The sequence below is a fragment of the Paracoccus simplex genome, from assembly GCF_042648325.1.
GTDB classification, from domain to species: Bacteria; Pseudomonadota; Alphaproteobacteria; order Rhodobacterales; family Rhodobacteraceae; genus Paracoccus; species Paracoccus simplex.
The window spans coordinates 1-53525 of sequence record NZ_JBHRXE010000050.1 but is presented as its reverse complement, the minus strand read 5'-3'; the positions used below and the strand labels follow the sequence as shown (position 1 = coordinate 53525).

Sequence of the window (53525 nt, the reverse complement as noted above, 5' to 3'; positions counted from 1 at the left end):
CCCGAGGCGCAGTTCCCGATTCTCATGCCGGTGAAAGAGCGGATCTTCCCAAGCCGCCCGTTCCCCAACTGGACCGCCGTCGGCGTGACCTGGCTCGCCGGCTTCGACTTCGAGATCAAGGTCATCGCGCGCATCCCCGGCGCGTGACGCAGGAAGGCCGCGGGCTACAGGACAGGTGCCCGCGGCCCAACCATCACCATCGGGTGCGGTCAGCCGGCGCGACGAAAACGCCGCTTTCTGCGGCATGAAGCGCATAATGGACCGGCAGCCGCGCCTTCATCGGTCGACAACGTGCCGTAGCCTGTCAGGTCGGTCTTCACGAGGCCGGGCCTGACCGGGTTGAGCCTGCCCAGATTTTCATGGGCGGCGCGTGGTGGGGTGCGGCACCCGAGGCCCCTCTGGTTTGCAGGTGAGCCAAAAGCGAACCTGTTCTGTGCCAGTCTGCCACAGATGGAAGACGCCCTAAACTGATATGGCTTCACCCGTTGCGGCAGCCGAACCTACGTCCCGGCAAGGTCGACCGAGCGTTCCCTTGCGGCTTCGACCGTGTCCCGCACCAGTTGAACGAGACTGTCATCCGCCATCAACACGGCAAGCCCGGCCGCAGTTGTTCCGTTCGGGCTAGTCACCATCCGACGGAGGCTTTCTGGCTGCGGGTTCGCCTCTAGCAGCCGGCCGGCGGCAACTGCCGTGCCCACCGCGAGGCTTTGGGCTGCGATAGCTGGGGTCTCCGCGCTTCTCGCCTTCGCTAACGCTGCGAGCGGTACTTCAGTGGCTCCCGGTGCCGAAGGTCATGCGACTGGGTGCCGAAGCTTAATGCAAGCCGGTGCCGATCCTGATGAGAACCAGCACCAAGGGCATCGGCTACCAGCTGGTCGACCTGACCACGGATGACGAAGCCATGAAGCAGGTCGTCGCCCTCGGCTATCGCCAGGCGCCTGTCGTCGTCGCCGGCGACACGCACTGGGCTGGCTTCCGCCCGGATCTTATCGCAGGTATCAAAGACCCTGCTTAGCCAGGCGACGGGCGCGGGCCGCTTTCACTCGCTCGCAGCCGAAAGGTTGATTAAACCGGCTTTCTGAAGCAGGGCCACGCGTCCTGTGGCGTGGCACGCCAATACACCGGATCCGCAGGCAAGATCACCAATTGCCAGATCGGTGTCTTCGCCAGCTATGTCTCGCACCATGGACATGTTCAGTCCCGGCATCTGGTGGATCGGATTGACGATGAATCTGTCTGGCTCTGAAGTCCAGACCTTGCAGATGTATTCGTAGGGCGTGAGGCCATTGAGCGTCTTGTTAGCCCTTCGGAGGGAAGGGATCGTTGCCGTAGGTGTTACGCTCGCGGATGCGACCGTTCTCGCCGTGGATCAGCATCTCGCTGCCCTGGCGCATGGCGGATTCTCGCGCGGCCGCGATGGCCTCGCGCTGCGTGCCGTGGACGGAAGACGCGCGGGAGTTGCCCGCCCCCTTCACTGCCCAACCGCCCTGATGTGGCACAACATGCTGATTTTTCTTAGACATTTTAAGCTCCATATGTCGATTTCGGTTGACGATTCCGCCAACCTTGTGTTTAAATATATACTATAGAATGGAGCTTATCAACCAAAACAACAACCGCCGGGAGAGGACCATGTTCGGACAAAGGCTCAGGCTTGCCCGCAAGCGGGCTGGCCTATCCATGCAAGCTCTCGCCGACCGCGTGACCCCAAGCGTGTCGGCGCAGGCCATCAGCAAATACGAAGCGGACAAGATGATGCCGTCCTCGTCGGTGTTGGTCGGCCTCGGAAAGGCGCTCGGCGTGTCGCTGGATTTTCTTGTCGGTGGCCAGGTCGAAGCTCTGGAAAGCGTCGAGTGGCGGAAGAACTCGACTGCCTCGGCGCAGGATCGCGCGATGGCGGAAGCCATCGTTATCGAGAAGCTCGAAGACTATCTCGCCATCGAGGACATCCTCGACCTGCATCCGGCTGAAGACCCGTTCGCCGCGCTGCGCGTGGACATGGTAGCCGATGAAGAGGCCATCGACGCCAAAGCGCGGGACGTGCGGCGCGAGTGGAAGCTCGGGATCGACCCCATCCCAAGCATGACCGCCCTGCTTGAAGACAAGGGGCTCAAGGTCATCGAGGCCGATCTACCTGAGCGCATTAACGGGCTGGCTTGTCATGTTGAGCGGGCGGAATGTGCACCGACTGAGGTGATCGTCGTCTCGCGGCACACCAATGTCGAGCGCAAGCGCTTCAACCTCTCCCATGAGCTCGCGCATCGGATCATCATCGAGACCGGCAATGTCGCGCTGAAGAAGGAGCCGTCCATGCACCGCTTCGCGGGGGCGTTTCTTATCCCGCGCGAGCATCTGGAAGAGGAAGCTGGCCGGAACCGGCACGGCATGACCTGGATAGAGATCATGCGGCTCAAGCGCACCTACGGAGTCTCTGCCGCCGCGATGCTCGTGCGGCTCGGCCAAGTGGGTATTCTGTCGAAGAGCGCTGTGGAATATGCGTTCAAGACCTATGCGCGAAGCTGGCGGCGCGAAGAGCCGGAGCCTATCGGTCCCGGTGAGGGTTTCGCAGCCTTCGAGAAGCCGCAACGCTTCGAGCGCCTCGTTTGGCGCGCGCTCGGCGAGGAGTTGATTTCGCCTGTTCGCGCTGCCCAGATGCTCGGGCTCCCTTTGAGCGTTGTCGAACGTGACATCAGGGGGCCGCGTGACCAGTGACCTGTATCGTCGTCAATGATGCGTCATGTCTGATCGACTTGAAGAAAGGGGCGTTGCTGCACGTCCTGTTGAGGCTGCCCTATCGGTTCATTGTGCCTCTGCCCATCCGCGAGGAGGAACTCCTCGATTTCACGGCGCAGGAATGGCGGATGCTCGAAGATGGTGGCCTCGCCACCTATGACCTTCCAGGCGAAGAGGTTGCGCGGGTGTTCGCGCTGAAGCGGGAGCATAGCCGCCTGTCGGCCAACGACTGCTTCGCCCTCGTGACGACAACTTGCCAGGAGAACGGTATCCTCCTGACCGGCGACAACCTGCTGCGCAAGGTGGCCACCGCCCGCGCCGTGCGCGTTCATGGCGTACTCTGGATCATTGACGAACTGCACGCGGCCGGTGTCTGCGAAGTCGAGCTTCTCATCTCCGCGCTGCAGGTCTGGCGCGCGGATGATGCTGTCTTCCTGCCCGTGGCTGAGATCGACAAGCGGCTGCGCCGTTTCAGCGCATAGCTGCAGAGATTGCCGATCATCTCACCTTCTGGGCATAGGTCTATGGAGGACAGAAGTGCGTCAAGGAATTCGGAAAGCTCATCAGCAGTATTCAGTTCGCGGTGCACCACAACCGATAGCGCCCTTGTCTCGTTACCTCACGGATTAGCCCTCGCGCTTCCATCCAAGCAAGGTTGCGCTGAACGGCAGTTCGACTGGCGCCTGTAATGGCCTCGGCCATTGGCGCAGAAACGAGTGGCCATTCCGTAAGTGTGGCGAGCAGCGCCGGAGGGGTCTTACCCGAGAGCGGCGACATTTCGGTTTCTGCCCGCACAAACCAAGACTCGATGTCATCTAGGTGCCGCATCGCAGTCAGGCACGACGTCGCCATTCCCTCAAGCCAACGAGCGAGGCGCTCGACCGGGGGACCACTAACACGCAGCCCCCCTGCCCCGCCCATGGCGAGCGGTGCGAAGACGGCGCCGCTTCCGTCGCTGGCCGCGATCCTGGACGCGGTGACGGCGGCTTCCATCTGGTCGCCGCGCTGTCCGAGGCCAGCCAGGCTCCAGAGATGAAAGCCCATGCAAGCACGCGTGATCGGGTGGAGATCGGCTGCTGCAGCCATTACGTCCAACCATCCGCCCGCGCGATCTTCGAAACGTTCAGCGCTGTCTTCAATGTTCTCGGGATCGCGGCGATCCAGGAAGGCGGCCAAGTCAGCCTTCGGACCGGGACCGCCTGTCAGGCGCCGAACAGCCCATCCAACTCTTGCCAGGGCATTTGGGTCATCCTGTGCACCTGACAGCCGCATCGATATCCAAAGCGCCAGACGATCAGAACTCACCCGATCCCCTGCGAACCAGCTAAGGTCCGCTGCCTCGATAAGAGCGAGGCGATGCCGCCAGCCTTCCGGGCCACGCAGCAGCCGGTCATCCAGAGCACCCAGGCGTCCAGCAACCCGTGCGAGTCGCGCAGCGTGAACGCCTTCTGCCTTTGCCCAATCTTCTATGACAGCAGTGTCGGGCGGTTCTGTCCGTGGCCCGAGAGGCAAATTATCCGGTTCTTCTTCGAGTGGTCCCGGCAGAAACCAGAGATCCTCTTCGTGAGTGGCTTCATCCTCCTCGATGGTGATGAGGGGATCATTGAAGTTATCAGTAAAAGTGCATGCTTGGGTCTTCATATGTGCAAAATACTGTTCTTTTGCACATTACCCAAGTGATTTTGAGGCGGTTGCCTTCGCTCTTTATATTGTATGCGCGCGCGACTGCCGGTGAAATCTCTCAGATCGCGCTCAGCGCAAGGAAACCAAGGGATTTTGGACGAGCACGACGAGAGAGCACCTACTTGCATTCGTTTACAAACGGTCGTTTATTAGTGGTACATGAAACTGCAAACGGCCTGATTTGATGCCCCTGATCGGCTATGCGCGCGTCTCGACCGAGGATCAGACCCCCCTGCCCCAGTCGCAGGCCCTGAAATCCGCAGGCTGCGTCGAGATCCACGAGGAGCAGGCCTCGGGCGGGAACCGCGCGCGGCCCGTGCTGGCGCGGGTGCTGGAGCGGATCGGCAAGGGCGACACGCTGGTGGTGGTGCGCATCGACCGTCTGGCGCGGTCGCTCTCCCACCTCCTCGAGGTGATCGAACGGCTGGAGGCCAAGAACGCCTTCTTCCGATCGCTCACCGATCCGATCGACACGTCCTCCCCGCAGGGTAAGTTCACCCTCCAGGTCCTCGGCGCCGCAGCTGAGTTTGAGCGCGCCCTGATCCGCGAACGCACCAAGGCCGGGCTGGCCAGCGCACGAACCAAAGGCCGGGTTGGCGGCAATCCGGGCCTGCGCGTCCGGGATCCGGCAACGCTGCGCAAGGTGCGGCTGGCCCGGCAGGACGGCTATATGGAACGCCTGAACGAGACGGCGCAGGACTGGGTGCCCCATGTCCGCCGCCTGCGGCCCGACTTAGCCTGGGAAGATGTGGTGCGCATCGTCAACGGCCCCCTGCCCCACGAGCGTCAATGGACGCAAAGCCGGCTTTTGCGCGCGGTCAACGCCTATGTCCGGGACGGCTTCCTGCCGCCCACGGTACTGGACCGCGCCGGCCGCCGCGAAACCGACGACCGCCTGCCCGCCATCGTCGCTGCCATCAAGGGCGCGGACCCCGAGATCACGCTTCAGGCGATCTGCACCAGACTGGAAGCGATGCGCGAGCGCACGCCCCGCGGGCGGACAAGCTGGCAGCCGTCATCTGTGAAGATGCTGCTGGAGCGGGCGGAAAGGCTGGGGCTGCTTGAGTAGTCGAGCTACCTTGCAAATCCTCCAAGACATGGAGGGATTACAAGGCTGTGGTCAGTTTCAGGCTCAGAAGCTGTCCGCTCATGCAAAGGGGTTGACGATGCGAAGCTGCCCTTCGACTAGCAGGCCATCTTGCATGTCCTCGCTCCACAGCGTGGTGCAGCCCACAACCAGAGCGCTTGCCACGATCATCGCGTCGTAGATCGAGAAACCGTAACGTTCCGCCAAGGCGCGGCCAACGTCATGTGTTTGGAGGGTCAGGTCTTCGACGGGGCACAAGGCGCGCACGCCTTCGAGAAACGTCCCTGCCTCCTCCCAACTGAGGCCGGCTTTGCGGCGGCAGTTTACCAGCGTCTCGTTCAGCACCTGAACGCTGATCCGGGGCCCCTGCCCCAGGATGAGCTCGGCGCGATCGGCCTTCGGGCCGTCGTCGAGCAGGTACAAAACGACATTCGTGTCCGCGAATTCAGCGCTCATGCGCGTCTTCGCGGCTCAGGCGTTCCGCAGCGGGAAGCTTGCCCCGGAAGCGGCGCAGACCCGTCAGCACCTCATCCGCACGCGCCAGACGACGGACTCTTACCTGGCCGTCGTCCTTGACCAGGTCGATCTGATCACCTTCCTTGAGGCCAAGTTCCCGGACAAGCTCGGCGGGCAAACGGACGGCAAGCGAGTTGCCCCATTTCGCGACCTGCATCGTGACCTCCTGAGTGGATATACGTTCAGGAATGTATATCATGCTGGTTGCTTGGGCAAGCCTGTCCACGAGCCCGGGCTACTCTTGTGCATCATGCAGCGCCTGACACCAGATTTAGAAAGAGCTTGCACGAATCTGAGTCCTCCGGCAATAGTCACGGAAAAGGGCGACTAAACGCCAAATTCCGTGAACACGCCACGGGCGCGCGAGGGCAGATGAGCAGAGCCGATACACAGGAAGACCTGAACGCTGTGATCCGTCAGCATTCTGAGGTGCTGGCGGCGCAACTGCATTCGCAGCGTGAGAGCCTGTTTCCGCCCGACGCATCCAAGTCTATGCGCAAATTCACCTCTGGGGAAGCAGCTGCTCTGCTGGGCGTCAACGATTCATACCTCAGGAAGCTCCACCTTGATGGCAAGGGGCCGTCGCCGGAAGTTTCATCGGGGAACCGGCGACACTATTCGGCCGACGACATCCATAACTTGCGCGTTTTGTTGGACAAAACGGCTCGCAAGCCGGGAGACTACCTGCCCGGGCGTCGCGCAGGTGACCATCTGCAGATCATCGGCGTGATGAACTTCAAGGGTGGGTCGGGCAAGACGACCTCCTCGGCGCATCTCGCTCAACGGTTGGCTCTCAAGGGTTACCGAATCCTGGCGATCGACCTAGATCCGCAGGCTTCTCTCACGGCCTTGCATGGGGTTCAGCCTGAGTTTGACTTGCTGGACGGCGGCACGCTCTACGATGCGATCCGTTATCAAGACCCGGTTCCGATCGCCGAGGTGATCCGCAAGACATATATCCCGAACCTCGATCTGATTCCTGGCAATCTCGAACTGATGGAGTTCGAGCACGAGACGCCGCGGGCGCTTTCTCGCGGCAACGCGGGTTTGTTCTTTTTCCGTGTGAAGGAGGCGCTGGCGCAGGTCGATGAGCGGTATGACGTCGTCGTCATCGACTGTCCTCCGCAACTGGGGTTCTTGACCATGTCCGCGCTGTCGGCCGCGACAGGCGTTCTCGTTACGATCCATCCCGAGATGCTCGACGTGATGTCGATGAGCCAGTTCCTCAGAATGACGGCTGACCTGATGGACGTCATTGCCGACAGTGGGGCCGACATGTCGCATGACTGGATGCGGTATCTCTTGACCCGGTATGAGCCGACAGACGCACCGCAGAACCGTATCGTCGCCTTCTTGCGAACGATGTATGGCGACAAGGTTTTGAACGCGCCGATGCTCAAGTCGACGGCCATCTCAGATGCCGGTTTGACCAAGCAGACCCTTTACGAGGTCGAACGCAGCGCGTTCACCCGGACGACCTATGACCGGGCCATTGAAAGCCTGAATGCGGTCAACGACGAGATTGCCCAGCTCATTCAGAAGACTTGGGGGCGCTGATGACCGACAGCAAGAAGAAGCGCATGTCGATGCTGGATAGTCTTGCAGCGGCAGGGACGCCCCCTGCCCCTGGTAGCATGATGTCTAGCAATCGGGCCCTGCGGTCGGCGCGTGATGCTGTCGATGCTCACCATGTTTGGGAGCTCGATCCGGCTGAGATCCAAGACGAGCGATACTCGGATCGCCTCGACCCAAAGGATGTGCACGACCTTCGCGCGTCGATTGAACAAAACGGGCAGACTGTGCCCATCCTTGTTCGGCGCCATGCGACCGACCCCAATCGGTATCTCCTCGTCTATGGACGCCGCCGTCTTGAGGCCATTCGTGCCTCCGACAAAGTGAGCAAGGTTCGCGCCCTCATCGCTAACCTGGACGATACGGCGGCACTCCGCGCTCAGGTTTCAGAGAATACTGGTAGACGTGACCTGAGTTACATCGAGCGTGCCCTCTTCGCTCAGGAACTGCTCGATAGTGGCTTTGGCTCGCAGGCACAGATTGCCGAAGTGCTCAACGTGACCCGTTCGGCGGTATCGATGTCGATCTCGGTTGCCAAGGCGATCGGAACTGCACTGGCCCATGCAATCGGACCGGCGCACGGCGTCGGCCGTCCCAGATGGGAAGCTTTGGCCAAGGAGCTTGCCGACAGCCGGATCGAGAACGACGATCTTTCCCGAATTGCTCTTGATGTTCGCGCCAAGGAGGCCGCGAACGAACAGGCGGATGAGGATCCGCAGGTGGATCCTTCGGTGGCGGCTTTTGAGGCCGTTGCGCGGCATGTAAAAAAGAGTGTGAGCTCGACGCTCGGCAAGAAGCCGAGATCGAAGACCACTGCCCTTGTGATCGATGGCACGCCCGTGGGCGCTATCAAGAGATCTGGCCGGGCGCTTCGCCTGGACCTGACGGATGTGGATGATGCCTTTGCGGAGTGGCTTGATGCCCGCGCGCAGGACGTCCTCGAAGAGCTTCACGATCGCTGGAAAGGCGAGACATGAAGAGAGGCAGAGCAGCAACAAAAAGGAGGCACGGTACAGGCTAAAGAAAAGGTCCCGCAAAGCTTGCGCTCCACGAGACCCCAACTTTGATCTTAGCACTTTCAAGGTAGTGGGCCGGCGCGCAAACCGCAAGTCATATGTGATTCGCGGAACAGCTTTTCTATGCCTTCGTGAATGACATCATGGAGTACACACCGATTTCGCCGTTTATGCGGCCGATCTCGCACGCCCATCTGCGCGTGGTCGAGCGTCCTGAGGCGTCTGTTCCGGGCAAGCCCGTCAACAAGTGGGAGCTCCTTCGCGAGCTGTCCAAGGCGCAGGCGGCCTTTGGGGTTTCCGAACGCGATCTGACCGTTCTGCAGGGGCTTCTCAGCTTCTTTCCGGATGATGCACTTGGCGGGAATACCGAGATGGTCGTCTTCCCGTCGAACAAGGCAATCTGCGAGCGGCTGAACGGCATGCCCTGCTCCACGATGCGCAGGCACATTGCCCGTCTGGTGGATGCTGGCTTGCTCATGCGCCGCGATAGTCCCAACGGAAAGAGGTATGTTCGCAAGCACGGCGAAGAGCGTGTGGCTTTTGGCTTCGACCTCTCGCCACTCTACTGCCAATCCGAAAAGGTTGCACGGGCCGCAGAGGCTGTGCGTGAGGCCGAGGACCGTATCCGGAGACTGCGGGAGGTCGTGAGCCTCATGCGGCGCGATCTTGCTGCCCTGGCGGAGTTCGGAGAAGAGGTCCAGCCAGGCCTCGGCCTCTGGGATCAGTTTCGCGACAAGGCTGTTCTCACAGCGCGCGCCCTTCGCCGCAAGCTCACGCTCGAGGAGCTCTCAGCATTTCGCGCCGACCTTGAACCCCTTCTCGACCACGCACGCAACGTCATTGATGGTCCTGAAACAGAAAAAATGAACACCAATGGTGCCAATATTGAGCGCCACCATCATAATTCAAATAAAGAATCTATAGATCTTGAACCTGCCTTAGAAAAAGGCGGGGCGGCGGCCGGCGCGCCAGATGTTGAAACGGATGCACCTGGTGCTGACGTGGAAGAAGCAGACACAAGACGCGTGCCAAAGATCCCGCTCCATCTGGTGATCGCGGGCTGCCCGTCGCTCAAAACTTTCTACCAGGGCGATATCCGCCACTGGCATCAGCTTTTCGACGCGGCTTGCCATGTGCGGCCGGCCATGGGGATCAGTGCTTCCGCTTGGGAAGAAGCGCAACGGTTCATGGGCCCCGAGCAGGCATCGATCGTTGTTGTCGCCATGCTGGAACGCTTCGCCGACATCCGATCGCCCGGTGGCTATCTCCGTGCGCTGACATCGAAGGCGGCGGCGGGCGAGTTCTCCTGCGGGCCGATGGTCATGGCACTGATGTCCCGGCGAAGCGCGGCGTGATGTTCACAGCTGTGAACATTCTCCCCGTCGGCGCCCCAATCGATGAAGTTCACAGCTGTGAACTCTCTCCGCCGTCTGATGAGCAACCAGCAGATAGAGGGAAAGGTTGGGGGGTTTGAGGGGTGACGGGAAGTGAGATCGGAAGAGTGGCTTCCGACGCCCGTCGTGGAGAATATCTGATGGCGAAAGCAGCCCAGAAAGTCACCCTGTCCCCGTCGCGGGACATCCCCTTCGACAAGCTCGTGCTGAGCCAGTCCAACGTGCGGCGCATCAAGGCCGGCGTCTCGGTCGAGGAACTGGCCGAGGACATCGCGCGGCGCGGCCTGCTGCAGGGCTTGAACGTCCGGCCCGTGCTTGATGCCGACGGGGTCGAAACCGGCACGTTCGAGATCCCGGCCGGCGGCCGCCGCTTCCAGGCGCTATCGCTCCTGGTGAAGCAGAAGCGTTTGGCCAAGACCGCGCCGATCCCCTGCATCGTGCGGGATGCCGCCTCCGACATTTTGGCCGAGGACGACTCGCTGGCCGAGAACATGCAGCGTGTGGCTTTGCATCCGCTGGACCAGTTCCGTGCGTTCCAGGCCCTGCGCGAAAAGGGTCAGGGCGAGGAAGCGATCGCGGCGGCCTTCTTCGTGACGCCGCAGATCGTGAAGCAGCGCCTGAAACTCGCCTCCGTGGCCCCTGCCCTGCTCGAGGTTTATGCCAAGGACGGCATGACGCTCGAACAGCTGATGGCCTTCACCGTGAACCCGGATCATGCGCGTCAGGCGCAGGTCTGGGATGCGGTGAAGAACTCCTGGAACAAGGAGCCCTACGCCATACGGCGCATGCTCACGGAGACCTCGGTCCGGGCGTCTGATCGCCGCTCTGTCTTTGTGGGTGTCGATGCCTATGAGGCGGCCTGCGGTGTCGTCCTGCGCGATCTCTTCCAGGGCGATGACGGAGGCTGGCTCGAGGACCCTGCCCTGCTCGATCGGCTGGTCTCCGAGAAGCTCCAGGCCGAAGCCGAGGCGCTGGCCTCGGATGGCTGGAAGTGGATCGAGGTGGCGACCGACCTGCCCTATGGCTACAGCCACGGTCTGCGGCGTCTGGCCGGTGATCCCGCGCCGATGACCGACGAGGAAAGCGCGGCCCATGCGACGCTCCTCGCGGAGTATCGGGCGCTGGAGGAAGAATACTCCGGCCAGGACGAGTACCCCGAGGAGATCGATGCCCTGCTGGGTCAACTCGAAATGGCGATGGAAGCGCTTGAACAGCGGCCTCTGATCTACGACCCGACCGAGATTGCGCGCGCGGGCGTCTTCGTGACGCTGGATCGGGATGGCAGTCTCGCGATCTATCGCGGGTACGTTCGGCCAGAGGACGAGCCGCACGAGGAGACCGCGGTCCAGGATGGCGATGGTGTGGATGCCATGGGGCAGGGGGGTGATGTCGGCGGTTCCAGCTGGAAACCGTCGGCGACCTCCGCTGGCGGCACCGTCATCACCTCGGGCGGTCAGCCGATTGGTGCGGATGCGTCCGAGGAGGAAGACGACGGAGCGCTGAAGCCGCTGCCCGAACGGCTGGTCATGGAACTGACGGCCCATCGGACCCTTGCGCTGCGCGAGGCTATCGGGCGGTCGCCGGACGTTGCGCTGACGCTCCTGCTCCTGAAGCTGGTCACGGACACCTTCCGCACCTCCTCTGCCTCGGGGAGCTGTCTCGAGGCTTCGGTGCGTCACGTCTACATGTCGGCGCAGGCACCCGATCTGAAGGACAGCGTGGTGGCCAAGCTGGTCGACGAACGTCACGCGGCCTGGGAGGCCGATCTGCCTCTCGGCGACGATGCCGCGCTCTGGGACTATCTGACCGTACTCGACCAGGGCAGCCGTCTGGCACTCTTGGCGCATTGCCTCAGCTTCGGGGTCAACGCGCTCCATGAGAAGGTGAACCCCTATGGTGCAGGCATTTCTGCCAGCGGCCTGACCCGCCGCATGTCCCACGCCGATCTGGTGGCCCGCGCGGTCGATCTCGACATGGTCGAGGCTGGCTGGGAGCCGACGGTCGACGGTTACCTCAACCGCGTGCCCAAGGCCCGCATCCTCGAGGCCGTACGCGAGGCGAAGGGCGAGGGGACCGCGCAGCTGCTCGATCATCTGAAGAAGGGCGAGATGGCCACCGAGGCCGAGCGGCTTCTCAGGGGCAGCGGCTGGTTGCCCGAGGTCCTGCGCCGGGCCGATCTGGTGACGTTCGACGGAGAGGCGGTCGGAGAACGGCAGGGGGAAGATGCGGGCGATCCCGAAGACATCGCTCTCCCGGCCTTTCTGACGGCCGATTTGCCGGACAGCGATGCGTCGATGATGGCGGCAGAGTGATCTGAGCCATCCGGGGGGCGGGGAAACCCGCCCCTCTATCTCACAAAACACAGCAATATCAATATGATGAATGCGGATACTCGCATTCGGGATGAGGAATCATGTCTGCAACAAACATCATCGACACAGCCCCTTTGGGGGCGCTCATTCGCTACACCGACGGCAGTCCCAAGCCGCCGGCACGCTTCACCAAGAAGCTTGCCGCCTGGGAGCGTTCGAACGGCGTCGGTCGTCTCGTGAAGAAGGAGCCGCCCCGGGTCTATCCGACCTGGACCGCTCCGGCCTCCTTCACGCTGCATGAAGGGAACTTCTCCTCGGACGGGGTGGGCGTGTTCGGCGGCACCGTGGTGCACCTGATGATGAAGAGCGGCGCCTTCGCAGATCCGCTGCGCGACGGCATCGGCAACGGCGGCTGCGGCGGCGCGAAGATCCGCGCGCCGAAGCCGGTGGTGTGGCGCTTCTGGACCGATGTGGACCGCCGGGCGAAGTTCGGCAAGACGGCGCTGACCACGACGCTGTTCCTCGCCAAATGGCTGACGCTGGCCTTCATCCTCGAGAGCCTGATGCTGGCGTGGATCCCGGCGGAAACCGTCACCGCGGCGCTTGGGGGCGAGGGGCTGTTGCCCATCGTGACCGCGACGCTGGTCGGCGTGCCCGCCTATCTGAATGGCTATGCCGCGCTGCCGCTGGTCGGCGGGCTGATCGAGCATGGCATGGCGCCGGGGGCAGGAATGGCCTTTCTCGTCGCGGGTGGCGTCACCTCGATCCCCGCGGCGATGGCGGTCTGGGCGCTGGCGCGGCCACAGGTCTTTGCGGTCTATATCGGCCTATCCCTGACTGGTGCCTTTGCATCGGGGCTGCTGTTCCAGCTCTGGACGCAGGTGGCATGAACACCAGCGGCGAGGCGCGTTGTCTCGCCGCTCCCTTCCAGATCGAAGCCCCATCATGATCCCAAGACTGTCTCCGGCGCGGCGAGGACTGATTGTCGCTGCCCTCGGCTCTTCCCTCACCGTCAGCTGGGCTTCGAGCTACTACATCCCCGCCGTTCTGGCTGTGCCCATGGCCGAAGACCTCGGCCTCTCGCCGGTCTGGGTGTTCGGTGCGTTTTCCATGGCGATGGCGGTTTCGGCCATGGTCGGGCCCTGGGCGGGAGCGCGGATCGACGGCTTTGGCGGGCGCGGCGTCCTGATGCTGTCGAACCTCGTCTTTGCGGCAGGCCTCGGGTTGCTCGCCGTGGCGCCGTCGCCCCTCGTCCTTTTCGCGGGCTGGGCTGTCATCGGGCTGGGCATGGGGATCGGGCTTTACGAGGCGGGGTTTGCCACGCTGGCCGGGATCTACGGCAAGGACGCGCGCGGCCCGATCACCGGCATCACCCTGATCGCCGGGTTCGCGAGCACTGTGGGCTGGCCACTGTCGGGGCTGATGCTGGTGACCTGGGGCTGGCGCGAGGCCTGCATCGGCTGGGCGCTAATCCACCTGGGCGTGGCCTTGCCGCTGAACGCATGGCTGCCCAAGGGCACCAGGACGGTCACCGCAGAGGCGGCGCCCGTCGAAGAGGGGCCGCCGCCATCCCGACTTGCGCTCTGGCTGCTAGCCTTCGTCTTCGCCGCGACCTGGTTCAACTCGACCGCCATGGCCGCGCATCTTCCGGGGCTGCTGCAAGCCGCTGGGGCCAGCACGGCGGTTGCCATTGCGGCAGGGGCGATGATCGGTCCCGCACAGGTCGCGGCCCGGGTCCTGGAGTTCGGGCTGTTGCGCAGGGTGCATCCCCTGATTTCGACGCGGATCGCCGCGACGGCGCATCCGGTTGCGGCGGTGGTGCTGGTGGGTTTTGGCGCGCCTGCGGCCTATGCATTCACGCTCCTGCACGGGGCGGGGAACGGCATCCTGACCATTGCCAAGGGAACACTGCCGCTCGCTCTGTTTGGCCCAGCGGGATACGGGCGTCGGATCGGCTGGCTCAACGCGCCCGCCCGCATCTTGCAGGCGGCCGCCCCGCTGATCTTTGGCGCTGCCCTGACTGCATGGGGCCTGCACGCCATCTGGTTGACTGCAGCAGTTGGTCTGCTGGCAACGATTGCGCTGCTCGTGCTCAGACGGACCTGAGCCGCCGGGCGGCCAGCCAACTGGCCAAAGCCATCAGGCCCGCCGTGGCAAGGCACAGCGTCAGCCCCCCGATCTGGTAGCTGAGGCCCGAGAGCAGCGTGCCGATCAGCCGACCCGCCGCATTGGCCATGTAGTAGAACCCCACATCCCGTGTGATCCTCTCTGCCGATCCGAAAGCCAGGATCAGGTAGGAATGAACCGAAGAGTTGATCGCGAAGACGAAGCCGAAAACCAAAAGTCCCCCTATGAGCGTCGCCGTCAGCCATTCCGCTGGGTCGCCGGCTACCCAGGTTGCTGCAGCAAGAGCAAACGGGATCGGGACGAGCAGCCCTGCCCAAAGGATCGCCTTTCGGGTGGTCTCGGCCTCGGGCTGACCCTTGCCACCCAAAAGTCGGGGGGCAAAGGCCTGCACTGCGCCGTAGGCGATGATCCAGAGCGCGAGGAAACTGCCGATAAGAAAGAATGCCTCTCGCCGGCCTTCGGGTGTGCCATCGGACAGGACCGCTTGGAAATAGACCGGGATGCCGACCACGAACCACACGTCGCGGGCGCCGAACAGGAACATACGTGCCAGCGAAAGCCGATTCACGCGCGGGTCCTTTGACCGCCAGCCACCCCAGGCCTCTTCGGATTTCATCCGCCCTGGCAGGCCTGCGGGCAGAAACAGCACTACGGCGATCAGGATCACCGCCAGCACGGCCGCCATGCCCCAGACCGCCGCCTGAAATCCCGCCAGCGCGAGCAGCGCCGCGCCGAGGAAGAAGCCCAGCCCCTTTACCGCGTTCTTCGACCCTGTAAGGAGCGCCACCCAGCGGAACAATCCGCCGTCCTCTTTGGGGGCTAGAAGCTTGACAGCGGATTTCGAGGACATCTTGGCAAGGTCCTTGGCCACGCCCGACACGCCCTGAACGGCCATCACGAAGGCGACCGATGCGGCGACACCCCATGTCGGATCAAGCTGTGCCAGCGCCACCAAAGCCCCGATCTGCAACGCGAGCCCGCCGTAAAGCGTGGCCGCCAAGCCAAAGCGCGCCGCCAGCCAGCCCGCAGCCAGGTTGGTGACGATGCCCGCGACTTCGTAGAGCAGGAACAGCCAGGCAAGCTGGATCGGCGTGAAGCCTAGGCTGTTGAAGTGCAAAAGCACCAGCATCCGCAGCGCGCCGTCCGACAGCATGAAGGCCCAGTAAGCCGCTGTCACGGCGGCATAGGCGCGGAGAGGATTCGGCGGCGGGGCGACGGGGCTTGCGGCGTCCGTCACAGCGAGCCTGCGACCATCCGCGCGATATCTGCAAGTCGGCAGGCATAGCCCCATTCATTGTCATACCAGGCGTAGATCTTCACTTGGGTGCCATTGATGACCATGGTGGACGGCCCATCGACGATGGAGGAGCGCGGATCGTTGGTGAAGTCGCAGGACACCAAAGGACGGGTTTCGAACCCAAGGATCCCCTTCAACGGCCCGTCAGCCGCGGCGGCGAACAGGGCATTTACCTCCTCGGCCGTGGTCGCCCGCTCCACCTCGAACACGCAATCCGTGAGGGACGCATTCAAGAGCGGGACGCGCACGGCATGGCCGTTCAGGCGGCCCTTGAGTTCGGGATAGATCAGCGTGATTGCCGTGGCGCTGCCCGTTGTCGTCGGGATGAGGTTCATCAGCGCCGACCGCGCGCGGCGCATGTCCTTGGCCGGACGATCCACGATGGTCTGGGTGTTGGTCACATCATGGATCGTGGTAATCGACCCGTGCCGGATCCCAAGACTTTCGTGGATAACCTTGACCACCGGTGCAAGGCAGTTCGTCGTGCAAGACGCGGCGGTCACAAGGGTCTGCGTGCCGTCATAAAGGCGATGGTTCACCCCATAGACGAGGTTCAGCGCGCCCCCATCCTTGACCGGGGCCGAAACGACCACCTTCTTCGCCCCTGCGGCGTAGTAGGGCGCCACCTTCGCGGCTGTCTTGAAGACGCCCGTGCAGTCGATCACCAGATCGACGCCCAGTTCCGCCAAGGGCAGCGCTTCGATGGACTTTTCATGCGTCAGACGGATGGTCTGGCCGTTCAGGATCAGTGCGCCATCGCCTGCCGCGACCGGCGTGCGCCAGCGGCCATGGACGCTGTCGAATTCCATCAGCAGCGCATGCTGATCAGCATCGCCGACGGGATCGTTCAGGAGAACGATCTCGCCACCCGCGCCGGTATCGATCAAATCTCGCAGGACAAGCTTTCCGATCCGGCCGAGGCCGTTAAGAGCGATACGGGTCATGAAGATCAGGCCTTTGCGTGTGCGTCAGTGCCGATACAGTCGACACGGGATTGGAGGGACATCCGGCTCAGCGACTCGAATGGCAGCTCGACGAAAGTCATGATCCGCCGGCGCAACGCCGCGTAGGTCTGGGCGAAAACCAGAGCCTTCTCTGCATCTGTTCCTGTTGCTTTCACCGGGTCGGGCAAACCCCAATGGCCAGTGATGGGCTGGCCGGGCCAGGGCGGGCATTCCTCGGCCGCTGCCGTGTCGCAGACGGTGAAGACGAAATCCATCACGATGCTGCCCGGCTGCTGGAACTCCGAAATATGCTTGGACCGCAGACCGGCGATGTCATGTCCGTTTCGCTTCAGGATTTCCAAAGCGAAGGGGTTCAATTCGCTGTTGGGCCGAGTGCCAGCAGAGAAAGCCTGAAACTTGCCCTTGCCCAGATCGCGCAGAAGCGCTTCAGCAAAGATCGAACGGGCAGAATTGCCCGAGCAGATGAAAAGCACGTCGAAGTCGGTGTCGGGGATATTCGGGTCCATTTGGGTGGCGTCCTTTGGGGCGGAGAGCAAGGGGGCAAGGAGATCGGGCCGCGCACGGCCCACATCGAGGGCGAGGTAGCCGATCAATCCTTCCGTCGTGTCGAGATCGACAGCGTAGTAGAGCGACCGACCGGCCCGTGTGACCTGGACAAGACCCGACGCCGCAAGGTCAGCGAGGTGATGCGACAGCGTGTTCTGTTTCAGACCCAAAGCCTCGGCGATCTCGGTCGGCCGCACGCCTTGCGGCGCAAAGCGCATCAGCAAGCGGAAGACCGCCATCCGGCCGGGGTGGCCGAGCGTGGCGAAAGCATGTATGGCGCGATTCTGTTCCATATTTCCCGATTAACGGAAATAAAAAACTGCGTCCAATGAAGTTTTCATGACATCAGACGCTCAGGCACCTGCGCTGATTGATCCAGATCACGGCAGTGATCGCCCGCCCATGCGCAGATGCGCATGAAGTGGAGCGCCGCCGATGATCCTAGCCGTTCTGTCTGCCCTTGCCGAACCGACCCGTCTTGAAGCCATGCGCTTCCTGGCGGATGGGTCGGAACACTGTGTCTGCGAGCTGATGCGAAAGCTGGGAGCCACCCAAAGCCGGATGTCGCGGCACATGCAGGTGCTGAAGCAGGCGGGGCTGGTACTGGACCGTCGCGACGCGCAATGGGTGCGCTACCGGATCAGCCCGGAACTGTCGCCATCCCTCGCCCGTCTAGTCGAAGCTGCGCTCGAGCGGCAGATCATGGGCACGGAGCGAGCGGCATGAGCGTGTTTGGCTGGCTAAACGACAACCTGCTGCGGATGACCTGGCTCAACGATCTGGTAGGCGCAGGAGTGGCGGCCATCGGACTTGACCCCGCCTCCCGGATCGGCGGGTCGTTGCAGTTCTTCGTGTATGACGTGATCAAGATCTTCATCCTGCTCTCGGTGCTGATCTTTGCGATCTCCTATGTGCAAAGCCATTTTCCGCCCGAACGCACGCGCGCCATGCTGGGCGGACGGTCCGGCCTTGGCGCCAATACGCTCGCGGCCCTTCTGGGCACGCTGACGCCCTTCTGTTCCTGTTCGTCAATCCCCTTGTTCATCGGCTTCACCGCCGCGGGCCTGCCTCTGGCAGTGACGTTCTCTTTCCTGATCTCCTCGCCGCTGGTGGATCTGGCCTCGGTCATCCTGCTGGCCTCGATCTTCAGCTGGCCCATCGCCCTCGCCTATGTGGCGGTCGGGCTGGTGGTAGCCATCGTGGGCGGGACGATCATCGGACGCTTGGGTATGGAGGGTCAGGTCGCGGATTTCGTCCGCACGGTCCCTGTCTCGGGCGAGGTGGCGACCATGACGCGGGGCGAGCGCTTGGCCTATGCGCGCGATCAGGTGATGGAGATTGTCCATCGGGTTTGGCCCTATGTGCTTGTCGGTGTGGGCATTGGTGCCGCGATCCACAACTGGGTGCCAGCCGATGTCATCTCAGCCCTGCTCGGGCAGGACAAGTGGTGGTCGGTCCCCGTGGCAGTGCTGGTGGGCATCCCCATGTATGCCGACATCTTCGGCACATTGCCGATCGCCGAGGCGCTGGTCGGCAAGGGCGTGGGACTTGGCACGGTGCTGGCCTTCATGATGGCGGTGACGGCCCTGTCGTTGCCCTCGCTCATCATGCTGAAGCGTGTTGTGAAGATGCCGCTCCTGGTCACCTTCACCGGCGTCGTCACCCTTGGCATCCTGTCCATCGGGCTGATCTTCAACGCGATTTCCAACTGGTTCATCTGAGAAAGGACCACATCATGATCATCAAGATCCTCGGCTCGGGCTGCAAGAAATGCGTCACCTTGGGCGAAAACGCCAAAGCCGCTGCGGCGGCTGCGGGCAAGCAGGCCGAGATCATCAAGGTTACCGATTTCGCTGAAATCGCCGCCTATGGGGTGATGTCGACGCCGGGGCTGGTGGTGGACGAGAAGGTCGTCTCAACCGGCAAGGTGCTGACGGTGGAAGAAATCGGACGGCTCATTTGATGGAATATCGCGTCCACGCCCGCCGGATCGATGCGCATGGGAGCCTCGCCGTGGCCAAGGAGGCCGAAGTCACGCTCGACACCGATTTGGCGGGGCGGCGCGATGCGATGAACCCCGTGGAATTGCTGCTGGCGGCGCTGGCCGCTTGCATGCTGAAGGGGATCGAGCGGGTGACGCCGATGCTGTCGTTCCAGATCGGCGGGGCCGAGGTTGCGCTGGAAGCGATCCGGCAGGACGCTCCGCCCAAGCTGACGCTGATCCGCTATGAGATTACAGTCGACAGTGCCGAGACGGACCAGCGGCTGGACCTTCTTCATCGCAACATCCTCAAATACGGCACGATCTCGAACACGCTGTCCGGCGCAGTGCCGATGGAAGGGACGCTGACCCGGAAAGTCTAACATCATGGCTCACGACCACACCCAAGATCATCGCCCGCCCACGGACCTTGGCCCCGCGTTCCGCTGGGCCGTAGGCCTGAACACGGGCTACGTGATCGTGGAAGGTGCAGCGGGCTGGATCACCGGATCGCTGGCCCTGCTGGCGGATGCCGCGCACAACCTGACCGACGTAGCCGGTCTGCTGATCGCCTGGGGGGCAGCGGTGCTGGCCAAGCGGGCGGTGACGGCACGGCATACCTGGGGTCTGGGGCGGGCCACGATCCTTGCCGCGCTGTTCAACGCCATCGCCATTCTGGTGGGTGTCGGTGCGGTGACGTGGGAGGCGGTGCAGCGGCTTTCTGACCCAGTCGCCGTGCCCGGCCTGACGGTGATGTTGGTCGCGCAGGTCGGGATCGGGGTGAACACGGGCTCTGCGCTCTTGTTCATGTCTTCACGCAAGGGCGATCTGAACGCGAAGGGCGCGTTCCTGCACATGGCGGCAGATGCAGCGGTTTCGGGCGCGGTTGTTCTGGCGGCGGTGGGAATCATGGTCACTAGCTGGGATTGGCTTGACCCCGCCGTGGCCATCGCGGTCAGCCTGCTGATCGCCGTTACCGCCGCCGGATTATTCCGCGAGGCGCTGCACCTGAGCCTTGATGGTGTGCCGTTCGAGATTGATCGTGCTGCCATTGCAGACTGGCTGGAGAGACAGGATGGCGTGCAGGGCCTGCACGACCTGCACATCAGTCAGGCACCGTCCAGTCGAGGCCAACCAGACGCAGCAGGCTCTCGACGAACCCGGTCGTCTGCCGGAGCGCCATGCCGAATAGCACCTTCATCGTCAGGCAGCTCTGAATGGCAGTATCGCTGTAGGTCTGCTGGCGGCCACGCCTCCCCGTCGGCACGGAATCCCAGCTCATCTCGGGGTCGAACCAGATCGTCAGCGAGCCCCGGCGCTTGAGCGCTTCATTGTAGGCTGGCCAGTTTCTGGTCCTGTAGGTTGGCGGTGTGGGTCTGCTCATACATCACAGCTACCACCCTGGATTCACGATCTGAATCCCTGACGGGCTTTGTGCAACAGAGCCGGTTGAAACTTAGTCCAGAGACCACACCGAAGCTGTAGATTTGCCGCCCCCTCTGGACAGACGTATGCCGCGGTAGCACGCGGCTGTAGGCGCAAGAGAGGAAGGGCAACTACTGGGGACGAGTAAGCAATCTTCCTCATCTGCTCTAAGGTAATTACCCAATATGCACAGGGCGCCCAAACGTTTTAATCTTATCATATCAGGGAATTATCGTCCTGCAGAAGGGAGCGGCCATCATGAAAACGTATTGCCGATCACTTCTTGGCGCATTGGCGCTCGCTCTCGCCACAACTTCGCCGCTGCTGGCACAACAGGAGGCAGCCGACAACGGAACTGATCCTACCAAGCTTCGGCGGACGTTCTGGACGTCATATGAGCATATGGACCTCGGCACTGACGCAAGCCGAGGCACGTTCAAGCTGATGTATGAAACCCCGGTCTCGCCAAAGACTTCGCTGCGACTGACGCTACCTGCAGTCGCAATCGAAGCGCCGGGGGTGGACCCAGGAATGGAGTTTGGAGATATCGCCCTGCGGGCCACGCACCTGCTGAGCGTCACGCGCGACCGAGGTATCGTGCTGCAGGGCGAGGTCTTTGCCGATACCGCCGGACGGCCAGAGCTTGGCTATGGCACCATCGTGCTCAAGGGGACAGTGATCTATGCGAAGTTCCTACAAGGCGGGCGGATCTTCGCCCCGGCAGTAAGCCATGCGCAGTCGGTGGGCGGCGATCGCCAGATCCGTGAGACCACAGTGGACTTCTACTATGTTCCGAAGCTGCCCGATCCTGCATGGTACATGACCGTCGATCCCGCAATCATCGGTGATTGGGAAAACGACCGCCTCTACTCCAGCATTGCCGTTACCACCGGGCGCGCGGTCGGCAAGATCGGTGGCGGTGTAGCTCAGGTCTATCTGAAGCCAAGCGTACTGGTCGGCGGGGATCGGCCCGCGGATTGGGCGATTGAAGCAGGCTTTCGCGTCATCGGTTTCTGACGCCGCTCGCAGCGGGTCAGAAAAGAGAGAACCCACATTATGTTAGGAGACACCATGATTTTCTTGCTTTCTCGAGCTTTTGCGCTTGGCGTGATGGCTGGCACTCCTGCGGTGGCCGAACCGATCACCGTCAATGCGACAAACTTCATTCGGGCGGAAACTGATCTCTATTTCTCGGCCGTTGTCGCTGCGCGAGGTGGGATCGGCATTCTAGGTCATGATCGCGCAATGACGCCTATCGACGATCAGGCGATTATCCGCCTGAACCGCGACACCCTTTATTCCTCTGCGGTGTTCGATCTGGACGCAGGACCCGTGTCTATCATCTTGCCCGATACCGGCGGGCGGTTCATGTCGATGCAGGTCTTTGATCAGGACCACTATACGCACGGCGTCTATTACCAGCCCGGGCCTGTGACGCTTACGCGTGAGGACATCGGGACACGATATGTCATGGTGGGTATCCGCACGCTAGTGAATCCCGATAATGCGGCTGATCTGGAGGCAGTGCACAAGTTGCAGGACCAGATCACGGTAGAACAGCCTGGTGGGCCGGGAAGTTATGAACTTGCCCAATGGGATGGCGCAAGTCGCGACGCCACCCGTGCCAAGCTCCTGGCACTGGGTGACGATCTGCCCGATACCCGCGGAATGTTCGGTGCCAAGTCCGAGGTCGATCCCGTGCTGCATTTCATCGGCTCAGCCATGGCATGGGGCGGTAATCCGGATCGCGACGCACTTTATCTGAACCGCACAGCGCCGAACAACGATGGCCAGCAGGTCTATCGCCTGACGGTCAAGGATGTGCCGGTCCAAGGGTTCTGGTCGATCACCATCTACAACGCCCAAGGCTTCATCGCTGAAAATGACCTGAAGAAATACACGCTGAACAACCTGACTGCAGAGAAGGCGCAGGACGGTTCGGTAACTGTGCAATTTGGTGGATGTGACGGTAAGATCGCCAACTGCCTGCCGGTGCCGGAAAACTGGAACTGGATGGTACGGCTTTACCGTCCCGATGCTGCCATTCTCGACGGCAGCTGGACCTTTCCCGAACTGGAGGCCGTGCAATGAACCGCCGCACGCTTCTGAAGCTGTCGGTTGCTGCCACCGTGCTTCCAGCTCTCCCGGTCCTGGCGCAGGATTTGAGCGCGAGTATCCGCGACGCCTATATCTATACCTACCCGATGGTGAAGAACTATCTGACCATGTATCAATACGCGGTCGAAAAGGATGGCAGCCAGTACAAGGGCCCGTTCAACGAGATCGTCAGCATTGCACGCGTCTACACGCCCGAGGATACGGCGATCATCACGCCCAATTCTGACACGCCCTACTCCTTCATCGTCTTCGATCTGCGGGCCGAGCCGATTGTCGTGACCATGCCTGCGATCGAGTATGACCGCTATTACTCGTTGCAACTGGTCGATCTTTACACCAACAATGTCGATTATCTCGGCACTAGGATGGACGGCAACGAGGGCGGCGATTTCCTGATCACCGGACCCGGCTGGAAGGGCAATGTGCCCGAAGGCATCAAGCGTGTAATCGAAATGCCGACATGGCTGGGCCTTGGCGTGGTGCGAACGCAGCTTTTCTCGCCTGATGATCTTGAGAAGGTGAAAGAGATACAGGCGGACTACACGTCGCAGCCGCTCTCGGCTTGGGAGGGAACAGCGGCACCAGCCGCAGCGCCTGCGGTAGAATGGCCGCCGATCTCGGATGCGCTGATGGAGACGGATTTTTGGAATCTTGCCGCTTTCCTGCTGCCATTTGCTCCGCCATGGCCGGGTGACGAGTCGCAGCGCGAGAACCTGACGAGGCTGGGCATAAGGGACGGCGCAGCCTGGCCCCCCGCGGATCTCCCCGCCGATACCATTGCGGCGATGGAGGCGAGCATCGCGACGAGCTACAAGGAGATCCGGGACGCGGCGGGAACGCTCACCGACTCCTCCAAGCTGTTCGGCACCCCCCGGCAGATGCAGGGTCAATACATGACCCGCGCCGCCGCCGCGCAAGGCGGGATCTATGGGAATTCGGCCGAGGAAGCGCTGTATGTCATTCAGGTTCTGGACGGCGACAAGGTCCCTATGGACGGCAATGCGGGCGCCTATCGCCTGACCTTTTCGGCAGAGGGCCTGCCGCCGGTCGATGCCTTCTGGTCGTTGACGATGTATGATCGCGACAGCCAGCTTCTGGTTGCCAATCCGATCAACCGCTATTTGATCAATTCCGCCATGCTAGAGAGCCTGAAGCGCGACGATCAGGGCAACATCACGCTTTACCTGCAAAAGGAAAGCCCCGGCGCGGATCTGGAGACAAACTGGCTGCCTGCCCCGGATGCGCCGTTCTACACGGTCATGCGCCTCTATCTGCCAAAGCCCGAGGCACTGGACGGCCGCTGGAAATCACCAGCCATCGTAAAAGCCGATTGAACACTTGATCCGGAGAGGGGCCATCGTCGGCAAACTCTGGTCTCAAGCTTGGTACCCCGTTTCAGGACATGGATCCGATGAAGCAGCTTCTACTGATGATGATCTTTCTTCTGGCGGCTTGCGGGGACAAGCCGGGGCAAGAAGTGCTGTTGCCGATGCAGGCCGCCATGGCGCCAGCGGAACCGCTGCGAATGTTCGTCGCGACGACGCGCGGCCAGTCGCAGCAGCAGGCACTGTTTTTTGACAATGGCCGGTCGCCGAATGTCAGCTATGTGTCGTATGACATCTCGATCCCGCCCGGACACAGGGCGGGAGTCATCGAATGGCCGAAAGGTCAGCCTGATCCTCGCACTGATTTCGTAACGGTGGGCCGTAGCAATTACAACCGGCGCGGCTTTCTGAATGCACTGGCGGCGAGCGGCGCGACAGATGTCAGCTTGTATATCCACGGATACAACAACAGCATGGAGGAGTCAGTCTTCCGCGCCGCCCAGATCGCGAAGGATGCCGATGCCGGAAGCGTGCCGATCCTGTTTGCCTGGCCTTCGGTCGCCCGCGCCACAGGCTATGTCACCGATCGTGACGCAGCGGATTTTTCCCGCGCGGCCTTGGCCGGGCTGATTGCCGATCTGGCCGAAAGTTCGAAACTGCGGCGCATCTTTGTCATCGGTCACAGCATGGGCGGACGCCTGACAATGGAGGCCCTGATGCAATTGCGCCTGAGCGGACGCACCGACGTCCTGCGCCGGATTGAAGTGGTGCTGGCCGATCCCGATATCGACCAGGACCTGTTCTGGGAACAGGCACGGGCAGTGGGCAAGATGCCTGTGCCGCTTGCGCTGATGGTCGCGCCTGATGATCGAGCGCTGCGCGTATCGCAGATCCTTGCCTCGGGGCGGGAACGGATTGGCAAGGTCGATATCCGTGACCCCGCGACCGTGGCCAAGGCAGAGGCGCATGGCGTTCGGATGGTCGATGTGACGTCGCTGGCGACGGATCGCATGGCCCACAGCCGGATCGTCCAGCTGGCCGCGCTTTACGACACCTTGCCCGCGGCAACGCCAGGCACCGGGTTGCGGCGTGCGGGCGCCTTCGTCCTCGGGACTGTCGGACTGGGCATGGCAGAGATCGGGTCCGAGATCGGCCGACGCTGACGCAAGATGCCTTTGCAAAGGAGGATATGAAGATGACGCGGAATATTCTGGTGGCGGGCCTGGCCGCGGCCCTTGCGGCAACTCCGGCCTTGGCGCAGGACGGAAGCTGGCATTACAGCGCGACCTCCTATCTCTGGTTCCCGGACACGAAGACGCGAGTCCAGACCTCGCGCGGTCCGGCGGAAAGCGAACTGAGCGTGAGTGACGCGCTGGAAAACCTCGACATGGGCGTCATGCTGACCGCGCAGGCGCGCCGTGACCGCTGGTCGCTGGTGGCCGACCTGATCTATCTTGACGTGGACGGCAGCGCGCCGAGCCCCTTCGGTCTGCTCTTTTCCGAAGTGGCCACGGAAAGCAGGCTGACCTCGATCAGCGGGTATGCCCTCTATCAGGTCTGGGCGAACCCCGATCACAGCCTGGACCTGGGCATGGGTTTTCGCGCTGGCAAGGCCGATGTCACCACGACCCTTCGCGCGGGCGTCCTGCCTCAGGAAAAGCTGCACGTCACTGACAATTGGGTCGATCCGCTGGTCGCCCTGCGATACACGGGCCAGATCGCGCAGGGCTGGAGCGCGAACCTTGCGCTGGATTACGGCGGCTTCGGCATCGGCAGCGCCTCGGATGAAACCTGGCAGGTCGTCGCCACAGTGGGCTATCAGCTGAGCGAGAGATGGTCCCTGCAGGGCGGCTACCGGCATCTGCGCATCGATCAGGAAAAGGACGGACTGCCCTATCGTTTGGAGATGTCGGGACCCGTGATCGGTGTCAGCATGAGGTTCTAGGCAAGAGCCTTCGTGAAATGGCAGTCAAGGGGGCCGTCATAGACGCAGATTGCAACCATACCGTCCTTGTCGTCGACGATCATGAGATCGTCGTGAAGGGGATACGCGCCACCATCGCGGACAAGCCGGGCTGGCAGGTCGTTGGCTCGGCCACCGATCCGGCGCAGGCGTTGGCGCTGATTGCGGATCTGCGCCCCGAAGTTGCCATTTTTGATTACAGCATGGCCAGAATGGACGGTGTCGAACTGACGCGGCGCGCGCTGAAACTGCACCCGTCGCTGAAGGTCCTGATCTTTACCATGCACTACAGCGACATCGTCATCCGCGATGCGCTTCTGGCCGGTGCGCAGGGTTTCATCCTGAAATCCGATCTGACCAGAACGCTGGATGCGGGACTGGATGCGCTGGCCCTGGGCGAGCCGTTTCTGCCGGGTCCGGCCGCGAAAGTCCTGCTGCGCTCCTATCTGGGCAAGTCCACCGAAGAAACCCCAAGCCTGACCGCACGCGAACGCGAGATCATCAAGCTGATCGCTTTGGGTCAATCCGGCAAGGAAATCGCTCTTAAGCTTGCGGTCAGCCCAAAGACCATCGATGCCCATCGGATGGCCATTCATCGCAAGCTGAACCTGCGCAATCTGGCCGATTTGGTGCGCTATGCCGTGCGCAATGGGCTGATCGAGCCCTAGGGCTCCGCATGATTGAAGTTTCGGGCCAAATGATTTTCACGCCATCAAAACGTTGGGATCTGCTATTCATGGTGTGTCCTGCTTGATTGGTCGCGATGAATGAGCTTGGTCCCAAGGCGACGATGCCGAAACGCCGCGAAGGCATCCGCGGGGTCTACCTGGGGATCGGCAGTGCCCTAGCCTTCACGCTGATCGGCGGCGCAGTCACCATCCTTTCCTCGGCGTTTTCGGATCGAGATGCGCGCCTGGCACAACTTCCACAGATGGCCGGACGTCTGTCGCTGCTTCTGGATCGAGAGGTCGAAACCACGCTGGCGCGTCTCGTCGGGCTTTCCAGCTCGCCAGCCCTGCTGCAGGAGGATTTGCGTGCGTTTCACCAGCAGATGGTGCGCACACCCATTCCCAAGGGCACGGTGCTGGCCCTCTCCGACAAGGAGCGGCAACTTGCGAATGCGGCCATGCCGTTCGGCACCGCTCTGCCCGAACTCAGCGCCTATACGCCGCAGCCGCTGTTCTTCGAGAGACTGGAGGGCGGGGGCACGTATATCTCCAGCCGGGTTTATGGACCGATCTCCAAGATCAATGCCGTGACCGTCAGCATGAAAATTCCGGATGCGGATGGAAGGCTGAAATACATCCTCACGACTGCGATCCTGGGTGATCGCTTCGCCCAATTGATGCGCCATGCCGAACAGCCCCTGCCGGGCGGTCGCATCGTCCTCTTCGATGCGATGGGCCAGGAATTAACGGGTTATCCCGACACGGGCACCGTGTCTGCAATCCCGCGGTTGATCGAGGCTGGGAAGTCAGCGAGCCGTGGATTGGTTACGGACAGCGATGTCGAGCCTGCCGTTGTGACGGGCTATGACCGCTCGGTGCTGACAGGCTGGACCGTCACCGTCTCCGCCGGTCGGAAATGGATTGATGAGCCGCTCGTCCATGCCCGCAACCTGTTGATGGCCATAAGCGCCGCTGTTCTGGCGGTTGCCGGGCTGGTCATCATGATCCTGCGCAACCGCGTCTCCCGCCCATTACAGGAGATGGCCACGCAGCTACAGGACGCAAAGCGCGAAGCTGTCGAACTAAGCAACACGCTGATCAGCGCGCGTACGCAGGAGCATCGTCGTATCGCGCAGGAATTGCACGATACGACGGCGCAGAAACTGGTTGCTGCGGACCTTTACCTGCAAGGCATGGCGCGAAAAGCGCCGCCATCAGGCGACGGGCAGGCACAACTAACCCTCGTGCGCAAACTTCTGTCGCAAGCGCTAGATGAATTGCGCACATTCTCTTTCCTTTTGCGGCCGGACCATCCAACGGATCAGGGCTTCAGTGACTGCCTCCAAGCGCTTGTCAGCGGGTTCTGCGACCGCGCGGGCCTGCGCTGCGCGACGGATTTTCCTCCATGGCTGGATGACCTGGATGAACAGACGCAGACCCTGTTCCTGCGCATCACCAACGAGGCCCTGTCGAATATCTATCGCCATGCAAAGGCGACATCTGTTTCAGCCCGCGCAACGGTGACTGGCGAGGAATGGATGCTGACGATCGAAGACGATGGCGTGGGCGGGGTGACCTTTCCCAGCAAGCCGGGCCAGAAACTTGTCGGTCTCGGGATTGCTGGCATGGCCAAAGCTCTTGCCGAGCATGGGGGCAAGCTGCAAATAGTGCCTTCGGCAACCGGCACCACACTGATCGCCTCGGTGACTACAGGAAACAGGCGACAGTTTTCCTGACGGCGGGTCATACGATAGCGCCAGCAGGTTTGCGGGGGGTTGTCCTGTTGGTCGACAAGGCTCGTCATATTGGCGCAGCCTGTATGACGCAGCACTTGCACAGGGCACAGTCACCATGTGTGCTCCCTCTAACCCGGGGCAACCTCCGCCTTGTTGAACGCCTGCTTGCACAGATGCGGCGGATCATGGACATCAATGCCGCGACGGGTGTGACGCTGGAAGTTGTGGAAGCTGCCCGAGACCGGCTCGTGATCGGGCCGGGTGACTGACAAATAGCGCCAGAAGAACCCTGCCATTTAGCGCAGAAATCTACAGGCCTAGCCTCTCTCGAAAAATCCTACGACGCCTGCAATCGCCATGTGCTGCGGTTTCCCGGCCAGCTGGTCGCGGTCGAGCTGGATAGGGCTGTCCTGCTGTCCCTGCGCCAGCTCATGCTTGATGGACACCCTAACCGCTTCGGGCGGCCGGGGCGGGGTTTCCGCGCCGAGGACTGGACGACCCGCGCCTTGATGGACGTGAATAATCAGCTTGCCCGGCCCGGACGCCTCGAGCGCCGCAACACCCTCTGAAATATCCTTGTGGTGAGGATGACTGGCCGCCCCCTCGGGGCGGCTCTTTTCTTTGCCCTGTTCCTGGTGTTCGCCGGCGCCGACGCCCTGGCAAGCCAGAACGCCGGCGACGGCGCGGCGCTAAGGCCGCGCCGGGCCCGTTGCATGGCCAGTAGCAGCGCATCACCGTGTTGCATTTAGTGCCAAATATGGTATTTATTTTAGCATGAAAAGAGGCTTGATATGACGGATTCTGAAAAAGGTGCGCTAGCAAAGCTCGCGCTGTTTGCTCTGGGAGCATTCGCCATCCTTCGCCTGACGTATACTGACGGCTGGAGGTTTGACACGGTCCTGGGGTCCGCGGCGAATGCGGCGTTGATCGTAGGCGTCCTCGCACAGATCGCTTTGGAATTGCTGCTGCGCTTTGCTCCGGATAGCTGGCTTCCGGACGATTTGCTCGCCGAATTGCCGAGATGGCAAACAGGGGTGGTCTTGCTGTCCTTGATCGCTGCCTCGGTCAGCCTGCTCATCGCTCAATGAATGACCTTGTGGAGATCGAACATGCAACGTGTTGAAGCCCAGATTGCGGTCAGTGTCTCTGATCTGAAGAAAAGCCCGACCGCCATTATGGATCAGGCGCAAGGGGAGGCCGTCGCCGTGCTGAACCACAATCGCGTCATGGCTTATATGGTCCCTGCCGATGTTTACGAGGCGATGATGGAGCGGCTGGACGACCTGGCGCTTGTCGATGTCATTAAGGCCCGGGCGGATGAAACGCCGATCAGCGTGGGCCTCGATGACCTTTGAGCTTAAGTTCCTGCCATCCGCACTGAAGGAGTGGAAAAAGCTCGGTGCCACGCTTCGGGAGCAGTTTCGGAAGAAGCTGGCCGAACGTCTGGAGCAGCCCCGTGTTCCTGCTGATGCGCTGCATGGTCTGGAAGATCATTACAAGATCAAGCTCCGCAGCGCCGGCTACCGACTCGTCTATCGCGTGGAGGATGCAGAAATTACCGTCACTGTGGTCGCAGTTGGTCGTCGCGAACGAAGCGAGGTGTATAAAGCTGCAAGCGCACGGCGCGATGATCGACCCAAAAGCTGACGTCCATTCTGGACCTTGAAAAGCGGCAGATAGTTTCGGGAGGATCCACGCAGGATCATCAGACCAGGCGCAGCGTGGCCGCCCCCTCGGGGCGGCTTTTTCTTTGCCCTGTTCTTGGTGTTCGCCGGCGCCGTGGCCCTGGCAAGCCAGAACGCCGGCGACGGCGCGGCGCTAAGGCCGCGCCGGGCCCGCTGCGCGGCAGAACCGTCGCGCCATCGGTCGCGTCCGGCTGTTAACCCGGCCAGCGCCAGGCGCCGGCCGGGGCCGGACCTATCCACCACCACACGGATCTTGTCATTCTACCACACTGGTCAAGGACGGCGGCCGCTTGAGCGCGGCCTTGCAAGCGGCCCGTGCCGGGCCGTCCCTGACTCAGCGTGCCGCATGCCTGCGACCGTGCGGGGCGGCTAGAGCCTCGCAATCTTCGGTCTCATCGCTTACATTTCACAAGGAGCATCCAATGAGCGACGCCGACATGACCACCGCCGAACAGTCCCTTGCCGATGACAAGATGCGGGCCGAGATCGCCAAGCTGATCGCGGAAACCTCGAAGATCAATGCCGAGGCCCGCTGGTATCCGCTGGCCGTCGCGACCGGCCTCGTCGGCGCCATCGCCGGCCTGACAGCCTTCATCATCAAGCTTTTCGGTCTCTGACCTATGCGGCCCCTTCGGGGGCCGCTTTAACTTCAGCCGGGCGCAGCCTGGTCGTTCTCTTCCCCGCCAGTAATGCCGCATCGGCCGCGGCCGAGGCAGCGCGGAAAGGTCGCGGATCCTCATGTAGATCGGCCCAGGCTTCGCTGTTCCAGAATGTCGCAACGTATAGCTTCATGGCTGATCCTTCACGCCAGATCGGTTTCAGAAAAGTCATTGCCCTTGTAGAGCAAGGGCACATGGTAGGCTTTCGCGCAGGCGTAGGAGAGCGCGTCCCCGAAATTGAGCTGCGCAGGGTGGCCGACGACCTTGCCGTAAACCGACAGCGCCCGCATCGCTTCCTTCCCCATCCCCGTGGTGATGTGCATCTCTTGCGCTTCGGCCGCCTCGAAAAACCCGTCGACCAGCTCGGCCGCCGCGGCAAAGTCCTCGGCTACCGCCGGGCCCTTGCCGCGGGCCTGCACCTTGGCTCTGACCAGGGCGAGCGTCGCTTCCATCCGCACGACCGGCGAGAACCGCAGCGCGCCGCGCGAGGCCTCCATCGCCTTCAGCAACCCGGGCGCTTCCGGTTCGTTCAGCAGCACCGCAACCACCGCGCTCGCATCCAGGAACATCAGTCCTCGCCCCATTGCTCATCAAAGAACGGCTTCAGGTCTTCGCCCGTGCTGACGAACCCCGCCTCGGCCGCGCGGCGCTGGATCCTGCCAACCCGATCCACAAGCCGTTCCTCGGCGGCAAGCGCCTCGATCTGCGCGGCAAGCGCCTTGCGCACCGCCTCGGACTTGTTTTTTACGCCAGTCATGGCACAGTATTTGGCGACCAGCGCGTCGATCTCATCGCCCTTGATAAGCATTGCCATCGGTCTATCCTTTGTGGTATAGATGATATATAATTTTCAGTATATACTTTTGCAAGGAGGATGACGTGCGACTGATCTTCCGTCTCGGCATCGCCGGCGTGGCCGCCTATGTCTTCATGCCCGTCCTGCAGGACATTGCTGCGGTCGATCCCATGGGCAGCGTCGCTGCAGGCCTCGGCGCCGCCGTAGCTGCGGTTGGTTATATCACCGCATGACCCAAAGCACGATTAAAGAACCCACCTATCGCCTCGGCCATTCCAGCTTTTCCGCCGATGCGGAACGCCTGCAACAGATTCTAGCATGGGCGCACGAGAAGAAGGCACGGCCGACCTGCCTGTGTAGTCGGGCGGAGCCGCCCATGTATGTTGCCAAGATCGGCTCCGGATTTTTCCTGAAGCGAATGCCCGGAACCGGCCATCTTCACGAGCCCTCCTGCCCGACCTTCGACCCGCCGCCGGAAGTGTCCGGCCTGGGCCAGGTCAACGGCCAGGCAATCGTCACGGACGAGGCCGGCGAGACGCTTCTGAAGCTCGATTTTCCCCTGTCGGTCAAAGGGGCCCGCGCCACGCCGGTAGGTGATGGCGGTGACGAAGCCACGTCCGCCGAAGCCAGCCCGTCGAAACTCCGGCTGCTGGCAACACTCCATTACTTGTGGGAAGCGGCCGACCTCACCAAATGGCGCAGCGCCTACGGTCGCCGGCGCAGTTGGTGGATCGTGCATCGCGAGCTACAGGGCGTCGCAGCCAGGACCAAGACGAAGGCCGGAGCAATGGCGGATACCCTGTTCGTTCCGCCTGTCTACTCCATCGAGGACAAGGACAGGCTCGCCGCCGAACGTCGCCGGTTCATGCACCGGCTTCTGCCGGCGAAGGGCAAGCCGGTTCCGCTCGGCATCCTGGTCGCGGAACTCAAAGGTCAGCAACCGTCCCAATACGGGAGGAAGCTCACCTTCAAGCATTTGCCCGATTTTCCCCTGTTCATGGACGAGGAAACAGGAAAGCGGTTCGACAAAATCGCCGGCGAGAAGGTCGAAATGGTCGAGGCGATGCCCGACACCCATCTGATCTGCATCGCCACCTTCAGCACGAAGGGAAACTACGGCAATGTGCGCGAAATCGCTGTCATGCCGGTCACCGGCCAATGGCTTCCGTTCGACAACGAGCGGGAACATGAATTGGTCCAAGCATTGATGGATCGCGATTTCGTCAAGTGTCTCAAATACAACCTGAAGGCCGGCGCTCCTGTCGCAAACGCCTTGCTGCTGGACGCCGAAAGCCCTGTGGCCCTCTTTTCGCCGCCCGCCGACATGCCCGGCGAGGAAGAGGATGAGCTTCGGGCCATCGCTGCCGAAGGTGTCTATCCTGCCTGGCATTGGCCGGCAGGAGAGTTCGAAATGCCGGTGCTGCCGGAACGGAAGGGGGTATGAGCGGTCGGCGCCTATTCGGTTACATACTTGACCCGTTCGGTCGGATCACCAGTGCCGCGCACATGCGATCTGCGCCAGGTCAGTTGCCCATTTCGTGCCAGAAAAAAGTGCCCGCGCACCCAATGGGCGGATCGGGCCGCTATCGCGACCCGGTCGCCCTGATGATGCGCGTCACGTTCGGTGCGGCCGGCGCGGGACAGCCGGATCACCGAGGGCGCAAAGCGTGGCGCCCGGCGCCCGGCGGTATTGGCCGCCTTTGCATCGCTCTTCGACAGCGGGCGAGCTGCGTCGCGTTCCAGGATCTTCGGGCGCGAAAGGGTCGCACATAGAACCGCGAACAGGCTGCCGATGCGCACCGCGCCGTTCATATCCTCTCTCAAGCGATCATTCGGTGTTACGCCCTCCCGAGCCGCAAACCGGTCATAGAGTTGTGCGACAGGTGTTCGCGTGGTCGAGACGTCGTTAGGGTGAAAAATCACTTCGGCGCCACCGTAAACCGGCTGCCAGGGCTTGTGGTCGTGCAGAGCGTGCACCGGCAAGACCTTGATACCGTCCGTTTCGGCGGTCACAAGCGCGCCAATGCTGGCTTCGCCGGAACCGTCCTGAAGTTCGGCAATTGTCTCGATCCAGATCGAGTCAAACGGCATACGGGTATTGCCGATCGACTGAAGCAACTCCTCTGTGCTCAGCCCCGAAGAGAGATCGACAAGGTAATCCCTCGCATGTCGATCAAGGACATATGCTTCGCTATCAAGAATCCGGTTCAATGTCGCATGTGCAAAACTTGGGTCGTCGTCCCAGACCAGAAGTGACCTGGCACCCTGAAGCTCCTTTAAAACCAAGTCGCGGAGCGTTCGAAATGGTGCGCGGTCATCATGCTTCATCGAGGAACTTTCTGCGATGCCAAGCCTCTTTCAAAGCGTATCGAGGCTGACGCGGAGGTTCAATGACCTGGGCGTCTGCCCGCCTTGACACCTGGTTCTACATGGCAAAGGGCCATGCCTTTGATCTTGACGATATGAAGACGCGGTTGGTCGAGATTGCAGCCGATCACGGCATGTTCCTGGACAAGAGCAGTCGTGTTGATCGCGGTATCATGACTTATGGGCCATCGCGCGCCGAGATCGAGCGTGCCGGCCGTGAGGGCCGCGCGCCTGTTGAGCGGCCCAGGCAGGGCAGGGCGCTTGCCGATGCCATGGAACAGGTCGAAGAGAACGCACGGATGCTGCGCAGCATGGCATCCTTCGCGTCGATTATCAGTGACGAGGACCTGGCGCTGAAAATCGACGCGGCCGCCGAGACCCTTGAGAATGGCGGTATCATCCACCCCCGAAATCAGGAGATCATCATGGATGCCGAGACCATCAAGACACGTGGAGACCTGGCCTCATCCTTCGGTAAATGGCTGGACGACACCGAGAAGGACATCAGCAGGCTGCCACATGCAGAGCAGCGCGAGATGCGCAGCGAATTTTATCAGATCGCCGCTGAAATCGTGCGCGATCTCGGGGATGACCGTGGTGCGCAGCTGATGCACCACGAGGCCCGCACCGCGCTGTATCAGACCCAGATCACGTCCGACACCGTGTCCGGGATCGGCCAGGAGAAGCAGGTCGGGGAAGATGGCGCCCGCGAGATGAAATCCAGGATCGAGCATCTGGCCGAGGAAGCGGGACTGGATCGGGCCAAGATCAGCGAACGCATGAGCCTTGGCGCGGCGAACGCCTGGCAGGAGCGGGAGTGGATCAAGGAGGATCTTCTTGCCGTCGCCGACGCCAAGAAGATCGACCTGTCCAGCGAAGAGGGCAGGGGACGCGCAGCTGACATTGTGGACGGGTTCTACAATGCCGCCGCCAAAGTCATATCCCAGGCCATTCAGGTCGATCTGACGCCTGAGAACGATCGCCTGACCCGGACCCTTGGCCACATGGCCGACAGCCTGGGCAAGCACGGCAAGGTCGAGTTCCAGAACGACGATGACGCGCGACGTTTCGGCCAGGACTTCCGTGAGCGGTATGGTCAGGACAGCATGACCCGGATCGCCGAAGGCGACACAGGTGCTTTGGCGGTCGATTTCCCAGACGAGAACCGCCGCCGCGACGTCGCCAAGGCCGTGGTCGCTGCCGCCCGCGTTCATCAGCCGGTCGGACTGACGCTTGAGCAGGTCAAGCATGCCAACGAGCGGCTCGCAGAGCAAGAAAGTGCGGAGCTGGTTCATACCCGCAGCAAGGATCTCGGCCACGAGCTCTGAGCAAAATTAGCCGTAACCCTTTCCTTCAGGTAGGGGTCAAGGCTCTTCCACTTCCCGTCGTTTCTTTTCCGCCTTGCGCCGGGCTTGTTGCGCGGCTGAGCACCGGCTGCGCTCCGGGTTCAAGCGTATCCCCCCGGCCGATCCCCCGGCCCCGCAGCGCCGAGGCCAGCCGGCAGCAATCGGCCCAGAGCCGGCATAGCCGTGGCGCTGGCGGCCATGGATCACCGCCGGGTGGTCGGGATGGATCCGCGCCGTCCGCCGCAGATAGGATATGGGCGTCATCGGCTGGTGGTTGGCCGCCGTTCGTTCCAGCCCCTCGTCGTATTCGGTCATGCTTCCCCCTGATCCGCCCGGATGCGTCGGACAATGCCTATCCCCTTGCCGGGCGTTCGGCCACCGGTTGGCCGGCCCTGCGCCATTCCCCGAAGCCGCCGCGCAGGGACCGCGCGTCCAGCCCCATCTCCTGCGCCACCCTCGCCGCCAGCAGCGAGCGCCAGCCCGAGGCGCAGTAGAACACATAGGTCCCGCCCTCGGCAAAGCGAGGTCTGTGATAGGGGCTGTCGGGGTCGATCCATTGGTTCACGGTCGAGGTGGCGACGACAATCATCTCTCTCGTGCGCGGAATTCGTCCGGCCGATGCGCCAGCGTCAGGAACACATTGGGGATGAAGCCGGATCTCTCCTGAACCGCCTCGATGCGGGTGTGGATGTTCTCGGGCGGCTGACTTTTTGGAGCCTACGGTAAGCAGCCTGGGTCGTCGGGTCAGGTTGTCGGCAATCCTGTCCGCGACCAGGACAAAACATCATCAGAAGGAAGAAACTTGGAAGGCCCGTGCGTAAGACGGCGCAGCGGCACCGGCCGCGCGGGCAAGCGCCGCCGTTTCACCCTGTCGGATCAGCGGGCAGATCGCGACGATGGAAAAGGCAGCGCGGTCGCCGAAGGGGGTGAGCCGCCCCCAAGGGTGGCAAGCGACAGCCCGCTTGCGCCGTATTGTCCCCACGGCATTGGGATGAATCGGCCATGGGTCCGTGGCCGGCTTGGACGGGGAGTATCACTCCACGCCCTCGACGATGACGATTTCCGCGATGCCGGCATCTGTCCTGTTCGCCCTGGCGGCCTGGTAGATGTCGGACCTGTAGCAATCGCGCGCCGCCTGCATCGAGGGAAACTCGATCACCACGTTGCGCGGATGGCCTTCGCCCTCGAACTGCTCGAAGGCGCCGCCCCGCGCCAGCACGCGGGCGCCGAATTTGCGAAACGCCTGCGAGGCGCCCTCTGCATAGATCGCATAGGGTTCGGGATCGGTCACGGTGACATGGGCGATCCAATAGGCTTTCGGCATGGTTCCCTCCTGTATGGGGGCGGGGCGCGGCTGTGGCGCGCCCCGCCGGTCGGTTCAGCGGTTCAAGAGTTTCGACAGGACCAGATAGGCGATCCCCGCCACGAACAGGCCGACGAACCAGGCATAGGTATAGATCGACATGAACAGGGCCGGCGCGCTGGACGACAGGCCGATGGCCACCATGAAGCCCGGAATATTGGGCAGGATGCCCAGGATCAAGGCCCCGATCCCGGCCCAGTTGTTGCCGCCCGAGCCCTCGTAGATGCCGCCGCGGCGGAAAAGGTCGGGAACGCTCAGCCGGGTGCCGCGCAGCAGGTAGTAATCCGCCAGCATGACGCCTGCGATCGGACCCAGCAGGGCCGAGAACGCCACCAGCAGATCGACGATGTGGTTGATCAGCAGCCAGGGGAACATGGCCAGCCCGATCGCGGCGGTGATGTAGCCCCCGCGACGCAGGTTGATCCTGCTGGGCGCGAGGTTCGAAAAGCCGTGCGCCGGAGCGACCACGTTGGCCGCGAGGTTGGTGGTCAGCGTCGCGACGATCAGCGCCACCAGCGCGACGATGATGCCGACGCCGCCCATCCGCTCGGTCAGCTGGATCGGGTCCCAGATCGCCTCGCCATAGATGACGATCGTGGCCGAGGTCACCGCGGCCGATATGAAGGCGAATAGCGCCATCGGCAGCGGCAGGCCGATCAACTGGCCCAGGAACTGGTCCTTTTGGCTGCGGGCATGGCGGGTGAAGTCGGGAATGTTCAGCGCCAGCGTCGCCCAATAGCCGATCATGCCCGTCAGGCTGGGCCAGAAGACGGACCAGAACTGCCCCTCCTTCGGCTGGCCGGGGGCGAACTGGCTGGGTGCGGACAGCATCGGGCCGAAGCCTCCGGCCTTGACCCAGGCCCAGGCCAGCAGCGCCAGACCCATGGCGATGAGGAAGGGTGCCGACCAGGTCTCGAGCCAGCGGATCGATTCCGTTCCGTGCTTGATGAAATAGAGATGCAGCCCCCAGAAGGCCAGGAAGCACAGGAACTCGGTCAGGTTGATGCCCAGGATCGGCAGTGCCTCGGAGGCGAAAAGCCCGCCCGACAGCGTGTTCAGGATGACATAGATGGCCGAGCCGCCCACCCAGGTCTGGATCCCGAACCAGCCGCAGGCGACGATGCCGCGCGCCACGGCGGGAATGCGCGCGCCCATCGGCCCGAAGGAGGAACGCAAGAGCACCGGGAACGGAATGCCGTATTTGGCCCCGGCATGGCCGATCAGCACCATCGGGATCAGCACGATGGCATTGGCCAGAAGGATGGTGATCACCGCCTGCTTCCAGTCCATCCCCGCCCCGATCAGATACGAGGCCAGCAGGTAGGTCGGGATGCAGACGACCATCCCGACCCAAAGCGCCGAGATCGAGACCCAGGTCCAGGTCCGTTCCGCGACTGTTGTGGGCAACTGGTCCTCGTTGTAGAGGTCCGGGTCCAGGTCATCGGCCGGCAGGCCCGACCGGGACAGCATTTCATAGGCGGTTGCCTCGACTTGTGTCATTCACCTTAACTCCCTGTTGAAGCGATATTCTTCTTTGTCTTGGCCCGCCCGATCCGGCCGGATGCGGCAATGGGCAGTTGCGACAGGTGGCGTTCAGACGCCACCCGGCATGTCGGCGGCCGAGCGGGCGACGCCGCGCGGCGCGGTTGCGGCCTTCCAGGTGGACAGGGCCTTGTTGACCGGCCCCATCGGCGGGCGGCCGACAAAGCGGCCGTGGCCGGGGGTGGCGCGGATGGCGCCGTCCTCGACGGCGACTTCGCCGCGCGCCAGGGTATAGCGGGGCAGGCCCTTGACCTCGCGCCCTTCGAAGACGTTGTACTCCACGACCGACTGCTGGCGCTCCGGCGTGATGGTCGCGGATTTCTCGGGATCCCAGACCACGATATCCGCGTCCGAGCCGGGCAGGATCGCGCCCTTTTGCGGATAGCAGTTCAGGATCTTGGCGATATTGGTCGAGGTGACGGCAACGAATTCGTTGGGCGTCAGGCGGCCGGTGTTTACACCTTCGGTCCACAGGACCGGCATCCGGTCCTCGAGCCCGCCGGTGCCGTTCGGAATCCTGGTGAAATCGTTCAGGCCAAAGCGTTTCTGCTCGATGGTGAAGGCGCAATGGTCGGTCGCCACCACCTGCAACGAGCCCGCCTGCAGCCCCGCCCACAGGCTGTCCTGATGGCGCTTGTCGCGGAAGGGCGGAGACATGACGCGCTGTGCGGCATGGTCCCAGTTTTCATGCCGATATTCGCTGCCGTCCAGAACCAGATGCTGGATCAGCGGTTCGCCATAGACGCGCATTCCCTTCTGGCGGGCGCGGCGGATCGCTTCATGCGCCTGCTCGCAACTGGTATGCACCACATACAGCGGCACGCCGGCCATGTCGGCCAGCATGATGGCGCGGTTCGTGGCCTCGCCCTCGACCTCGGGGGGGCGGGACAGGGCGTGGCCTTCCGGGCCGGTCAGCCCCTCGGACAGCAGCTTTTCCTGCATGGCGGCAACGACGTCGCCGTTCTCGGCATGGACCAGCGCGGTCGAGCCCAGTTCGGCGCAGCGCCGGAACGAGGCAAAGAGTTCCTCGTCGTTCACCATCAGCGCGCCCTTGTAGGCGAGGAAATGCTTGAAGGTGTTGATGCCGCGCCGGGTCACGGCCTGCATCTGGTCGAACATGGTCTCGCCCCACCAGGTGACGGCCATGTGATAGGAATAATCGGCGCAGGCGCCCCTGGCCTTGGCGTCCCAGATCGCCAGCGCGTCCAGCGGCGCCTGCTGCGGATCGGGCAGGCAGAAATCGACGACCATGGTGGTGCCGCCCGCCAGGGCGGCGCGGGTGCCGCTTTCGAAGTCATCGGCCGAGAACGTGCCCATGAAGGGCATCTGCAGGTGCACATGCGGGTCGATGCCGCCCGGCATGACGTAACAGCCCGAGGCGTCCAGCACCTCGTCGCCCTTCAGGTCCGGGCCGATCTCGGCGATCACGCCGTTCTCGACGGCGATGTCCGCCTCATAGCTGCGGTCGGCGGTGATGATGGTCCCGCCCTTGATCACGCGACGCATGATTCCCTCCTTCATTCCACGATTTCGGCGCTTTCCAGCACCGCATGCAGCAGCACGTCGGCCCCGGCCGAGGCCCATTCGCGGCTGATCTCCTCGTCCTCGTTATGGCTGAGTCCGTCCACGCAGGGGCACATGACCATGGCGGTCGGCGCGACGCGGTTGATCCAGCAGGCGTCGTGCCCGGCGCCCGAGATGATGTCGCGATGCGAATAGCCCAGGTCGTCGGCGGCGCGGCGCAGTATGTCCACGCAGGCCGGATCGAAGGTCACGGGGTCGAAATGCCCCACCTGCTCGATCTCCAGCCCCAGCCCCAGTTCCCTGGCGATCCCTTCGGCGCCTTCGCGCAGGCGGCGTTCCATCTCGGTCTGCGTGTCGAAGCTGGGCGAGCGGAAGTCGATGGTGAACACGACCTTGCCCGGCACGATGTTGCGGCTGTTGGGATGGACGTCGCAATGGCCGATGGCGCCGACCGCGTCGGGCTGGTGGCTCATGGCGATCTGGTGGACCAGTTCGGTGATCCGCGCCATGCCAAGGCCCGCATTCCTGCGCATCGGCATCGGGGTCGATCCGGTATGCGCCTCTTGCCCGGTCAGCGTGACCTGCAGCCAGTTCAGGCCCTGGCCATGGGTGACGATGCCGATGTCCTTGCCCTCGGCCTCCAGGATGGGGCCTTGTTCGATATGCAGCTCGAACAGGGCGTGGATCCTGCGCTGGCCGACGGGCTCGTCGCCCTTGTAGCCGATACGGTCCAGTTCCGCGCCGAACTCGCGCCCCTCGGCATCCTTGCGCCCATAGGCCCAGTCCTGCGTGTGGATGCCGGCAAAGACGCCGCTGGACAGCATGGCGGGGGCGAAGCGCGTGCCCTCTTCGTTGGTCCAGTTTACCACGACGATGGGGCGGCGCGTGCGGATGCCCTGATCGCGGATCGAGCGGATCAGCTCCAGCCCCGCCAGCACGCCCAGTACCCCGTCATACTTGCCCCCGGTCGGCTGGGTATCCAGGTGGCTGCCGGTCATCACCGGGTCCAGGTCCGGCTCGGCCCCCTCGTGGCGGGCGAACATGTTGCCCATGGAATCGACGCCCACGGTCATGCCCGCCTCTTCGCACCAGCGTCGGAACAGGTCGCGCCCCTGGCGGTCGGCATCGGTCAGCGTCTGGCGGTTGTTGCCGCCGCGCAGGCCGGGGCCGATCTGCGCCATTTCCATCAGGCTTTGCCACAGGCGGTCGCCATCGACGCGGCGATTGCTGTGCACATCTTTCATGAGGGTCGTCTCCCTTGGCTTGTCCGGCACGCGGAAGCCGCCGCTCCGGTCGGCCGTCATGCAGGCGCATGGGGTCGGGCAGCCCCTTCAGGGCCGCCTGCCGCCCGTGCCGTTCAGCATGAGGCAGGTCCGCAAGACCGCAACTCCCGTTGTTTCCCCGGCAGGCTCCTCCTTCCCGCCGCGGGATGTCGAGAACTATCAGTTCACTTTATCAACCAGTCAATAAAATTATCAAAGGACCGGCAGATCCGCGTATTTCCGCACAAATTCCGAGCTATTGAAGAATTTTCAGGCCATCTGCATAGAAAAAATTTTAGTAGTAGATAAAAAATATGTTTGACACAAAGACGGGACCGATAGCAGTCTTCCCGCTCAGGGAGAGATAACCATGAACATCGCCGTCACGGGTGCAATGCGCCCGAACCCCTTGCCGCGGGGGCTTGATGACCTGTTGTCCGAAGCCTGTCGCATCCGCGACGCGCATTGGGGCCGTGCCGTCACCTATTCGCGCAAGGTTTTCGTGCCGCTGACGAACATGTGCCGCGATACCTGCGGCTATTGCACGTTCGTCAAGCATCCCTCGTCGCCGGAGGCGCGCATCATGACGCCCGAGCAAGTGCTGGCCAGCGCCCGGCGCGGCGAGCGCGAGGGATGCAAGGAATTGCTGTTCAGCCTGGGCGAAAAGCCCGAGCTGCGCTACGAGGCCGCCCGCGACGGGCTGGCGCGGCTGGGCTATGCCCGGATGACCGACTACCTGCGCGACATGTGCGCGCTGGTGCTGGCCGAAACCTCGCTCCTGCCGCATGTGAATGCCGGCACGCTGGCCGATGACGAGATCGAGGCGCTGCGCCCCGTCTCGGCCTCGATGGGCATGATGCTGGAGACGATCAGCCGCCGCCTGACGCGCCGGGGCATGGCCCATCACGCCTGTCCAGACAAGGTGCCCGTGCAGCGGTTGCGCACGCTGGAACGCGCCGGCTTGCGCCGCGTACCCTTTACCACCGGCCTGCTGATCGGCATCGGCGAGACATGGGAAGAGCGTATCGCGGCGCTGCACGCCATCGAGGCCAGCCACCGCCGGCATGGCCATATCCAGGAGGTCATCATCCAGAATTTCCAGCGCAAGCCGGATATCGAGATGGCCGACCACCCCGAGCCCGATCTTGAGGACATGCTGCGCACCATCGCGGCGGCCCGCATCATCCTGTCGCCGGAAATCAGCCTGCAGGCGCCGCCCAACCTGTCCTCGCGCCACATCGCCTATCTGGGCGCGGGGATCAACGATTGGGGCGGCATCTCGCCGGTGACCATCGACTTCATCAACCCGCAGCACGAATGGCCCGAAATCCGGGCGCTGGCCGCATCTTGCAAGACGGCGGGCTTTGCGCTGCGCGAAAGGCTGACCGTCTATCCGCGCTATCTGCTGGACGGCGGCGACTACCTGGACCCGGCGATGCTGTCGCGTGTCTCGGCCATGGCCGGGGCAGGGGGGCTGGCCCGCGCCCAACACCATATCGGAGAAACGCCATGACCATCATCCCCCTGCCGGCGGGCGATCTGTCGGAACTGCGCCACGCCAGCCCCAGGGTCCGGACGATTCTGGAAAAGGTCCTGTCGGGCGGCGAGGCCAGCGAGGCCGAGGGCGTCGCCCTGTTCCGCGCCGAGGGCGCCGACAAGCCCGCGCTCTATGCCGCAGCCGACGAGATGCGCCGCCGCGCCAATGGCGACCGGGTCAGCTTCGTCGTGAACCGCAACATCAACTTCACCAACATCTGCTACATGGGTTGCCGTTTTTGCGGCTTTGCCAAGCGGTCCGAGGATGAGGGCGCCGAATTCCTGAGCCTGGGCCAGGTGGTCGCCCGCGCGCAAGAAGCCTGGGACCGCGGCGCGACCGAGGTCTGCATCCAGGGCGGGCTGCATCCGAAGATGGAGGGCGATCACTATCGCCGCATCGTGCTGGCGATCAAGGATGCGCTGCCCGACATGCATATCCACGCCTTTTCGCCCTTCGAGATCTGGTATGGCGCCTCGAAGTCGAAGATGGGCTATCACGAGTTTCTGGCCGATCTGAAGGCGGCGGGCCTGGGCTCGATCCCCGGCACGGCGGCCGAGATCCTGGATACGGAGATCCGCCAGCAACTGACCAGGAACAAGCTGTCCACCGAACGCTGGGTCGAGATCGTCCGGGCCGCGCATGAGGTCGGCATCCCCACGACCGCGACGATCATGTACGGCCATATCGACGGGCCGGAGCACTGGGCCGCGCATATCGCGCTTTTGCGCAGCATCCAGAAGGATACGGGCGGGTTTACCGAGCTGGTGCCGCTGTCCTTCGTCCATACCGAATCGCCCCTTTACACGCAGGCGCCGGATCGCGTGCGCCCCGGACCGACCGCGGACGAAGTGGACAAGATGCATGCCGTCAGCCGGCTGATGCTGGCCGGCTGGATCGACAACATCCAGGTAAGCTGGACCAAGCTGGGTCCAGCGCGCGCGCAGCAAATGCTGTCGCGGGGCGTCAACGACCTGGGCGGCACGCTGATGAACGAAAGCATCTCGCGTGCCGCGGGTGCCAGCCACGGGCAGGAAATCACCGCGCATGAGCTGGTGCAGATGATCCGCGCCTCGGGCCGCGTGCCCGTGCGCCGCAGCACGGTCTACGACATCCGCGAGGTCTATGACGACCACGACCCGCAGGCGCTGGCCCCCCTGGTCGCGCGCAGCGGCGCCGGGCCCCTGGATTTCCTGAACATGTTCCCCGACCGCATCGAGGCCGCCGAATGACCCGCGTCACCCTGCTTGCCGGCGGCGTCGGCGGCGCCAAGATGGCCGAAGGACTGGCCGCGCTGCCGGGCGTCGACCTGACCGTGATCGGCAATGTCGCCGATGACGACGAGTTTCATGGACTGTGGGTCTCGCCCGATATCGATACGCTGTCCTATAGCCTGGCCGGGCTGATCGACCGCCGGCAGGGCTGGGGCGTCGCGGACGAAGGGCACCGCGCGCTGGAGGTGCTGGCGCGGCTGGGCCAGGATTGCTGGATGTCGCTGGGCGACCGCGATTTCGGCCTGCATATCTGGCGGACCATGCGGCGGATGCGCGGCGACCGGCCCTCGGTCATAGCGGCGGATGCGGCGCGGGCGCTTGGCGTGGGCCCGCGGATCGTCCTGCCGACCGACGACAGGGTGCAGACGCGGGTGCGCACCGATGCCGGCTGGCTCAGCTTCCAGGAATATTTCGTGCGCGAGAAATGCGCCCCCGAAATCCGCGAGTTGCGCCTTGACGGGATCGAGGCCGCCCGGCCGACCCCCGAGGCGCTGGCGGCCATCGCCGAGGCCGAGGCGATCGTGATCGCGCCCTCGAACCCGCTGGTCTCGATCGCGCCGATCCTGGCCGTGCCGGGCATCGCCGAGGGGCTGAGACAGGCCCGCGTACCGCGCATCGCCGTCAGCCCCTTCATCGCCGGCAAGGTGGTCAAGGGGCCGGCCGACCGGATGATGGCCGCACTGGGCCTGCGCGCGGATGCCGTGGGCGTCGCGGAACGCTATGCGGGCCTTGCCGACGTGCTGGTGATCGACGACCTGGACAGCGCCCATTCCGCCGCCATCGCTGCCCGCGGGCTGCATCCGGAATGCCGCCCTATCCTGATGCGGGACCAGGGCGACAAGCAGCGCCTTGCCGCCGAGGTCCTTGAGATCGCGCGAATGCTGGCCGCGCGCGAGGAGGTCGCATGATCCGCCCCGACTGCGCACGGCTGGTGGTCGTGCCGATGAAGGACCCCAGTCGCGCCAAGACCCGGCTGGGCGAGGTGCTGGACCCCTCGCGCCGCGCAAGGCTGGCGGTGACGCTGTTCAAGCTGACCCTGCAGCGGCTTGGCCGTGCGCAGGGCGCGGTGACGCACGGCTTTGACATCGCCACCGTGACCGCAAGCCCCGCAATCGCCAGGCTGGCCCGCGATGCCGGGATCGCGGTGATAGACGAGAGGTCGGCCGACGGTCTGAACGCCGCCGTGACCCTTGCCGCGGACTGGGCGGCGCTACGCGGCTATGCCTCGCTGGGGGTGCTGCCCGGCGACCTGGCCGCGCCGACGCTGGGCGATCTGCTGCGGCTTCTGGATCGTCCCGCCGCGCCGGATCTGGCGGTCGTCTGCGCCTCCGCCGATGGCGGGACCAATGCGCTGATCCTGCCGCTGCCCGCACGAATGCGCTTTCGCTATGGGCAGGGCTCGTTCCGGGCGCATCTGGCCGAGGCCGGCGCGGCGGGGCTGCATACCCTTGCCCCGGCGCTGGGCAGCCTGCGCCATGACGTCGACCGGCGCGAGGATCTGCTGGGCTTTTCGCTGCTGCATCACGCGCCCATGACCGTCGAGGCGCGGCCATGAACAGCGTCACCCTGACCGCCGTGCCCGGAGTGCCCGACATCCAGCCCGGCGACGATCTGGCCGCGATTCTCGGCGATGCCCTGGACCGCGCCGGCCTGTGGCCGGCCGACGGCGATATTCTTTGCGTGGCGCAGAAGATCGTCTCCAAGGCCGAGGGCTGCCTGATCGCCTATGACGGCGTGACGCCCTCGGATCAAGCGGTCGAGCTGGCGCGCGAACTGGGCAAGGACCCGCGCAAGGTGCAGGTGGTGCTGGACGAGACGCGCCGCATCGTGCGCAAGTTCCGCAGCCCCGGCGCGCGCGAGGGCACGATCATCTGCGAGCATCGGTTGGGCTTTGTCTCGGCCAATGCGGCGGTGGACGAGTCGAACATCGGGGCCGAGGGTGCCGCGCTGATCCTGCCCCGCGACCCCGATGCAAGTTGCCGCGCACTGGCCCTGCGGCTGGCGCAGCGCTTTGGCGCCTCGGTCGGGGTTGTGATGACCGATACGTTCGGGCGGCCCTGGCGAATGGGTCAGGTCAATGTCGCCATCGGCCTGGCGGGCGTGCCCGCCACCATCCGCGAACAGGGCAATACCGATGCCTGGGGCCGTGTGCTGCAGGTCACCGAGCCGGCCCTGGCCGACGAGATCGCGGCGGCCTCGGGGCTGGTGGTGCGCAAGAACGCCCGCACGCCGCTGGTCCTGTTGCGCGGGCTGGACTGGACACCCGCCGCCGACAGCCGCGCCACCGACATCATCCGTAAACAGCAGGAGGACATGTTCAGATGACGATTGCCATCATCGGCGGCACGGGACCGCAGGGGCAGGGGCTGGCGCTGCGCTTTGCCATCGCCGGCGTGCCCGTCGCGCTGGGATCGCGCGATGGCGCCCGCGCGGCCGAGATCGCCGCCGAACTGACCGCGCGCCTGCCGCAAGGCGCGGCGCCGATCACCGGCCATGACAACGTCGCCGCGACCGCGGCGGCTGAGGAGATGGTCGTCCTGGCCGTGCCCTTTGCCGCCCATGACGCGACGCTGAAAGCGCTCAAGCCGCATCTGGCGGGCAAGATCCTGGTCGATATCGTCGTGCCGCTGTCGCCCGACGATCCGAAAAAGGTGGCCATGCCCCCCGAGGGCTCGGCCACCGAGGCGGCGCAGGCGCTGCTTGGCCCCGAGATCCCGGTCGTCGGCGCGTTGCACAACGTGTCGGCCAAGACGCTGGGCACGCTGGAATGGCGGATCAATTGCGACATCCTGGTCTGCGGCAACAGCCTCGACGCGCGACGCAAGGTCATGGCGCTGGTCCGCAAGCTGGGGGTCGAGGCCTATAACGCCGGCGACGCGCAGGCGGCCCGCTGCATCGAGGCGATCACTCCGATCCTGATCCGCATCAACATCTCGAAAGACGTGCCTTTCAGCCATGCGGGACTTCGCATCTGGGCGCCCGATCACTGACAGTCAAAAGCAACATCCCAACGGGAGGACAGACATGGAATTCGGTATCTGCTTCAAGGGCTTCGTCGAGCCGAAACGGGCCAGGGCGCTGGTGCGCCAGGCCGAGAACGCGGGCTTTGCCTATTGCTGGTTCTACGACAGCCATATCCTGTGGCGCGAAAGCTATGTCGCCATGGCGATGTGCATGGAACACACCACCACGATGCGCTTCGGCCCCTGCGTGACCAACCCCAACACGCGGGAATGGTCGCATGCCGCCTCGCTTTTCGGATCGCTGGCGAAACAGTCGGGCGGGCGCTTCGACATCGGCCTGGGGCGGGGCGACAGCGCGGTGCGCGTCATGGGCCGCAAGCCCGCGACGCTGGCCAAGCTGGAAGAGTTCACCCAGGTCGTCAAGGCGCTGGTCCGAGGCGAGGCCGTGCAATACGGCGAAACCCCCGAGCCCGTGCAATTCCCCTGGGCCGAAGGCTATGAGCTGCCGGTCTGGATCGGGGCCTATGGTCCCAAGGCGCTGTCCTCGGCCGGGCGCGTCGGCGACGGGCTGATCCTGCAGATCGCCGAGCCCTCGATCGTCAAATGGCTGGCCGACGAGGCCAGGAAGGCCGGCACCGAGGCCGGGCGCGACATGTCGAACTACAAGGTCATGGCCGCCGCCCCCGCCCATACCGGCCCGATGGAGGAGGCGCTGGAAAAGGTGAAATGGTTCCCTGCCATGGTGGGCAACCACGTCGCGGACATCGTCGAGAAATACGGCGCCGATACCGATCAGGTGCCCGCCAGCCTGACCTCGTATATCGAGAACCGGCGCGGCTACGACTATTCCAAGCACGGCCAGAGCGACAACCCGTATCTGGACTTCATCACCGAGGATATCGTGAAAAGCTTCTGCGTGCTCGGCACCCCCGAAGAGCATGTCGAAAAGCTGCGCGAACTGGAAGCGGCCGGCACGACGCAGTTCAATATCTACCTGGACAGCGGCGACGAGGAAAAGATCATCGCCGACTATGCCGCAAAGGTCATCCCGGCCTTTCGCTGAGGCCGGCCCGGCCGCGCGACCCTCGCGCGGCCATCATTTTCGCCGGGCGTGATCTGGCTCCTTGCCCCCGCTTGTGCCTATAAGGCGGGGCCGATGCCCTGTATACGGCACCAAGGACAGCCAGAACGACGGCCCATGACGCAACGCAAGCCCCGCCCCCGAACCCGTATCCAGCGCGAAAAGACCGAACAGATCCTGGCTGCCGCGCTGGATGTCTTTGCCGCCAGCGGCTTTGCCGGCGGGTCGATCAACACCATCGCCAAGGCGGCAGGGGTTTCGACGCCGAACCTGCTGTATTACTTCAAGAGCAAGGAAGAGATCCGCCGCGAATTGCTGGAGCGGACCTTGCAGCTTTGGATGGCGCCGCTGAGCCTGCTCAATCCCAACGGCGACCCGATCGACGAGATCTGCGCCTATATCTCGCGTAAGCTGGAGATATCGAAGAATTTCCCCAAGGAAAGCAAGCTCTTTGCCTATGAGATGCTGAGCGGACTGGAGGAATCGCGCAAGCAGATCTTCGAAGCGCTGAAGGTGCTTTACTATGCCAAGATCGCGGTGATCGAGGACTGGATGAAGTCCGGCCAGATCAACGCCGTCTCGCCGCAGCACCTGATCTTTTCCATCTGGGCCACGACGCAGCACTATTCGGATTTCGATACACAGATCGAGGAACTCTGGCCCGAAAGCTCGGATGCCCGCTATGCCTCGGCCGAGAAGTTCCTGACCGAGATGTATCGGCGCCTGCTCACGCCGAGATGAGGCAGAGATAAGGCAGAGACCCCGGCGATGAAGATCGCCCGCGATGAGACTTCGGCCCATTCGCCCCGGCCTAGCGCTGCGACGGAACCGGGGCCGCTGCCGGGACACGCCCGCGCCGGGCTCGGGATCGGCCATGCCCCCGAGGACCGGCGCCCGATCGCCGATCTCACGGTCGAGGAGGGCATTCTTGTCCCCGCCCTGGCGCGGCGGATGGTAACCACGCCATTGATACCGCTGGTTATGCAGCTTGACGGTCCTTCACGGATGCCCCCGGCGTCCAGTTCCAGGGCAGCAATTCATCCAATCTGTTGATCTTGTGATCGTGGATGCGGTCGAGGATGTCAGCCAGATAGGCCAGTGGGTCGAGACCGTTCAGCTTTGCGGTTTCAATGACTGTCATCGCACGAGCATCAGGCAGGCGGTGCCAATGGCGCGGTTACGTTCAAGCCGGGGATGCGACCGAGAAGCCCCAGCGGTTTTGACGGGCAAAGACCATGCCGCTGCCGATGGCCTTCATCAGTCCGTTCTTGCGGATTTCCCGGCGAGTCTGGAAATGCGCCTTACCATACTCGATCAGTTGCTGCGTGAAGGATATCCGATCCCGGCCGTGCCGCCCCGGATCAGTAGCGGGTATGATCCCGAAGTCTTGGCGCGACTGATCCCGGGCCTCGCGGCGTGATCCCGGTTCCTGCCAACACGCCAGTCTGGCTGGCGGCCGGTGTGACGGTCAATCGGCGCCTCGGGTGTCGTGCATGGCACCGGCTGCTTCTCTCCCTTGGCGGCGGTGCCTGGCTTGTTTTGCGATCAGTGAAGTTCATTTCGCGCTCTGATCTCCGAAAATTGGAGCGTGTAAGAGCGGGGCTGTCCGCAGTCTCCAATGCATGAGCAGGACCACAAGGATCGGCAAGGCCGCGCAGATGGCGAAAAAGCCCCCATAGCCGATACGCTGCGCAATGAACCCGGCGGCCAGCCCCATGAACATGCTCATCACTCCGTCCAGGCATTGGAAAAGCGTGAAGTCCACCCCGCCCTGGCCGGGGTCGGACCAGCGCATGAACTGCGTATAGAGCGCCGTGAAGCCGATGGCCAGCAAGGCCGACCCCGACAGCAGGGCCGACGCGACCATCAAGGCGGGCGGCAGGGCCAAGCCTATGACGCCGCTCGCCAGCAGCAGCATCAGCAGGGCCTGCGAGATCAGCGCCCCGATCATCGTCGTCTCGACGCCCCATCGCCTGACAGCCGCTCCGCCGGCCAGGGCACCGACCAGCCCCAGCACCAGGCTGCCGAACCCGTTCAGGACGCCCACCGTTTCCAGCGATATGCCCAGATCGATCAGAAACGGCCCCAGCATTCCCAGCGATACCTTTTGCGCGAGGACGAACAACCCGGTCAGGATCAACCCGTTGCGGACCTCGGGTCGTGCGAGGGCGCGGCGCATGCTGGGACGCGGCGCCGCGGGCGGGGAAACGGCGCCGCCGCGCGCGGTCAGCGCAAACCAGATCAGCAGCAGGGCGACCAGGGCCGCCATGGACCAGACCGCGATGGCCCAGCCCATCCGCGCGACGATCACCAGAAGCAAGCCGGCGCCGACGGCCGAGCCCGCATAGGCCCCGCCCACCTGCGCGGCATTGCCCCAGCCATGTTCGCTGCGGGCCAGCACGGCGACCGCATGGCCGTCCACGGCGATGTCGACGGTGGCCGTCGCGAGGGCGACCAGCATCAGGCAGGCCAGCGCCGGAAGCAGCGGCACCAGCTCGACCGCGCCCGTCAGCATCAGGCCGGCGACGGCGACCGCGCCGAAAGCAAGCGCCAATATGGCTGTGCGGGCCGCCCGGCCGGGCGGCAGCCGCCAGCCCTCGACCATCGGCGACCACAGGAATTTCAACGCCCATGGCAGGACCAGCAGCGACAAAAGCCCGATCCGGTCCAGCGGCAGGCCCCGCTCGCGCAGGACGGCGGGCAGGCCGCCCCAGGTCAGCCCGCCGATGACGCTTTGCGCGACATAGGCCGCCCAGAGCCCGGACAGGATCGCGGCCTGTCCGTGCCGGGGATCGCGGCCCGCCGGAATCCGCCTCGGCATCAGAAACGACGGCTGAGGCTGGCCGTCCTGGTCCGGCCTTCGTCGCGGTAGCAGTAGCCGGCCGTGCAGGTTTCCTTGGTCAGATCGAACAGGTTCTTGACGTTCAACTGCATTTGGATGCCCGGCGCCTGCGGCACGTCATAGCTGATGCTCAGATCGACGAAGCTGCGGGCGTCGTTCACGATCGTATTCGCGTCGTCGCCATAGCTTTGGCTGACGTAGCGCAGGCCGGCGGCCAAACCCAGGCCAGCCATTGGCCCCGACTGAATGTCGTATTTGCCCCACAGCGACAAGGTGTCGTTCGGCGTGCCAGACAATTCTTTGCCCTGGGTGCCGGTCGCGCCCTTCTCGATCTTGACGCGCTGATGGGCGTAGCTGGCGATCATGCCGAAGCCGTTGTCCCAGTTCGCCTGCGCCTCAAGCTCGATTCCGCGGCTGCTGAGGTCAAGCTGACGTTGACGGTTTTCCCCGGTCGAGACGTCCAGCACGACGCCATCGCGCTGGTCGATCTCGAACAATGCGGCCGAGATCAGCAGATTGGTAGCTTCGGGCGCGTATTTGACCCCGATCTCGCGCTGGGTCGATTGCGTCGGCCGCGTGGCCCGCCGCGTGCCGTCATCTGCCGGGTCATCATAGACAAAGCCGATATTCGGTGCGAAGGAAGTCGAGACACTGCCATAGGCCATCACCCCATTTGCCCATTCATAGCTGAGCGCGAGACGCCCCGACTGTCCGGTGTCGGTCTGTTGGCTCGTCGAATGATCCACCTCGGTCGAGGTAGTTTCGACCCGATCCCAGCGGACGCTGGCATAGGCCTGCCAATTTCCCCAGCGCATCTGGTCATGCACATAGACGCCCAGTTGCCGCGATTTCTGCGCGCTGGTGAAGGGGACGTCCGCCGCAGCCGTTTCCGCCGCCGAAACGTAACCCAGATAGCTGTACGTGTCATAATCGGTTCGGGTCGCGTCCACGCCGGCCAGGATTTCATGCGCGACCGCGCCGGTGTCGACGTTCCAGCGAACGCCATTGTCCAGCACCTGGGTCTCGATTCCCTCGATGTAATGACCCCAATAGCGCGCGAGATCGGTTCCGACCGGATAATGGCCGCTGTATTGAAGATCTATGTCCACCTTGGCGGCGCGGAAATTCTGGCGCAGCGTGACGCTGTCGCTCAGATCGTGTTCGACCTCATAACCGAGGCGCCACTGGTCCTGCTTGAAATCGTTGTATTCCGGATCGCCCTCGTAGATATCCGACACCTCGCCGAAGGCCGGGTTGTAGAAGGCGGCCGTCCCGCCGGTGACAGAATTCGAGATCTCGGCCAGAACGGTCGCGCGCGTCACGCCGTGTCCCAGCTGAGTGCCGGGGCGAAATAGGTCTTGTCGTCCGAATAGCCCGGAAGATCGCTGTTCGATTTCCGCACCAGCCCGGTCAGGCGATAGCTGAATTCGCTGTTCTCACCCAGCGGTCCCGAGAAATCGCCCGCGATCTGTGCGCGGTCATTGGCGCCGGTCGTGGCTTCGATTTCGCGATAGAGTCCGTCCTTCGGTCGCTTGGTGACTAGGTTGACGATGCCGCCCGGTCCGCTGACGCCGTAAAGTGACGAGTTCGGGCCTTTCAGGACCGCGATTCCTTCCAGCCCGTAAGGCTCCGTCTTGAACCACGCGGTGGGCGCGTTGAACTGGCGCAGGCCGTCGCGGAAATTGCCGTTATAATAGGCCGGGAAGCCGCGCAAGAAAAATGCGTCAAACCGCGTGTCGAAGCCGTAGTTGTTCGGATTCGCGGCGGCGGTATAGCCGAGCGCCTCGTTCAACGTCCGCGGCGCTTGGTCCTCGATCTGGTCCTGTGTGACGATGGTGACCGCCTGTGGGATACGGCCGACTGCGGTGTCCAGCTTGGTCGCTGAACGGCTCCTGCCAGGCACATAGCCGTCCTGGACCAGCGTCGTATCACTTTCCGCCTCCAGCACCACGGTATCGAGCACGATGGTTCCCTCCTCGGCGGTGGCGGGCAACGCCAGCGCATTGACAAGTAGGTAGGCGAGCAGGGGTCTGGGCATTTTGTTCCCTCTAAATTGCTGCATCGGGCCCGGCACCTGTTCGCCATCTGGATCGTCCGGTGCGGAAGGCCAGGATCGCGGTAGCGCTGTTATCGTTCCGTCAGCCCAAGGATCGTCATCGGCTATTGATTCCGACAAAAACTGTCAAGTAGCGCCGCGACGATCTTGATTGAAATAATCGATTACCTGTTCAGGCTGTTGCACGAGAGGTTTGCTCCTCTATACGCCGGCGTGCTTTTTTCTGGTGGTGTTTTTGAACCTCTGTGGTCTGCCTACCATCTACGCCGCCATGGTGACGGGATCGGTGGTGAACGCGATGGTCTACCAACGATTCCACTGGATCATGCGGATGGGGGAGGAAGTGCCTGAAGCAGCGAGCGCATCAAGCGGATCGAAAGGAGTATCTTAGATATGATTCTGTATTTCTTGGAATTTCCTTTACGATGATAATTCGTTTTATGTCAATAAACTGACCTATATGCGGCTAGGGTGCGCTATCTGACGTTTCCGCACCGCCCGCCATCGGTCATGCCTTGTCCTGTTTGTGGCTGGGATGGCCTACTTGCTCAGCTTGGCCTTCAGCCGATCCTGGAACCTCTTCGCCTTCTCTATCCTGGCCTGATCGTCCGGTCGCAGGGCTTCGCGGGCCTCTTCATCCGTCAGAATGGGCTTCGAGCCTTCAACCTCTGCCATGACCGACCTGGCTGCGGTTTTCTGTGCTGTAGCCAACTGAGGCAAATGACACTGTTGGTCGTGCATGAACCAGATGACCCCGGCCATTGCGG

General features: G+C 63.2%; 56 protein-coding genes and 10 pseudogenes (1 of these 66 running past the window's edge). 40 read left to right on the top strand and 26 right to left on the bottom strand.

The window, feature by feature from the left end; genetic code table 11:
- Positions 1 to 147, top strand: the 3' portion of a protein-coding gene (locus tag ACFOMP_RS17185; protein WP_379032738.1) for a RidA family protein. It extends 255 nt beyond the left edge of the window; 147 of the gene's 402 nt are visible here — the last part of the coding sequence; its start codon lies off the left edge, out of view; the stop codon is at positions 145 to 147.
- A gap of 353 nt (positions 148 to 500) precedes the next feature.
- Here the strand turns inward: ACFOMP_RS17185 and ACFOMP_RS17180 are convergent.
- A pseudogene (locus tag ACFOMP_RS17180) lies at positions 501 to 734 on the bottom strand (pyrroline-5-carboxylate reductase family protein); the annotation flags it as partial.
- A 104-nt stretch (positions 735 to 838) separates the two neighbouring features.
- Here ACFOMP_RS17180 and ACFOMP_RS17175 point away from each other — a divergent pair.
- Both ACFOMP_RS17175 and ACFOMP_RS17170 read left to right on the top strand, forming a co-directional pair.
- On the top strand, positions 839 to 1015 hold the full coding sequence (locus tag ACFOMP_RS17175; protein ID WP_167521726.1) for a hypothetical protein: 177 nt from the start codon (positions 839 to 841) through the stop codon (positions 1013 to 1015).
- A gap of 54 nt (positions 1016 to 1069) precedes the next feature.
- Positions 1070 to 1192: pseudogene (locus tag ACFOMP_RS17170) on the top strand (transposase); the annotation flags it as partial.
- Here the strand turns inward: ACFOMP_RS17170 and ACFOMP_RS17165 are convergent.
- Both ACFOMP_RS17165 and ACFOMP_RS17160 read right to left on the bottom strand, forming a co-directional pair.
- A pseudogene (locus ACFOMP_RS17165) lies at positions 1193 to 1306 on the bottom strand (IS481 family transposase); the annotation flags it as partial.
- Positions 1299 to 1523 (bottom strand): DUF2188 domain-containing protein, encoded by a 225-nt coding sequence (locus tag ACFOMP_RS17160; RefSeq protein WP_028095404.1) that lies wholly within the window; start codon positions 1521 to 1523, stop codon positions 1299 to 1301. The pseudogene ACFOMP_RS17165 and the gene ACFOMP_RS17160, both read right to left, overlap by 8 nt.
- Before the next feature lie 109 nt (positions 1524 to 1632).
- On the opposite strand from ACFOMP_RS17160, the gene ACFOMP_RS17155 reads away from it, so the two are divergent.
- Both ACFOMP_RS17155 and ACFOMP_RS17150 read left to right on the top strand, forming a co-directional pair.
- On the top strand, positions 1633 to 2712 hold the full coding sequence (locus ACFOMP_RS17155; RefSeq protein WP_253880239.1) for a helix-turn-helix domain-containing protein: 1080 nt from the start codon (positions 1633 to 1635) through the stop codon (positions 2710 to 2712).
- Positions 2709 to 3215: a hypothetical protein gene (locus tag ACFOMP_RS17150; RefSeq protein ID WP_062564074.1), complete on the top strand. Its 507-nt coding sequence runs from the start codon at positions 2709 to 2711 to the stop codon at positions 3213 to 3215. Before ACFOMP_RS17155 ends, ACFOMP_RS17150 begins: the two co-directional genes overlap by 4 nt.
- A 91-nt stretch (positions 3216 to 3306) precedes the next feature.
- On the opposite strand, the gene ACFOMP_RS17145 is transcribed toward ACFOMP_RS17150, so the two are convergent.
- Complete coding sequence (locus ACFOMP_RS17145) at positions 3307 to 4374, bottom strand: hypothetical protein (protein ID WP_147429486.1); 1068 nt, start codon at positions 4372 to 4374, stop codon at positions 3307 to 3309.
- A gap of 226 nt (positions 4375 to 4600) precedes the next feature.
- Between ACFOMP_RS17145 and ACFOMP_RS17140 the strand changes: the two genes are divergently transcribed.
- The gene (locus tag ACFOMP_RS17140) at positions 4601 to 5485 is read left to right on the top strand and encodes a recombinase family protein (protein ID WP_123130491.1); all 885 of its coding nucleotides are present in this window, start codon (positions 4601 to 4603) and stop codon (positions 5483 to 5485) included.
- 78 nt (positions 5486 to 5563) lie between these two features.
- Here ACFOMP_RS17140 and ACFOMP_RS17135 read toward each other — a convergent pair whose 3' ends face one another.
- Together ACFOMP_RS17135 and ACFOMP_RS17130 are read right to left on the bottom strand one after the other, a co-directional pair.
- Entirely contained in the window at positions 5564 to 5959 is a 396-nt protein-coding gene (locus ACFOMP_RS17135; RefSeq protein ID WP_123130490.1) for a PIN domain-containing protein, read from the bottom strand.
- The gene (locus ACFOMP_RS17130) at positions 5949 to 6176 is read right to left on the bottom strand and encodes an AbrB/MazE/SpoVT family DNA-binding domain-containing protein (protein ID WP_123130489.1); all 228 of its coding nucleotides are present in this window, start codon (positions 6174 to 6176) and stop codon (positions 5949 to 5951) included. Before ACFOMP_RS17130 ends, ACFOMP_RS17135 begins: the two co-directional genes overlap by 11 nt.
- A gap of 215 nt (positions 6177 to 6391) precedes the next feature.
- Here ACFOMP_RS17130 and repA point away from each other — a divergent pair, with 215 nt between their 5' ends.
- The 7 genes and pseudogenes from repA to ACFOMP_RS17095 all read left to right on the top strand — a co-directional run bounded on the left by repA (position 6392) and on the right by ACFOMP_RS17095 (position 14419).
- The gene (gene repA, locus ACFOMP_RS17125) at positions 6392 to 7576 is read left to right on the top strand and encodes a plasmid partitioning protein RepA (RefSeq protein WP_379032729.1); all 1185 of its coding nucleotides are present in this window, start codon (positions 6392 to 6394) and stop codon (positions 7574 to 7576) included.
- A complete protein-coding gene (repB, locus tag ACFOMP_RS17120) occupies positions 7576 to 8568 on the top strand; it encodes a plasmid partitioning protein RepB (RefSeq protein WP_123130498.1) in 993 nt (330 codons plus the stop codon). Before repA ends, repB begins: the two co-directional genes overlap by 1 nt.
- 182 nt (positions 8569 to 8750) lie before the next feature.
- Complete coding sequence (gene repC, locus ACFOMP_RS17115; RefSeq protein WP_379032726.1) at positions 8751 to 9962, top strand: plasmid replication protein RepC; 1212 nt, start codon at positions 8751 to 8753, stop codon at positions 9960 to 9962.
- Positions 9963 to 10141: 179 nt separating this feature from the next.
- Complete coding sequence (locus tag ACFOMP_RS17110; RefSeq protein ID WP_379032723.1) at positions 10142 to 12313, top strand: ParB/RepB/Spo0J family partition protein; 2172 nt, start codon at positions 10142 to 10144, stop codon at positions 12311 to 12313.
- Positions 12314 to 12414: 101 nt separating this feature from the next.
- Positions 12415 to 12639 (top strand): annotated as a pseudogene (locus tag ACFOMP_RS17105) (hypothetical protein); the annotation flags it as partial.
- Positions 12634 to 13203 (top strand): annotated as a pseudogene (locus tag ACFOMP_RS17100) (permease); the annotation flags it as partial. The pseudogenes ACFOMP_RS17105 and ACFOMP_RS17100, both read left to right, overlap by 6 nt.
- A gap of 55 nt (positions 13204 to 13258) precedes the next feature.
- Entirely contained in the window at positions 13259 to 14419 is a 1161-nt protein-coding gene (locus ACFOMP_RS17095) for an MFS transporter (RefSeq protein WP_123130483.1), read from the top strand.
- Here ACFOMP_RS17095 and arsJ read toward each other — a convergent pair.
- From arsJ to ACFOMP_RS17080, 3 genes are read right to left on the bottom strand one after another with little or no spacing between them, the layout of a single operon-like run.
- A complete protein-coding gene (gene arsJ, locus ACFOMP_RS17090; RefSeq protein WP_259676994.1) occupies positions 14406 to 15677 on the bottom strand; it encodes an organoarsenical effux MFS transporter ArsJ in 1272 nt (423 codons plus the stop codon). The two genes, ACFOMP_RS17095 and arsJ, sit on opposite strands and share 14 nt — an antisense overlap.
- Positions 15674 to 16681, bottom strand: coding sequence for an ArsJ-associated glyceraldehyde-3-phosphate dehydrogenase (locus ACFOMP_RS17085; protein ID WP_123130481.1), 1008 nt, complete (start codon positions 16679 to 16681; stop codon positions 15674 to 15676). Before ACFOMP_RS17085 ends, arsJ begins: the two co-directional genes overlap by 4 nt.
- Before the next feature lie 5 nt (positions 16682 to 16686).
- Positions 16687 to 17541: a metalloregulator ArsR/SmtB family transcription factor gene (locus tag ACFOMP_RS17080; protein WP_379032719.1), complete on the bottom strand. Its 855-nt coding sequence runs from the start codon at positions 17539 to 17541 to the stop codon at positions 16687 to 16689.
- Positions 17542 to 17683: 142 nt separating this feature from the next.
- Here ACFOMP_RS17080 and ACFOMP_RS17075 point away from each other — a divergent pair, with 142 nt between their 5' ends.
- The 5 genes and pseudogenes from ACFOMP_RS17075 to ACFOMP_RS17055 all read left to right on the top strand — a co-directional run.
- A complete protein-coding gene (locus ACFOMP_RS17075; protein ID WP_181180885.1) occupies positions 17684 to 17974 on the top strand; it encodes an ArsR/SmtB family transcription factor in 291 nt (96 codons plus the stop codon).
- The gene (locus ACFOMP_RS17070; protein ID WP_123130480.1) at positions 17971 to 18969 is read left to right on the top strand and encodes a permease; all 999 of its coding nucleotides are present in this window, start codon (positions 17971 to 17973) and stop codon (positions 18967 to 18969) included. Before ACFOMP_RS17075 ends, ACFOMP_RS17070 begins: the two co-directional genes overlap by 4 nt.
- A 14-nt stretch (positions 18970 to 18983) precedes the next feature.
- Positions 18984 to 19211, top strand: a complete 228-nt coding sequence (locus ACFOMP_RS17065; RefSeq protein ID WP_123130479.1) for a thioredoxin family protein — start codon at positions 18984 to 18986, stop codon at positions 19209 to 19211.
- Positions 19211 to 19612 carry an OsmC family protein gene (locus ACFOMP_RS17060; protein WP_219848893.1) on the top strand — a complete coding sequence of 134 codons (402 nt, stop codon included), beginning with the start codon at positions 19211 to 19213 and terminating at the stop codon, positions 19610 to 19612. The genes ACFOMP_RS17065 and ACFOMP_RS17060 overlap by 1 nt, the downstream gene beginning before the upstream one ends.
- Positions 19613 to 19616: 4 nt before the next feature.
- A pseudogene (locus tag ACFOMP_RS17055) lies at positions 19617 to 20291 on the top strand (cation diffusion facilitator family transporter); the annotation flags it as partial.
- 46 nt (positions 20292 to 20337) lie between these two features.
- Here ACFOMP_RS17055 and ACFOMP_RS17050 read toward each other — a convergent pair.
- Positions 20338 to 20613: pseudogene (locus ACFOMP_RS17050) on the bottom strand (transposase); the annotation flags it as partial.
- A 299-nt stretch (positions 20614 to 20912) separates the two neighbouring features.
- Between ACFOMP_RS17050 and ACFOMP_RS17045 the strand changes: the two are divergent.
- From ACFOMP_RS17045 to ACFOMP_RS17015, 7 genes are all read left to right on the top strand, one after another.
- A complete protein-coding gene (locus ACFOMP_RS17045; RefSeq protein ID WP_379032713.1) occupies positions 20913 to 21671 on the top strand; it encodes a hypothetical protein in 759 nt (252 codons plus the stop codon).
- Positions 21672 to 21725: 54 nt separating this feature from the next.
- Entirely contained in the window at positions 21726 to 22745 is a 1020-nt protein-coding gene (locus ACFOMP_RS17040) for a DUF1254 domain-containing protein (protein ID WP_379032710.1), read from the top strand.
- Positions 22742 to 24106, top strand: a complete 1365-nt coding sequence (locus tag ACFOMP_RS17035) for a DUF1254 domain-containing protein (RefSeq protein WP_379032707.1) — start codon at positions 22742 to 22744, stop codon at positions 24104 to 24106. Before ACFOMP_RS17040 ends, ACFOMP_RS17035 begins: the two co-directional genes overlap by 4 nt.
- A gap of 77 nt (positions 24107 to 24183) precedes the next feature.
- Entirely contained in the window at positions 24184 to 25260 is a 1077-nt protein-coding gene (locus tag ACFOMP_RS17030; protein ID WP_379032704.1) for an alpha/beta hydrolase, read from the top strand.
- Positions 25261 to 25286: 26 nt separating this feature from the next.
- Positions 25287 to 26042 carry a hypothetical protein gene (locus ACFOMP_RS17025; RefSeq protein WP_379032701.1) on the top strand — a complete coding sequence of 252 codons (756 nt, stop codon included), beginning with the start codon at positions 25287 to 25289 and terminating at the stop codon, positions 26040 to 26042.
- Between the two features lie 17 nt (positions 26043 to 26059).
- Positions 26060 to 26728, top strand: coding sequence for a response regulator (locus ACFOMP_RS17020; RefSeq protein WP_379032698.1), 669 nt, complete (start codon positions 26060 to 26062; stop codon positions 26726 to 26728).
- 95 nt (positions 26729 to 26823) lie between these two features.
- On the top strand, positions 26824 to 28464 hold the full coding sequence (locus ACFOMP_RS17015) for a histidine kinase (RefSeq protein WP_379032695.1): 1641 nt from the start codon (positions 26824 to 26826) through the stop codon (positions 28462 to 28464).
- Between the two features lie 128 nt (positions 28465 to 28592).
- Here ACFOMP_RS17015 and ACFOMP_RS17010 read toward each other — a convergent pair whose 3' ends face one another.
- The gene (locus ACFOMP_RS17010; protein ID WP_379032691.1) at positions 28593 to 28760 is read right to left on the bottom strand and encodes a hypothetical protein; all 168 of its coding nucleotides are present in this window, start codon (positions 28758 to 28760) and stop codon (positions 28593 to 28595) included.
- Between the two features lie 495 nt (positions 28761 to 29255).
- Between ACFOMP_RS17010 and ACFOMP_RS17005 the strand changes: the two genes are divergently transcribed.
- From ACFOMP_RS17005 to ACFOMP_RS16990, 4 genes are all read left to right on the top strand, one after another.
- The gene (locus ACFOMP_RS17005; RefSeq protein ID WP_379032688.1) at positions 29256 to 29552 is read left to right on the top strand and encodes a hypothetical protein; all 297 of its coding nucleotides are present in this window, start codon (positions 29256 to 29258) and stop codon (positions 29550 to 29552) included.
- A 21-nt stretch (positions 29553 to 29573) separates the two neighbouring features.
- Entirely contained in the window at positions 29574 to 29819 is a 246-nt protein-coding gene (locus ACFOMP_RS17000) for a type II toxin-antitoxin system Phd/YefM family antitoxin (protein WP_104491151.1), read from the top strand.
- Entirely contained in the window at positions 29809 to 30111 is a 303-nt protein-coding gene (locus ACFOMP_RS16995) for a type II toxin-antitoxin system RelE family toxin (RefSeq protein WP_104491150.1), read from the top strand. The genes ACFOMP_RS17000 and ACFOMP_RS16995 overlap by 11 nt, the downstream gene beginning before the upstream one ends.
- A 460-nt stretch (positions 30112 to 30571) precedes the next feature.
- On the top strand, positions 30572 to 30766 hold the full coding sequence (locus ACFOMP_RS16990; protein WP_010400642.1) for a hypothetical protein: 195 nt from the start codon (positions 30572 to 30574) through the stop codon (positions 30764 to 30766).
- A 185-nt stretch (positions 30767 to 30951) separates the two neighbouring features.
- On the opposite strand, the gene ACFOMP_RS16985 is transcribed toward ACFOMP_RS16990, so the two are convergent.
- Positions 30952 to 31377 (bottom strand): type II toxin-antitoxin system VapC family toxin, encoded by a 426-nt coding sequence (locus ACFOMP_RS16985; protein ID WP_379032683.1) that lies wholly within the window; start codon positions 31375 to 31377, stop codon positions 30952 to 30954.
- Positions 31377 to 31622, bottom strand: a complete 246-nt coding sequence (locus ACFOMP_RS16980; protein WP_010400651.1) for a type II toxin-antitoxin system VapB family antitoxin — start codon at positions 31620 to 31622, stop codon at positions 31377 to 31379. The genes ACFOMP_RS16985 and ACFOMP_RS16980 overlap by 1 nt, the downstream gene beginning before the upstream one ends.
- Positions 31623 to 31687: 65 nt before the next feature.
- Here ACFOMP_RS16980 and ACFOMP_RS16975 point away from each other — a divergent pair, with 65 nt between their 5' ends.
- Complete coding sequence (locus ACFOMP_RS16975) at positions 31688 to 31837, top strand: hypothetical protein (protein WP_156429282.1); 150 nt, start codon at positions 31688 to 31690, stop codon at positions 31835 to 31837.
- On the top strand, positions 31834 to 33048 hold the full coding sequence (locus tag ACFOMP_RS16970) for a DUF1173 family protein (protein WP_379032680.1): 1215 nt from the start codon (positions 31834 to 31836) through the stop codon (positions 33046 to 33048). Before ACFOMP_RS16975 ends, ACFOMP_RS16970 begins: the two co-directional genes overlap by 4 nt.
- 11 nt (positions 33049 to 33059) lie before the next feature.
- On the opposite strand, the gene ACFOMP_RS16965 is transcribed toward ACFOMP_RS16970, so the two are convergent.
- A complete protein-coding gene (locus ACFOMP_RS16965) occupies positions 33060 to 33932 on the bottom strand; it encodes a hypothetical protein (RefSeq protein WP_379032677.1) in 873 nt (290 codons plus the stop codon).
- A gap of 62 nt (positions 33933 to 33994) precedes the next feature.
- On the opposite strand from ACFOMP_RS16965, the gene ACFOMP_RS16960 reads away from it, so the two are divergent.
- Entirely contained in the window at positions 33995 to 35299 is a 1305-nt protein-coding gene (locus ACFOMP_RS16960) for a hypothetical protein (RefSeq protein WP_379032674.1), read from the top strand.
- A gap of 36 nt (positions 35300 to 35335) precedes the next feature.
- Here the strand turns inward: ACFOMP_RS16960 and ACFOMP_RS16955 are convergent, their stop codons facing one another.
- The 7 genes and pseudogenes from ACFOMP_RS16955 to ACFOMP_RS16925 form a co-directional block, all read right to left on the bottom strand.
- Positions 35336 to 35632 (bottom strand): hypothetical protein, encoded by a 297-nt coding sequence (locus ACFOMP_RS16955; protein WP_379032671.1) that lies wholly within the window; start codon positions 35630 to 35632, stop codon positions 35336 to 35338.
- A gap of 37 nt (positions 35633 to 35669) precedes the next feature.
- Positions 35670 to 35873: pseudogene (locus ACFOMP_RS16950) on the bottom strand (rhodanese-like domain-containing protein); the annotation flags it as partial.
- Positions 35874 to 36007: pseudogene (locus ACFOMP_RS16945) on the bottom strand (peroxidase-related enzyme); the annotation flags it as partial.
- Positions 36008 to 36350: 343 nt separating this feature from the next.
- A complete protein-coding gene (locus ACFOMP_RS16940) occupies positions 36351 to 36641 on the bottom strand; it encodes a DUF1330 domain-containing protein (RefSeq protein ID WP_104493782.1) in 291 nt (96 codons plus the stop codon).
- Between the two features lie 54 nt (positions 36642 to 36695).
- Complete coding sequence (locus ACFOMP_RS16935; RefSeq protein WP_104493787.1) at positions 36696 to 38150, bottom strand: NCS1 family nucleobase:cation symporter-1; 1455 nt, start codon at positions 38148 to 38150, stop codon at positions 36696 to 36698.
- A 123-nt stretch (positions 38151 to 38273) separates the two neighbouring features.
- A complete protein-coding gene (gene hydA, locus ACFOMP_RS16930; protein WP_379032667.1) occupies positions 38274 to 39728 on the bottom strand; it encodes a dihydropyrimidinase in 1455 nt (484 codons plus the stop codon).
- An 11-nt stretch (positions 39729 to 39739) separates the two neighbouring features.
- The gene (locus tag ACFOMP_RS16925) at positions 39740 to 40990 is read right to left on the bottom strand and encodes a Zn-dependent hydrolase (protein WP_011747441.1); all 1251 of its coding nucleotides are present in this window, start codon (positions 40988 to 40990) and stop codon (positions 39740 to 39742) included.
- A 388-nt stretch (positions 40991 to 41378) separates the two neighbouring features.
- On the opposite strand from ACFOMP_RS16925, the gene cofG reads away from it, so the two are divergent.
- From cofG to ACFOMP_RS16885, 8 genes are all read left to right on the top strand, one after another.
- Positions 41379 to 42521: a 7,8-didemethyl-8-hydroxy-5-deazariboflavin synthase CofG gene (cofG, locus tag ACFOMP_RS16920; protein ID WP_104493779.1), complete on the top strand. Its 1143-nt coding sequence runs from the start codon at positions 41379 to 41381 to the stop codon at positions 42519 to 42521.
- The gene (cofH, locus tag ACFOMP_RS16915; RefSeq protein ID WP_379032663.1) at positions 42518 to 43774 is read left to right on the top strand and encodes a 5-amino-6-(D-ribitylamino)uracil--L-tyrosine 4-hydroxyphenyl transferase CofH; all 1257 of its coding nucleotides are present in this window, start codon (positions 42518 to 42520) and stop codon (positions 43772 to 43774) included. Before cofG ends, cofH begins: the two co-directional genes overlap by 4 nt.
- Positions 43771 to 44724, top strand: coding sequence for a 2-phospho-L-lactate transferase (cofD, locus tag ACFOMP_RS16910; RefSeq protein ID WP_104493777.1), 954 nt, complete (start codon positions 43771 to 43773; stop codon positions 44722 to 44724). Before cofH ends, cofD begins: the two co-directional genes overlap by 4 nt.
- A complete protein-coding gene (gene cofC / locus ACFOMP_RS16905; RefSeq protein WP_285050705.1) occupies positions 44721 to 45371 on the top strand; it encodes a 2-phospho-L-lactate guanylyltransferase in 651 nt (216 codons plus the stop codon). The genes cofD and cofC overlap by 4 nt, the downstream gene beginning before the upstream one ends.
- Positions 45368 to 46141 (top strand): coenzyme F420-0:L-glutamate ligase, encoded by a 774-nt coding sequence (cofE, locus tag ACFOMP_RS16900; RefSeq protein WP_011747446.1) that lies wholly within the window; start codon positions 45368 to 45370, stop codon positions 46139 to 46141. The genes cofC and cofE overlap by 4 nt, the downstream gene beginning before the upstream one ends.
- On the top strand, positions 46138 to 46806 hold the full coding sequence (npdG, locus tag ACFOMP_RS16895) for an NADPH-dependent F420 reductase (RefSeq protein WP_011747447.1): 669 nt from the start codon (positions 46138 to 46140) through the stop codon (positions 46804 to 46806). The genes cofE and npdG overlap by 4 nt, the downstream gene beginning before the upstream one ends.
- Before the next feature lie 34 nt (positions 46807 to 46840).
- Positions 46841 to 47842 carry a TIGR03842 family LLM class F420-dependent oxidoreductase gene (locus tag ACFOMP_RS16890; RefSeq protein WP_285050708.1) on the top strand — a complete coding sequence of 334 codons (1002 nt, stop codon included), beginning with the start codon at positions 46841 to 46843 and terminating at the stop codon, positions 47840 to 47842.
- 135 nt (positions 47843 to 47977) lie between these two features.
- Positions 47978 to 48601 carry a TetR family transcriptional regulator C-terminal domain-containing protein gene (locus ACFOMP_RS16885; RefSeq protein WP_233902056.1) on the top strand — a complete coding sequence of 208 codons (624 nt, stop codon included), beginning with the start codon at positions 47978 to 47980 and terminating at the stop codon, positions 48599 to 48601.
- Positions 48602 to 48839: 238 nt separating this feature from the next.
- Here ACFOMP_RS16885 and ACFOMP_RS16880 read toward each other — a convergent pair.
- The 5 genes and pseudogenes from ACFOMP_RS16880 to ACFOMP_RS16860 all read right to left on the bottom strand — a co-directional run.
- Positions 48840 to 49010: pseudogene (locus ACFOMP_RS16880) on the bottom strand (transposase domain-containing protein); the annotation flags it as partial.
- Between the two features lie 405 nt (positions 49011 to 49415).
- Positions 49416 to 50681 carry an MFS transporter gene (locus tag ACFOMP_RS16875; RefSeq protein ID WP_379032651.1) on the bottom strand — a complete coding sequence of 422 codons (1266 nt, stop codon included), beginning with the start codon at positions 50679 to 50681 and terminating at the stop codon, positions 49416 to 49418.
- A complete protein-coding gene (locus ACFOMP_RS16870; protein ID WP_379032648.1) occupies positions 50681 to 52024 on the bottom strand; it encodes a TonB-dependent receptor domain-containing protein in 1344 nt (447 codons plus the stop codon). Before ACFOMP_RS16870 ends, ACFOMP_RS16875 begins: the two co-directional genes overlap by 1 nt.
- The gene (locus tag ACFOMP_RS16865) at positions 52021 to 52740 is read right to left on the bottom strand and encodes a TonB-dependent receptor plug domain-containing protein (RefSeq protein ID WP_379032645.1); all 720 of its coding nucleotides are present in this window, start codon (positions 52738 to 52740) and stop codon (positions 52021 to 52023) included. Before ACFOMP_RS16865 ends, ACFOMP_RS16870 begins: the two co-directional genes overlap by 4 nt.
- A 558-nt stretch (positions 52741 to 53298) precedes the next feature.
- Positions 53299 to 53525, bottom strand: a 227-nt coding sequence (locus ACFOMP_RS16860) for a hypothetical protein (protein ID WP_379032642.1), incomplete at its 5' end; no start/stop codon positions are given.

What these genes read in the sequence shown, in the direction of transcription:
- ACFOMP_RS17175 (WP_167521726.1), top strand. Translation starts at nt 839, where the DNA reads ATGAGAACCAGCACCAAGGGCATCGGCTACCAGCTGGTCGACCTGACC.
- ACFOMP_RS17160 (WP_028095404.1), bottom strand. Translation starts at nt 1,523, where the DNA reads ATGTCTAAGAAAAATCAGCATGTTGTGCCACATCAGGGCGGTTGGGCA.
- ACFOMP_RS17155 (WP_253880239.1), top strand. Translation starts at nt 1,633, where the DNA reads ATGTTCGGACAAAGGCTCAGGCTTGCCCGCAAGCGGGCTGGCCTATCC.
- ACFOMP_RS17145 (WP_147429486.1), bottom strand. Translation starts at nt 4,374, where the DNA reads ATGAAGACCCAAGCATGCACTTTTACTGATAACTTCAATGATCCCCTC.
- ACFOMP_RS17140 (WP_123130491.1), top strand. Translation starts at nt 4,601, where the DNA reads ATGCCCCTGATCGGCTATGCGCGCGTCTCGACCGAGGATCAGACCCCC.
- ACFOMP_RS17135 (WP_123130490.1), bottom strand. Translation starts at nt 5,959, where the DNA reads ATGAGCGCTGAATTCGCGGACACGAATGTCGTTTTGTACCTGCTCGAC.
- ACFOMP_RS17130 (WP_123130489.1), bottom strand. Translation starts at nt 6,176, where the DNA reads ATGCAGGTCGCGAAATGGGGCAACTCGCTTGCCGTCCGTTTGCCCGCC.
- repA (WP_379032729.1), top strand. Translation starts at nt 6,392, where the DNA reads ATGAGCAGAGCCGATACACAGGAAGACCTGAACGCTGTGATCCGTCAG.
- repB (WP_123130498.1), top strand. Translation starts at nt 7,576, where the DNA reads ATGACCGACAGCAAGAAGAAGCGCATGTCGATGCTGGATAGTCTTGCA.
- repC (WP_379032726.1), top strand. Translation starts at nt 8,751, where the DNA reads ATGGAGTACACACCGATTTCGCCGTTTATGCGGCCGATCTCGCACGCC.
- ACFOMP_RS17110 (WP_379032723.1), top strand. Translation starts at nt 10,142, where the DNA reads ATGGCGAAAGCAGCCCAGAAAGTCACCCTGTCCCCGTCGCGGGACATC.
- ACFOMP_RS17095 (WP_123130483.1), top strand. Translation starts at nt 13,259, where the DNA reads ATGATCCCAAGACTGTCTCCGGCGCGGCGAGGACTGATTGTCGCTGCC.
- ACFOMP_RS17085 (WP_123130481.1), bottom strand. Translation starts at nt 16,681, where the DNA reads ATGACCCGTATCGCTCTTAACGGCCTCGGCCGGATCGGAAAGCTTGTC.
- ACFOMP_RS17080 (WP_379032719.1), bottom strand. Translation starts at nt 17,541, where the DNA reads ATGGAACAGAATCGCGCCATACATGCTTTCGCCACGCTCGGCCACCCC.
- ACFOMP_RS17075 (WP_181180885.1), top strand. Translation starts at nt 17,684, where the DNA reads ATGATCCTAGCCGTTCTGTCTGCCCTTGCCGAACCGACCCGTCTTGAA.
- ACFOMP_RS17070 (WP_123130480.1), top strand. Translation starts at nt 17,971, where the DNA reads ATGAGCGTGTTTGGCTGGCTAAACGACAACCTGCTGCGGATGACCTGG.
- ACFOMP_RS17065 (WP_123130479.1), top strand. Translation starts at nt 18,984, where the DNA reads ATGATCATCAAGATCCTCGGCTCGGGCTGCAAGAAATGCGTCACCTTG.
- ACFOMP_RS17060 (WP_219848893.1), top strand. Translation starts at nt 19,211, where the DNA reads ATGGAATATCGCGTCCACGCCCGCCGGATCGATGCGCATGGGAGCCTC.
- ACFOMP_RS17045 (WP_379032713.1), top strand. Translation starts at nt 20,913, where the DNA reads ATGAAAACGTATTGCCGATCACTTCTTGGCGCATTGGCGCTCGCTCTC.
- ACFOMP_RS17040 (WP_379032710.1), top strand. Translation starts at nt 21,726, where the DNA reads ATGATTTTCTTGCTTTCTCGAGCTTTTGCGCTTGGCGTGATGGCTGGC.
- ACFOMP_RS17035 (WP_379032707.1), top strand. Translation starts at nt 22,742, where the DNA reads ATGAACCGCCGCACGCTTCTGAAGCTGTCGGTTGCTGCCACCGTGCTT.
- ACFOMP_RS17030 (WP_379032704.1), top strand. Translation starts at nt 24,184, where the DNA reads ATGAAGCAGCTTCTACTGATGATGATCTTTCTTCTGGCGGCTTGCGGG.
- ACFOMP_RS17025 (WP_379032701.1), top strand. Translation starts at nt 25,287, where the DNA reads ATGAAGATGACGCGGAATATTCTGGTGGCGGGCCTGGCCGCGGCCCTT.
- ACFOMP_RS17020 (WP_379032698.1), top strand. Translation starts at nt 26,060, where the DNA reads ATGGCAGTCAAGGGGGCCGTCATAGACGCAGATTGCAACCATACCGTC.
- ACFOMP_RS17015 (WP_379032695.1), top strand. Translation starts at nt 26,824, where the DNA reads ATGAATGAGCTTGGTCCCAAGGCGACGATGCCGAAACGCCGCGAAGGC.
- ACFOMP_RS17010 (WP_379032691.1), bottom strand. Translation starts at nt 28,760, where the DNA reads ATGGCAGGGTTCTTCTGGCGCTATTTGTCAGTCACCCGGCCCGATCAC.
- ACFOMP_RS17005 (WP_379032688.1), top strand. Translation starts at nt 29,256, where the DNA reads ATGACGGATTCTGAAAAAGGTGCGCTAGCAAAGCTCGCGCTGTTTGCT.
- ACFOMP_RS17000 (WP_104491151.1), top strand. Translation starts at nt 29,574, where the DNA reads ATGCAACGTGTTGAAGCCCAGATTGCGGTCAGTGTCTCTGATCTGAAG.
- ACFOMP_RS16995 (WP_104491150.1), top strand. Translation starts at nt 29,809, where the DNA reads ATGACCTTTGAGCTTAAGTTCCTGCCATCCGCACTGAAGGAGTGGAAA.
- ACFOMP_RS16990 (WP_010400642.1), top strand. Translation starts at nt 30,572, where the DNA reads ATGAGCGACGCCGACATGACCACCGCCGAACAGTCCCTTGCCGATGAC.
- ACFOMP_RS16985 (WP_379032683.1), bottom strand. Translation starts at nt 31,377, where the DNA reads ATGTTCCTGGATGCGAGCGCGGTGGTTGCGGTGCTGCTGAACGAACCG.
- ACFOMP_RS16980 (WP_010400651.1), bottom strand. Translation starts at nt 31,622, where the DNA reads ATGGCAATGCTTATCAAGGGCGATGAGATCGACGCGCTGGTCGCCAAA.
- ACFOMP_RS16970 (WP_379032680.1), top strand. Translation starts at nt 31,834, where the DNA reads ATGACCCAAAGCACGATTAAAGAACCCACCTATCGCCTCGGCCATTCC.
- ACFOMP_RS16965 (WP_379032677.1), bottom strand. Translation starts at nt 33,932, where the DNA reads ATGAAGCATGATGACCGCGCACCATTTCGAACGCTCCGCGACTTGGTT.
- ACFOMP_RS16960 (WP_379032674.1), top strand. Translation starts at nt 33,995, where the DNA reads ATGACCTGGGCGTCTGCCCGCCTTGACACCTGGTTCTACATGGCAAAG.
- ACFOMP_RS16955 (WP_379032671.1), bottom strand. Translation starts at nt 35,632, where the DNA reads ATGACCGAATACGACGAGGGGCTGGAACGAACGGCGGCCAACCACCAG.
- ACFOMP_RS16940 (WP_104493782.1), bottom strand. Translation starts at nt 36,641, where the DNA reads ATGCCGAAAGCCTATTGGATCGCCCATGTCACCGTGACCGATCCCGAA.
- ACFOMP_RS16935 (WP_104493787.1), bottom strand. Translation starts at nt 38,150, where the DNA reads ATGCTGTCCCGGTCGGGCCTGCCGGCCGATGACCTGGACCCGGACCTC.
- hydA (WP_379032667.1), bottom strand. Translation starts at nt 39,728, where the DNA reads ATGCGTCGCGTGATCAAGGGCGGGACCATCATCACCGCCGACCGCAGC.
- ACFOMP_RS16925 (WP_011747441.1), bottom strand. Translation starts at nt 40,990, where the DNA reads ATGAAAGATGTGCACAGCAATCGCCGCGTCGATGGCGACCGCCTGTGG.
- cofG (WP_104493779.1), top strand. Translation starts at nt 41,379, where the DNA reads ATGAACATCGCCGTCACGGGTGCAATGCGCCCGAACCCCTTGCCGCGG.
- cofH (WP_379032663.1), top strand. Translation starts at nt 42,518, where the DNA reads ATGACCATCATCCCCCTGCCGGCGGGCGATCTGTCGGAACTGCGCCAC.
- cofD (WP_104493777.1), top strand. Translation starts at nt 43,771, where the DNA reads ATGACCCGCGTCACCCTGCTTGCCGGCGGCGTCGGCGGCGCCAAGATG.
- cofC (WP_285050705.1), top strand. Translation starts at nt 44,721, where the DNA reads ATGATCCGCCCCGACTGCGCACGGCTGGTGGTCGTGCCGATGAAGGAC.
- cofE (WP_011747446.1), top strand. Translation starts at nt 45,368, where the DNA reads ATGAACAGCGTCACCCTGACCGCCGTGCCCGGAGTGCCCGACATCCAG.
- npdG (WP_011747447.1), top strand. Translation starts at nt 46,138, where the DNA reads ATGACGATTGCCATCATCGGCGGCACGGGACCGCAGGGGCAGGGGCTG.
- ACFOMP_RS16890 (WP_285050708.1), top strand. Translation starts at nt 46,841, where the DNA reads ATGGAATTCGGTATCTGCTTCAAGGGCTTCGTCGAGCCGAAACGGGCC.
- ACFOMP_RS16885 (WP_233902056.1), top strand. Translation starts at nt 47,978, where the DNA reads ATGACGCAACGCAAGCCCCGCCCCCGAACCCGTATCCAGCGCGAAAAG.
- ACFOMP_RS16875 (WP_379032651.1), bottom strand. Translation starts at nt 50,681, where the DNA reads ATGCCGAGGCGGATTCCGGCGGGCCGCGATCCCCGGCACGGACAGGCC.
- ACFOMP_RS16865 (WP_379032645.1), bottom strand. Translation starts at nt 52,740, where the DNA reads ATGCCCAGACCCCTGCTCGCCTACCTACTTGTCAATGCGCTGGCGTTG.